The organism is Flavobacterium sp. 9 (assembly GCF_002754195.1).
Taxonomy (GTDB): Bacteria; Bacteroidota; Bacteroidia; order Flavobacteriales; family Flavobacteriaceae; genus Flavobacterium.
In genome coordinates, this window is record NZ_PEEU01000001.1 from 4,670,075 (window position 1) to 4,727,745 (window position 57,671).

The following is a 57,671-nucleotide window of genomic DNA, read 5'->3' on the forward strand; positions in this document are numbered from 1 at the left end:
AAGATTTATATACCGCAGATGTTGATATTTATGCGCCATGTGCAATGGGAGCAATTATCAACGATAATACTGTAGATAAAATTAAAGCTAAAGTAATTGCCGGAGCTGCGAATAATCAATTGGCTGACGAGAATGTTCACGGAGCGAGATTGCAAGAAAGAGGTATTTTATATGCGCCGGATTTCTTGATCAACGCTGGTGGAATCATCAATGTTTATGCTGAATTAGAGCACTACGGTAAAGCTGAAATCATGTCTAAAACAGAAAATATCTATAATACTACTTTAGAAATTATTGATTATGCTGTAAAAAACGGAATGACAACGCATAAAGCTGCGCTAACAATTGCTCAAAATCGTATCGATTTGAGAAAAATTGAAAATGCTAAGAAGTAATTAATTTCAATTTATAATATTAAATCTCAGTTTGCAGTTTGGTCTGTAAACTGAGATTTTTTTTTAATAGTTATTCTTCGACTGTTTACTAAATACTGATAATGGATCACTGTAAATGGAGACTCATCGCTGAATTCTGAAAACTGACCACTAAAACGATGACTTTTTTACGAATTAATTTTAATATAAGGATTGAAATTCCTAATTTTGCAGACTAATTTTTAAATGTTCTTACAAGGTGGTAAATAGAAGACACATACGCGTTAAAGTAATGCAATCCATTTATGCAATGCATCAAAGCGGTTCTGATAATATGGAAAAAGAAGAGAAGTTTCTTTTTTACAGCATAGATAATATTCAGGACTTATATCTTATAATGCTTTCTTCATTAATTGAAATCTGCAAAAAAGAATCTGTTTTTTTACATCTTTCAAGCAAAAAACATCTTGCAACTGCTGCAGAACGTAATCCAAATGAAAAATTCGTTAAAAACAAAATTTTTCAACTTCTTGCCGAAAGCAATTCTCTTAGCATCGCTTTAGAAAATCGTAAAATCAACAACTGGTCATTAAATGACGATTATATCATTTTGCTTTTAAATGATATTAAAGCAAGCGACTTGTATGCAAAATACATGAGCACAACTACAAATACTTTTGAAGAAGACAGACAATTTGTAATTGATTTGTTTGCTGATGTAATTGTTCCTAACGAAAAATTATACGAGTATTTAGAAGATGATAAATTGACTTGGGTTGATGATATTCCTGTTGTAAATACACATATCATCAAACAATTGAAAGCAATCAAAACAGAAGATCCTGACGATTTTAGAGTGCCAAAATTGTATAAAGATGTTGAAGATAAAGATTTTGCTAAAGACTTGTTCAGAAGAACAGTTTTAAACGAATCTATTCTGGCAAAAGAATACGATGATAAAACACCAAACTGGGACAGCGAAAGGATTGCTGAAATTGATACTATTATCTTGAAAATGGCAATTTGTGAGTTCTTGAAATTTCCTTCGATTCCAGTAAAAGTAACTCTTAACGAATATTTAGAAATTGCTAAAGAGTATTCTACACCAAAAAGTAGTATTTTTATCAACGGAATTTTAGATAATCTTGTTAAAGAGCTTACCGCTAATAAAAAGATGATTAAAGTTGGACGTGGGTTAATGTAAGATCTGAGAAATCTCAATTTTATTAATGTCACTCTGAGCGTCCCGAAGCTTAGGGAGAAGAGCTAAAAACATAAATATTAATAACAAAAATAAAAACTGAATACTATGCAAGATTTAATGAAATTTGCGCCTTATTTACTAATGTTTGTCGTGTTGTATTTCTTTATGATCAGACCACAACAAAAAAGAGCAAAAAACGAAAAAGAATTTGAAAGCAGCCTAAAAGTAGGTGATAAGATAATTACAAAAAGTGGTTTTCACGGTAAAGTAGTAGAGCTTGCAGAAACAAGTGCAATTATCGAAACTATGTCTGGAAAATTAAAAATTGAGCGTTCAGCTATTTCTATGGAAATGAGCGCTGCTTTGAATAAAAAAGCGTAATTTTTTTTAGAAATTCTAATAAAATATAAATCCCCAATTCGTTTAGAATTGGGGATTTTTTTTGTTTTAAAGTACACGCGATCTTGTCATTTCGACGGAGGAGAAATCTTCGTAAGTAGCTCGACAAGATTGTGTGTTATGATGTGTAAATACTTCGTGAGGTTGCTTCGTTCCTCGCAATGACTCGTTTTTGTGTGACAAAGGTCTCTATTGTAATTTGGCACTTCTCCCGAAGTTTCGGGACGCTCAGTGTGACATCAATAATTTAAATTCTATCTGTATTTATCATTCAATCCCAAGTTATTTAAAATCATTGGAATTACTTTCTCGATTCTTGATAACTTCGTTTTCTCTTGTTTAGCACTTTCAATATATTCCAGAAACTCATATTGCTTATAAGGACTGAATTTTTGAAAAGCTTCTGCTAAAGCTGGATTTTGATCCATTTCTTTTTGGAGAAGTTCAGAGATTATAGCTTCTTTTTTAGAAGGTTTTATAACTTTTCCTTGCTTTTCATTTTCAATTGCTTCAAGAATGTATTCTAAAACTTCTTTTTCGTTTACTTCTTCTTTTGATGTAAAACGCCATTGACGCATGGATTTTGTTTTGTCTTCCTGAGCATTGATTAGTCTTTTTTTTTCGTCTTTTAGAAAAACTCCATTCAGAAACCAAATCGCAAAATAATTTTTAAAACCGCCAATCCCAATAACATTTCTTTTGTTGTAAACATAAATTGGGCCGCCCCATTTTATGGTTTCAACAAGTTCGGTTTTGTCAATAATTGATTTCAGGAAAAGAAGTTCTTCTTCCCAGTTATTGACTTTGTCCCAAACGTGTTTTTTATCAGAATTAGCTTCTTCCAAATTATCTTTTTCTTTTAGGTTTTTCAGGTGCGTCAAAAATGCCTGGAATTGCTGTTAATTCGGCAATTTTTACAATAACATCGGTTGCTTTTTGAATACTTTCTGCGGGAACATATTCGTATTTTCCATGAAAGTTGTGACCGCCAGCAAAGATATTCGGACAAGGTAATCCCATAAATGATAGTTGAGATCCGTCAGTTCCGCCGCGAATAGGTTTTATGATTGGTTTTATGTCCAATTCTCTCATTGCTTTTTCGGCGATATCAACAATGTGTTTTACCGGAAGTACTTTTTCCTTCATATTATAATACTGATCTTTTACAACAGCAGTTACAATATCTTCACCAAATTGTTTAGCGAATTTTTTATTGATTTTCTTGGCAATTTTACCAATTAGATCTTTTCTTTTTTCGAATTTAATCTTGTTATGATCGCGAATAATCAATTCTAAAACTGTTTCTTCGATACTTCCTGTTAAGTGATGAACGTGGAAGAAACCTTCGTAACCTTTAGTTTCCTGAGGTGTTTCTCCTTTTGGAAGTTCGTTGATGAAATCATTTGCAATCAACATCGAATTGATCATTTTTCCTTTGGCATAACCAGGATGAACGCTTTTTCCTTTGATTGTGATTTTGGCTCCAGCCGCATTAAAATTTTCATATTCTAATTCTCCAATCTGGCTTCCGTCCATGGTGTAAGCCCATTGTGCGCCAAATTTTTCTACGTCAAAATGATGTGCTCCACGACCAATTTCTTCGTCAGGCGTAAAACCAATTCTGATTTTTCCGTGTTTAATTTCAGGATGCTGAATTAAATATTCCATTGCCGAAACAATTTCTGTAATTCCGGCTTTATCATCTGCGCCTAACAAAGTTGTTCCGTCAGTTGTGATGATTGTTTGTCCTTTATATTGTAATAAATCTTTGAAGTAATTTGGAGATAAAATGATGTTTTTTTCTGCGTTTAAAACAATGTCTTTTCCGTCGTAGTTCTCTACTATTTGAGGTTTTACATTTGCTCCGCTAAAATCAGGTGAAGTATCAAAATGCGAAACAAAACCAATTGTTGGCACTTCATGATCTACATTACTTGGCAAAGTCGCCATGATATAAGCTTTGTCGTCTATAGTTACATCAGAAAGACCAATTGTTTTTAGTTCTTCAACTAATTTGTTGGCAAGATTCCATTGTTTTTCTGTACTTGGTGTAGTTTGTGAATTTGGGTCTGATTCGGTATCAATTGTTACATAACTGATAAAACGATCTATAATATGTTGCATTTGTTGATTTTTTAGCAAATATAAGTAAATAGTTAGGCGTTGTAAAGCTGTAAATTATGAAAACTGTAAATTGAGATAAAAAAATGCCACGAATTTCACGAATTAATGCTAATTCTTAAAAGCTAAAATCCAATCTCACAAATTTAAATTCATGAAATTGGATTTATAAGTTATCTGAAATATATTTTAATTCGTGTCAATTCGTGAAATTCGTGTCAAAAAAAAAAATTATTGAACACATCTGAAACCAATATGATTTGCGGGTGATTTATAATCTCCTTTTCCTCTTGTTCCTACCATATAACGTGTACAATATTGATCAGTACATAAAAATGATCCTCCGCGTTGTACTTTTTTAGGCAAGTTTGGCTCTCCCGGATCATAAGAAGATTCAGGACCTTGCGGATTTTTGGTGACTTTTCCGTTTTCACTTAAAACAGAATAATAATCGGCAGTATACCAATCGTTTGTCCATTCCCAAACATTTCCTCCAATATCATAAAGTCCATAAGGATTTGGCTCAAATTGAGCAGTAGGAGCGATGCCAATATAGCCATCTTCTCCGGTATCTCCTTTTTCTATAGGAAAGTTTCCTTGATAGATATTAGCCTGAAATTTTCCTTTAGGTTTTAAGGTATTTCCCCAAGCGTATAATTGTCCTGATTTTCCGCCGCGAGCAGCAAATTCCCATTCCGCTTCTGTTGGTAATCTTTTGCCTGCCCATTTCGCGTAAGCGGCAGCATCGTCATAGGATACCTGAACTACAGGATATTTTTCTCTTCCTTTTATAGAACTTCCGGCTCCTTCCGGATGTCTCCAGTCAGCTCCTTGAACATAAGACCACCATTGCATATAATTGCCCAGATTTACTTTTGCCTGAGTAGGAGTAAAAACGGCCGATCCTGCAACTAAATTTTCTAATGGAGCATCAGGATATTCTTCGTGTGTTGGTTTTATTTCGGCCAATGTTACATAACCCGTTGCTTTTACAAAAGCTTCAAATTGTTCGTTTGTCACTTCTGTTTGATCCATATAAAAGCCATCTACATAAACTCGATGAATTGGTGCAGCATCTTTGGTAACTCCTTTTATGCTGCATAAACTTTCATCTTCTACATTGCTTCCCATAGAATATTCTCCACCGGGAATCCAAACCATTCCTTTTGGCGCTTTGCCTGTTGGTTTGTTTTTATTTTCTATGGTTGGTTTAAACAAAGAAGTTTCTGAAGCGTTTGGAGTTTCGGCACAATCCATTGCTGTCAATTTTTCTTTTGGAACAATAAGCTTGGTATAACCATAAGCTATTGAAATTATAGAAATTGTAAGTATGGCTAAAATCCAATAAGTTTTATTTTTCATTATAGTCATTTTATTTGTACGTAAATTATTATAAATATAGTAAAATATGGTCGTTAATAGGTTGTAAAGTTAAAAAAATAACTTTATAAACCCTATTTATTCGATATGGTTACTATAGATTTATTTATCTTCTTGAACTTCAACAACTTCGTATTTGTCTTTACCGTCTACTTGAACAGGTTGATAGTAGGTTTCTCCAAATTTTACATATTTAGCATCTCCTATCGTAACTTCTTCACCACCTTCAGGTAAGTTATCTACAAGAGTTCCAGCGGTTGGCGCTACTACTTTGTACGAGCTGCCATCTTTTTCATAATAGGTTCCTCCGTAGTAATAATTATTGACGGTTCCGGTATTGACCGTTTCGGCTCCACTTGGAATATTATTTACTGTTCCTCCAACTGGTGCAGGTACTGCCGTATAACCTCCGCTTGACGAGGTATACCAAACTCCCTGATCATAATGATATTGGGTGCTTTCTACACTAACTACAATTGCTGTTACTGCCAATGTTGCTACGAAAAATCCCCACGGATGCCAAACTGGTCCCCAATAAAATGGGTGATAAGGACGTGGATAATAAGGATGGTAACAATTGTATCTATAACCTCCATAACGATAAGGAGGACGAGCATATGGTCGCACGCCCGGTCTTACAACGGTATTACGGTTGTTACGAACATGTACACTATTGTTTACATTGATATTTACATTGTTTCTATTTCTGTTAACTGTATTACCGCTAATATTGTTTCTATTGCCGGTTTTGTTTCTGTTTACAGTATTATTTGAGTTTCTGTTATTGATTGATTTATCTCCAATTTTTGAATTTGAAGAAGGTCTGTTAATTTTATTGGTTCCGGAACCATTAGCTCCAGGTCTGTTGGCTGTTGAAGGTCTTTTAACACCTGAACCAGATGAAGGTCTGTTTACCGCAGGTCTTGCTTGATTTGCCGGTCTGCTTACAGCTGGTCTTTGACCTCCGCCGCCACCTCTGTGTCCTCCGCCACCGCCACCATGGCGTTGGGCAATACTATCAATTGAAATCAAAAAAAATGATCCCATTAAGCACATTAGTGCTAATTTTCTAAGAGTCTTTTTTATACTTTTCATTTTCAGTGTTTTATGTCCATTAAAATTATTAAAAATAAATAAGAATATTAGTGAAAATTAGAAAAATCATCTTACATTTTATCTTTTCAGAAGATGATAATTTGAATCTAACTCATTTAATTAGAGAGAAATATCCCATTGTACTCTAAATCGCCATCCTGCTTCTAATGGCAATGTTTTGTCTTGAAAACTAAAATAACTTACTTCAGAAGTTAATTTGTTTTTATGCCCTTTAAAAAACCAATTGAAGGTAAGTGTTGTTTCATCTTGTAAGTTTTGCCTAAAATCATTGTCTGGACGATATGCGGCATGTCTCGCGGCCATTTCTAAATGTTCCGGCCACCAGTGAAATGCATTATGAAAAAAATAACCAGCCTGAACATAATATCCTTTTAAAGTAGTTGTGTCATTATTATTCAGTTTATCGATAATTTGTTTGGTGTGCCATTCGCTTTGCCAGGAAAAGCCACGATACATAAAAGCACTTTCAAAATTCCATTGATTCACGCGATATTGTCCCGGTAATCCGTTTTCATAACCTTCTAAAGATCCTCCGCCTGCTTGCGAAAATCGGGTATATGGACTTCTGTTTGTTAGTACCGAAAAAGCAATAATAGGAGTTGGTTTTTCATGAAACTCGATATCACTTCCTTCAAAATCAAGAAATCTTCCTAAAAAATTCCATTGTGTTCTTCCAAAATACATTAGATTATTATCGTCATTTGATGTATTGCCTCTTCCGGTTCCGGTTAAAGCGGCTACCCAATAATTAAAATCAGCAATTCCTTTTCCTTTAAGATGACCGTTTATTTCAACTCCCATTTGTCTGTCTACTGTAAACGGACGATTGATAAGGGAGCGATCTACAGTTTGTTGTTCGCCGCTACTGATAAAACGTTCGCGCGTATATTCGACTTTCCACTGACCGACTTTAAAACTTAACCATTCCCATTTTTCAATCATAAGCCTAAAATCAAGCAAATTAGATTGACTAAGTTCATATTCCCAATAATATTTTAACCAAGGTTCAAATGCGTGACCGCCTACTTTTAATCTGGCACGATTAATTTTGAAAGTGGTTTCTTTATCCTTGCTGTAATCATCGTATGTTAAAGGATCCTGATCATTTGGTGTAGAAAATCGAAATTGAAATCGGCTTTGTAGTTGAAAAAGAAATTTATTATCTCTTGTTCGAAGTTCAATTCCTTTATTGCCATAACTAACATTGATTAATTTTGTAGTGTCTTTTTTCTGTTGCGCATTTGCAGAAATAAGACTTAAAAACAATAACAGTACAGATAGGTTTCTTTTGATTTGGCTGTGCATATATTTGATTTTAATATATAGTTCTATGTTTTTCTTTCTGAATATTTTAGATTTTAACCACCAAAGTTTTTTGCAATTCCAAGTCCAATTCCCCAACTATCGTAGGCGTTCCATTTAAAATCATAACTAAAAGTTCCAAAAACTTCCCATCCTTTTGGCAATTCATAACCATATTCGGCTCCGGCGCGAGTTAGAAAATAATCTTCTTCTTTAGCAAATTCTCCTCCCATTCCTAGTAAAAAACTCCAGTGATCGTTGAGTTTGTAAATTCCCATTAGGGCAGGAGCAATTGGGTAACTTCTTTCTACGGTTTCTTTATCATCGCCACTTTCCAGATTTTTTTCGACCTTAAATTTTTCAATTATAAAGTCAGTATGTAAACCAATCGCCCATTTTTTACTTAAATGATAAGTATAATCAACTCCCCACGCAGGTAAACTCAAAACTTCTCTGTTTCCTTCGTCGTCTCTGCCTTCAAAAACATGAACATGATTGATGGAAATTCCAATTTGATGATGTGGTTTAAAAACTTCATTTTCCTCTTTTTCCTGAGCTGTAATTTTGTTTGGGAAGAAAATCGATAAACTAAAAATGATAGCTAAAAAGGAACTTTTCTTTAAATAACTATTTATATCACACATTTTGATAATTTATTAATGAAACGTTTATTTCGAAGTAAAAAAGAATAATTACTTTTAAAGAAAAGAGGTATTTGCTGCCCATTTTACTGTACATGACAAATACCTCTTTTTAGATTATAGATTTAAAATTAATCTCTGTTCAAAGCTCTTTTTGCTTCACTGTTTAGATCCGAATATTCGATTTTTCCGACATTGATACCAACGCCATAAATTTCTCCGCCTTTAAATTCACCAGGCGTTTTGTATTCTTTACTTACTGCATCACCGCTGTCAAATCCAACACAAAGTCCGTCTCCGGAAAGTGTGAATTTACCGGTTTGAGTTCTCATTGGTCCTGAAGCAACTTCTTTTCCATCAATATAAAGTTTCATTTTTCCAATTGATTCACCATTTGGTCCTGCTTTTTCTCGGGTAAATTCCATACCAAAAACATGTTTTCCAGGTGTAATTTCAACATTCGAAGTAAATCTTTGTTCAGGAGCAATTCCTAAGAAATTGTACACATAATTCAGTTTTTTGTCTTTTAGAAATAAAGCATGTCCGCCAAAACGAGATCCGTGTGCAAAAAGAACTCCGGAAGCATTCGCATCTTTTAGATCAACATCGGCAACAATTTTATAAGAACGTCCACGAACATTTACTGCAACACCTTCCGGCACCGGAGCAGTTCCAGGATAATAAACATATTGATCGCGAGGCGCTTCAGATGAAGGTCTTTCTGTTCCTAAAACTTCAATAGCCGAACGGTCATCAAGTGGCAATACAAGATTTTTGGCAGCTTCTGAATTCCAGTCAGCAATTAATTCTTTTAATTTATCCGGATATTTTTTTGCCAAATTGTTAGATTCAGCTCTGTCAATATCAGTGTTATAAAGTTCCCATTCGTCTTTGTCAAAGTTTCCTTTTCCAACAAGTGGCGCATGTAATGCTACTGCTTTCCAGCCATCTTTCCATAAAGCGCGGCTTCCTAACATAGCAAAATACTGAATGTGTTTTTGAGTTTTTGCATCTGGTGCAGCATCAAAAGTATATTTCATTGATACTCCCGATAATGGATATTGCGGAATTCCACGATATACTTTTGGCATTTCGACACCACAAACCTCTAATAATGTAGGAACAATATCTGTAGAATGGTGAAATTGATTGCGGACTTCTCCTTTTGCTTTTATTCCTTTTGGCCATGAAATCACTAACGGATCGCAAGTTCCACCCGCATATTCACTATATCTTTTAAACATTTTAAAAGGAGTAGAAAATGCAGCTGCCCAACCTGTTGGATAATGCTCATAGGTGTCCGGACCGCCTAGTTTGTCAAGATATTTTAGGTTTTCTTTTAGTTCATCAGGATATCCGTTGAAGAATTTATTTTCGTTAACAGAACCAGATGGAGATCCTTCTCCAGAAGCGCCATTATCAGCAGCATACAAAACAATTGTGTTTTCTAATTGTCCTGTTTTTTCTAAATAATCAATAATACGTCCCACTTGTGCATCAGTATATTCAGAGAAACCTGCGTAAACTTCAGCCAATCTTGAGAATAATTTCTTTTCATCTGCACTTAGTTTATTCCAATCTAAAACTTCATCGCCCGGATTCGAAACTCCCGGAGGAAGCGGATTGAATTTGTCAAAGTTAGTTCCCTTTGGAATAATTCCTTTGGCGATCATTCTAGGCAAAACCCATTTTCGGTATGCGTCATAACCATCGTCAAATTTACCTTTATATTTAGCTATATATTCTTCCGGAGCATGATGCGGAGCGTGATTTGCACCCGGACAATACCACATAAACCAAGGTTTAGAAGGATTTGTGGCTTGTTGATCACGAATATATTCTAAGGCATGATCTGCTAAATCTTTAGATAAATGATAACCATCTTCCGGTCCGTATTTTGCTTCTGTAAAGTGATTGTCTTCAACTAAATCAGGATACCATTGATTGGTTTCTCCACCAAGAAAACCGTAGTAGCGATCAAATCCCATTTGCAAAGGCCATGTGCTTCGATCTCCTCCTGATGCAACATCTTGCTCAGGCACGTTATGATCTTTTCCTATCCAGAAAGTACTCCATCCATTATCCTGCAAAACTTGCCCGATTGTCGCAACTTGTTTTGGCAATCTTCCACTTGCTCCCGGATAACCCGCTGCAGCTTCTGTAATTGCAGCCATACCATTTAAATGATGATTTCGACCAGTTAATAAAGTAGAACGAGTTGGGGAACATAATGCTGTAGTATGCCATTGTGTATAAATCAGCCCGTTATCTGCCAATTTTTGCAAAGTTGGCATGTTGATTCCTCCTCCAAATGGTGACCAGGCTGCAAGACCGGTATCATCATATAAAATAAATAATATATTTGGAGCGCCTTTTGGAGCTACTTTAGGAGTATAAGGAGTCCAGTCTTCTTTTGAGTCACGAATGTCCAGACTAACTTTACCTTTAAAAGTTTCCTTTGTAATTTGTTGAGGATCTGCTTGGGCAGATATTTTTGGTGTCATGCCGGGCAAAAGGCATAGTAGAAATAAAGCGATACTTTTTTTAAGCATCCTATTAGTACTGGTTTTCATAATTTAGTGGTATTAGTTATTATTGATTTTCTTGTCTTGATTATTAATGCAATTCTTGAATTTTCGATAAAATTTAACCTGTAAAAAATAATGTAACCTGATTTATGCTTTTATTAAATTTATTTTGTGTCCTTCTATAATGTTTTTGGGATGATAAAGCTTCGAATAAAAATTTTCTTAAAAACTCAAAATTAAAAAATAAAAATTCTAACAGCCTTATTATTAGACTTCAAGTTGTTTCATTTTATAATTTGCAACAGTAAAAAATTAGATTTTGTCTTATTTGTATTTCATTTTATAGAATGATAAGATTTTTTAAAGTCAAATCATCTGAAAGGTGAATTAGAAAATTCAGATGATTTGTTTTTGTAAAAAAGAGCCATTTTCAAGTATTATAATTAAATTTGCATCCAAAAAACTACAACACAACTCTTATGTATAAATTGATAATTCGCCCGATACTTTTTTGGTTTGATCCGGAAGAAGTACATTATTTTACTTTTTCATTTGTTAAATTCATTTCAAAAATACCAGGAGTTTCGTCAATAATCAGAGGGATTTACGAAGTAAAAGACAGTCGTTTAGAGCGTGAAGTTTTCGGGATTAAATTCAAAAATCCAGTAGGACTTGCGGCAGGATTCGATAAAGATGCTAAGTTGTACAAAGAGCTTTCTGACTTTGGTTTTGGTTTCATCGAAATCGGAACTGTAACGCCAGTTGGTCAGGAAGGAAATCCTAAGAAACGTTTATTTCGTTTGAAAGAAGATCAGGCAATTATTAACCGAATGGGTTTTAATAATGGCGGAGTTCTTGAAGCCGTAGAACGTTTAAAAAAGAATTCAGGAGTTTTAATTGGAGGAAATATTGGAAAAAACAAAGTAACGCCAAACGAAAATGCTGTTGATGATTACATCATTTGCTTTGATGCTTTGTTTGATCATGTAGATTATTTTGTTGTGAATGTAAGTTCGCCAAATACTCCAAATCTAAGAGCGCTACAAGACAAAGAACCTTTGACAGCTTTATTGCAAACATTACAAAACAGAAATGTAGAAAAGCAAAAAACAAGTAATCAAAAAATAAAACCAATACTTTTAAAAATTGCTCCGGATCTTACAGACGAGCAATTATTGGATATTATTGATATTGTAAAAACGACTCAAATTGCTGGTGTAATTGCTACAAATACAACAATTTCAAGAGACGGATTACAATCTGAAAATCAATCTGAAATGGGCGGATTATCAGGAAAACCATTAACAAAACGTTCGACGGAAGTAATTCGTTTTCTTTCGGAAAAAAGCAATAAAGCATTTCCAATTATTGGAGTAGGAGGAATTCATTCTGCAGATGATGCCATCGAAAAGCTAAATGCCGGAGCAAGTTTAGTACAATTGTACACCGGTTTTATTTATGAAGGTCCAGCCTTGATAAAAGCAATCAATAAAAAAGTTTTGAAGAATTTGTAATAAAAACGGTTAATTTAGAATATTACGTTTTTTTTATACAAATAATTAAAGAAAATTATAACTTTTATTTCTTTAAAAAAGAAACTAACTTAGCCTTTACAAAAGAATAAGCTTTGAATAAAGAAATCAAAATTATCGAATGTCCACGTGATGCCATGCAAGGCATCAAAACCTTTATTCCCACAAAAAATAAAGTTACCTACATACAAGCTTTGCTTCGTGTGGGGTTTGATACCATTGATTTTGGGAGTTTTGTATCTCCCAAAGCTATTCCGCAAATGCAAGATACCGCTGAGGTTTTGGCGCAGCTTGATCTTTCGCAAACCACCAGTAAATTATTGGCTATAATTGCAAATACGCAAGGAGCGCAATTAGCGGCAGAACACGAACCTATTCAATATTTAGGATTTCCGTTTTCTATATCTGAGAATTTTCAGATGAGAAATACCCATAAAACCATCGCAGAATCATTGGTTACACTTGAAGAAATTCTTGAAATCGCCGATAAAAAAAATAAAGAAGTTGTAACCTATCTTTCAATGGGTTTCGGGAATCCTTACGGAGATCCATGGAATGTTGAAATTGTAGGCGAATGGACCGAAAAACTAGCAGGAATGGGCGTAAAAATATTATCGCTTTCAGATACTGTTGGTAGTTCTACGCCAGAAGTTATCACTTATCTTTTTTCGAATTTAATTCCAAAATATCCCCAAATTGAATTTGGCGCACATTTGCATACAACGCCAAATAGTTGGTTTGAGAAAATAGAAGCAGCTTCAAATGCTGGTTGCACACGTTTTGATGGAGCAATTCAAGGATTTGGAGGCTGTCCAATGGCAACCGACAAACTAACCGGAAATATGCCTACAGAAAAACTGATTTCTTATTTTACCGCCAATAAAAAAGTAACTGGATTAAACTCCTTAAGTTTTGAAAGTGCTTATAATGAAGCATCAAAATTGTTTGGGAAATTTCACTAGAAAAAGCTTATATTTACTTATATATCAGACAATAAGTAATCATAAATAATGTTATTCATTATTTAATCAAATAAAAGCAAGCCATGAAATCAAATTTCATTAGCAGAATTTCTAAGATTTTACTTTTAGTTTTCATGTTTTCTTCGTGCTCAAGTAATTTGGATTTTGATCAGGTTAACGATTTCAAAATAACGCCTGTTTTTGTAGCAAATCTCGCTTATTTTAATGTTCCTGCGACTCAGCTTATAAATGATGGAGATGCACAAATAATTTATGATGTAAGCGAATTTAATGCTTTCAAAGATAAATTCTTTAGAGATAATCTAAAGAAAGCCGAGCTTGATTTTGAAGTTGAAAACACTATTGTCAGATCTTTTATATTAGATATCGTTCTTCTGGATGTTAATAATCAGGTGCTTGAAACGGATTCTTATAATGTGCCGGCTTATTCAGGAACTTCAAATGTTATAAAATTTCCAACCGAAGTATTCGAAAATCAAAGATTAGATCTTTTAAAAAAAACAGCGAGACTTGGTTTTATTGTCAGAATGGATGGCGGACCTCCATTAGACGCAAATAGTAAAGGAAGTTTAAAATTACGTTCCGGCGCAACTATTTATATGGAAATAGAATGAGAAAAGTATATCTGATTTTAATGGTCGCTTTTCAGCTTTCTTGTTTCTCGCAAAACAAACAAGTGTTGTATAACTTCACGTCAATTCCGCAATCATCATTAGTAAATCCAGGTGCCGACGTTTCGTATAAATTTTATTTCGGAATCCCAATTTTATCCGGAGTTTCAGCAAATTTAGGATCAAGTAGTTTTTCGGCGTATGATTTATTTGCCAATAACGGAGTAGACTTTAATGATAAGGTTCGAAATATCATTAATAATTCTTCCAATAAAGACAAAACTCAGGTCAATCAACAACTCGAAATTTTCTCTGGAGGTTTTAGAGTTGGCGGAAGAGAAAGTCAATCCTATATTTCGTTTGGAGCTTATCAGGAATTTGATTTCCTAATGTATTTTCCAAAAGATTTAGCCATTTTAGCCGTCGACGGAAATCAAAAATATATTGGAAAAGCATTCAATTTAGCCGACTTGAATGTTCAAGCTGAAGTCCTTTCAGTTTTCCATGTAGGATATCACAGAAAACTAAGCGAAAAACTGGTTTTAGGCGGTCGGGCCAAAATTTATTCCAGTGGAGCAAATGCTACATCGACTCATAATTCAGGTTTTATTTTTACAGGAGAAAGTGCAGACACGCCTAATCTTTATAATCAGGTAATCTCATCAAATCTTGAATTAAAAACTTCTGGTCTTAGCAAGTTTACAAAAGACGAATACGAAGGAAGTATTCCAAGTGATATTGCTCACAATACTTTTTTCAACGGAAGTTTAGGCTTGGGAATTGATGCCGGAATTACCTATTATGTTAAAGAAAATCTACAGTTTACAGCAAGTATAATCGACCTTGGATTTATAAGACAATCAAAAGATATCGAAACACTCAACTATAAAGGAACTTATAATTATAAAGGAGCAAACCCTAACTTTCTAGGTTCGAACAAGCCCGAAGATGTTTTTGATGAATTCGATAAAGCCATTCCGCGTGACACTCTATATAATAAATACACGACTTGGCGACCAACAAAATTATATTCGTCAATTCAATATTCTTTTGGCGAATCAAGACCAGATGAAGAATGTAATTGCAAAGGCAGCGTTTCGAGAAAGTATGTTAACGGAATAGGAGGACAGATGTTTGCTATGACTATGCCAGACGAGCCATACGTTGCTTTAACTGCTTTTTACAGACGTAGTATTTTCGAAAAATTAGATTTTAAAGCCACATATACAATCGATCCATATTCAAGTAAAAATATAGGATTAGGACTTTCAGGAACCCTCGGAAAACTAAATATGTATCTTCTCGTCGATAATGTTCTCGAGTATAGAGATGTCTCAAAAGCCAATAGTCTGGCATTTCAATTTGGATTTAACTTTGTATTTCAAGATTCCGAGGATTAGTTTACCATATAAGTTATATAAGTTCATTTTATTGCTGTCTGCTGGAGTTTTTTGTATTGTCAGTTCGAGCGTAGTCGAGAATTATGCGCAAAGTAATATCAAATAAGCTAAGAATTAAATGAACTTATATAACTTATATGGTTTAAAATAATATCAAGCTTTTTTGTAAGCACTTTCCTGTAAAGTTAAATTTATGAATAAGTTAGTAATCAAGTTTCCAATTTATTCACTATATTTGCACGCAATTCAACTAGAAATTGCAACATGATAGCACACAACTCCAAGATTATCGGCGAAGGTTTAACTTACGACGATGTATTATTAGTACCTAACTACTCGAATGTGCTTCCTCGCGAAGTGAGTATCAAATCAAAATTTTCACGAAATATAACGCTAAACGTTCCTATAGTATCAGCTGCTATGGATACCGTTACCGAAAGTGCAATGGCAATCGCTATGGCACAAGAAGGCGGAATTGGTGTTTTACATAAAAACATGACCATCGAGCAACAAGCTGCGAAGGTAAGAAGAGTAAAACGTGCTGAGTCAGGAATGATTATCGATCCGGTAACATTGCCAATGAACTCTACAATTGCAGACGCAAAAAATGCAATGAAAGAATTCGGAATTGGCGGAATCCCAATCGTTGACGAAAACAAAATCTTAAAAGGAATCGTTACAAATCGTGACTTACGTTTTGAGAAAAATGGTGCAAGACCAATCGCTGAGGTAATGACAAGTACAAACTTAGTAACTGTTGCCGAAGGAACTTCACTAGAACAAGCCGAAGTAGTTTTACAAGGTCACAAAATCGAAAAATTACCGGTAGTAAACGCTAATTATGAATTAGTTGGTTTAATTACCTTTAGAGATATCACAAAACTGACACAAAAACCAATCGCTAACAAAGATATTTTTGGTCGTTTAAGAGTAGCTGCAGCAATTGGAGTTACAGGTGATGCAGTCTTAAGAGCAGAAGCATTAGTTGCTGCAGGAGTAGATGCAATCATCATCGATACCGCTCACGGACATACAGAAGGTGTTGTAAATACCTTAAAAGAAGTAAAATCAAAATTCCCACAAATAGACGTAATTGTTGGAAACATTGCAACTCCTGAAGCAGCTAAATATTTAGTAGAGAACGGAGCAGATGGAGTAAAAGTAGGGATTGGACCGGGTTCTATCTGTACAACTCGTATCGTTGCAGGTGTTGGTTTCCCTCAATTCTCAGCGGTTCTTGAAGTAGCAGCAGCTATTAAAGGAACAGGAGTTCCGGTTATCGCAGATGGTGGAATTCGTTACACAGGAGATATTCCTAAAGCAATTGCAGCAGGAGCTGATTGTGTAATGTTAGGTTCATTATTAGCAGGAACAAAAGAATCTCCGGGAGAAACAATTATTTTCGAAGGAAGAAAATTCAAATCATACCGCGGAATGGGTTCTGTTGAAGCTATGCAAACAGGTTCAAAAGATCGTTATTTCCAGGATGTTGAAGACGACGTTAAAAAATTAGTTCCGGAAGGAATTGTTGGTCGTGTTCCTTACAAAGGAGAATTAAACGAAAGTATGCTTCAATTTATCGGAGGTCTTCGTGCCGGAATGGGATACTGTGGTTCAAAAGATATTCCAACATTACAAGAAACAGGACGTTTTGTTAGAATCACATCAAGCGGAATCACTGAAAGTCACCCACATAATGTTACAATTACAAAAGAAGCTCCAAATTATTCAAGATAATAATTTTTAGTTTTCTATATAAAAACAAAAGGCGTAAGAGTTTGATTCTTACGCCTTTTTTTATTTTTAATTTTTGCTTATTCTGATTTCTATACTATTTTTTAGGAGCTAATCCCGTACCCGAGCCTGAAAGTGCGAACTGGCGAAGCAATCCGTTTCAATCTTTTACTTTTTAAGGAAAAAGTAAAAGGATTTTCTCCCGACACTTCGGGACTATCGGGGCTAGAGAGATCATTTTTATAAAAAAAACATTTCGTTTATTATGACTTTCTTGCTCTGTCAAATCTAACTGTGGATACCTTTGTCAAAGTTTTAAACTTTGACAAAGGTTTACGAAAACTAATATTCACAATCTTGTCATTTCTTCTTCCTCGAAATGACAAAAATACAAGCAAAATCCGTCTAAATCCGCGTTTTCGCGATAGCGAATCAGTGTCATCCGCGTACCATAAAAAGCACAGTCACCAATCTTTGTCGAGTTTCGTGTGTGATTTCTCCTCCGTCGAAATGACAAAACTATAAGTTCAAGTAATAATAAGTTTAAAGTAAAATGAACTTACATCACTTATATGGTGAAAAAAAAATTAAGCCCCACGACTATTTAAAATATCTTCAGTTGAAACATCAGAATGTAATAATTCTTCCATTTTTTTGGTCGTACGTTGTGCTTCCAGAGCGTAGCCAAACATTTTTTGTTCATAATCATCAATTGCAGATTGCAGATCTGAAAATTCTCCGTTAGTCAAATTCTCTGTTAATTGATATGCGTCCATTAAGCCCATATTAACGCCTTCTCCGGCAAATGGAGGCATTACATGCGCTGCATCTCCAACAAGTGTAATATTCGAATGAGTTTTCCAAGGTTCTTCTAATGAAAATAATCTCAATGGTAATCCTGAAAAATCAGTTGAAGCATTAAAAAAGGTTTTATAATCATCGCTCCAATTTGCAAAAGTTTCATTTAAAAATGCTCGTATTGCTGCGTCATTTTCAAAATCAAGACCGTTATTTAAAACCCAATTTTCATCAGCTTTAAACGAAACTCCAAAGTGAACAGAACCGTCGCGCAAAGTATGCGTGTAAAACATTTTTTGTTCTCCCATTGCCATTACATTTCCGTCGCCATATTTAGGTTTAAATTCAGGATAATCACGATCCGGATTTGCAATTTCTCCTTGAATAATATAAGTACCGGAAAGTTGAGGTTCAATATCGGTAACAAATTTTCTAGCATTTGATCTTCCACCGTTAGCGACAATAACAAAATCGGAAATTGTTTTCAATCCATTTTTGAATTCTAAATGATATTCGTCTTCAACTTTTTTAATATCAGTCAAATGACTGTCCCAGACAACAGTATTTTCTTGGAGATTTTCGAGCATAATTTTTCTTAAATCATTTCGATCAATTTCAGGACGTGAATACGCATTTGTTTCATCGGGCATTTCATCCGAAGTAATATTTCCGTGCATATCTGCCATTTTCTCGCCAGTTGGTCTCGCATATTTATAGAACACGTCCATTAAATCAGCTTTTTGAATCGCTTTTTGCCCTGAATCAGAATGAATATCAAGTGTTCCGCCCGAAGTTCTGGCTTGCGCATTGATATCTCTTTCATAAACCGTAACGTCTGCACCATTGATTTGTAGAATGCGAGCAGTTGTTAATCCAACAGGACCGCCGCCAATTATGGCTATTTTTTTATTTTTTATAAGTGAAGTATTCATTTGATTTTTTTTATTTAATTGATATTGTAGTGATTGATTTTATATTTTAATTGAGATTGATTTTTGAGATTGATATTGATTTAGTTTAAGGAGTCAAAGCTTTTATAACCAAATTAAAAGCTTCATCTCTAATTTCTTCAGTAAAAACAAAAGGTTTTCCGGACATCGATTTTCCTTCTCTGTGAAGTTCTAAAAGAGAATAAAGTGATCCATAAGCAATACTCCAGAAAACTTCGAACGTAACGGGAAGAAGTTCCTTTTTTTCGATTGCTTTGGTAATAAATTTTAACATTTGATCTTTAAAATCCGAAGTGATTTCAGCTAAAATAGCATCGCCATAACTGGAATGTTTTAAAAGTTCAAGACAAGTAGTTTGTAAGGAAAAATTGATTGCAAATTTAGAACGGTTTTCCCATTGTTGGCGTAAACCATCTACAAACGACATTTCTGAAGAAAACCCAGCCAACATTTCATTGAAGAAATTTTTGCCAATATCAATTCCTATTTTGCGAATAAGATCTTCCTTATCCGAATAATAGATATACAATGTCGCCACAGAAACGCCACATTCTTTTGCTAAACGATTCATTCCAAATCCTTCTACGCCTTGCGCAACAAGCATTTCAATTGCTTTTTGTTTTACAATTTCTTCTTTATTTGTGTCTCTTGTTCTCATAATTTGAATTAATTATGGTACAAAGATATTAATAATAAATGAACGTTCGCTTATTTATTGTGAAAAAATGTTCAAAGTGGCAAAGGTTCTGAGGTTCTAAGGTTTTTTACCGTAGAGGCGCACAGCAGTGCGTCTCATTCAATGTAAACACAATTGTGTGAAAAATAAAATGAAATCTAATTCTTGAATAGGCTCCAGCTTTAGCTGGAGATAATAAAGTAATATTAGGAATAGGCTTTAGCCAAATTTTTAAGAATTGCAATTTGCATCATCATATAAACAAAAAAGCTGCTAATACAATTCGTTAAAATTATAATAGCAGCTTTTATTCGGGTAAAAATATTTTTAAGGTTTAGCAGTTTGCTCTGCTTCTCTAACTTTTTGATTGTCTAAAATTTTCTGTATAAAAGGTTTTGCTTGAGTTTCAATTTCAGATTCTGAAATATCAAGTGCTTTTGGATCTTTGACTAATTGTAACCAAGGTTTTGGTCCATCAAAATTATAACTTCCAAAAACGATTACCGGAGTTCCTTTTACTTTTACATTTTCTTTGTCTTTCAAGATCCATTCGTCAGCCCATTTATAAAGATATTTAGCGTCTTTTTCTTGTAATCGTAAACAAGAATGTGATGCCGGGTAACCTGGTAAAGCATATTCGTGGAAACCAACTCCCAGTTTATTCTCGATATTAAAATTCCACTTTAAATCCCATTCGTCATTAAAAGTACTGGTAGTTTTTTCGGCTTTCCAATTGGTGAAAAATAATCCGGTTGGAGTAGGGTCTTTTTTTCTTCCCATATTTGTTGGTCCTGTATAAACTAATTCTCCATTTTCGTAAGCAGCAAATGCCTGAGTAGGATAGGAGAAAATTATAACTTTTGAAACCTCTCCTAAAGCTGCAACATGCAACGGAAACGGAAGATAATAAACAATATCACCACTAAAATCAGACGGAATTACCACTGAATCTAATTTTGCGAAATTCGCTTTATCTGTTCGATTTATAGCGTAAGCAATCTGAAGTTTACTGCTGTCAGCTTCATTTATTTTTAGCCATTCTTTAGTTTTCTCTAAATGAAATTCAACAGATTGTGGCTTTTTATATTCGATTGCTTTTCTGTGTTTTGTTTTTTCTTTCGTTTCAGTAGATTCGCTTTTTTTGCATGAACTCAATAAAACTAAAACAAGTACAAGGAAGATATTTGATGTATAATATAACTTTTTCATAAACTGGTTTTTTATTTAATGTAAAGTTATTTTATTCCTCTCTTAAAAGGATTACACAATTTCTTGATTTGGTTATTGGATTTTCATTTAAAATGAATTAAAAAATCACATTTCTAGTTTTAAAGTTTGGCCTTCAATAAATTGTCCTTTAGAAGATGTTATTTTTATTTTTTGGTTTTCTGTATAACCAAGAGTTTCTCCATTTTTGAAAATTACATTACTATTAATTACGTAAGTAGAAATATTAGATATAAAATCATAAAGTTCTTCAATGTGAAGTTTTGAATTTATAACTTCCATCTCCTGTTTTGCGAATTCGGTTAAGCCATAAGTATAAATACTATTTCCTTTTTCAGAAGGTCTTATTCCTATATATATCCATAGTGCAAGAGGTATTCCTTGTTGTTTTATTTCATCTATATTTTCTAAATATTGAGATTTAGAAATTAATAATGATTGACTTCCCTGATAAATTCCTATGGCATTTGAAGTGGATAGAATTGAGCATAATAATTTACTTAGAATAGTAAATCTCTCTTTTTGATTTTTTTGTGAGGACATAATTGATACTATTGCATGTCCGTTATGATTTTTTAAATCCTCAGCAGCAGTTTGCCAATTATATGCGTATTGTGCAGTTCCTTCGATATCCTCAGAAGGAATTGGTGCTGGCATATAAGCTAAAGCAACCATTTCTCCATCTATTTTAAAAATAGCAGAGTTGTCATCTCCTGTAAAATCACTAATTGTTAAATTCCAAAATGTTTTCAGCTTTTCAATAACATCATTGATATTGTACCTTTCGCCGTTGTTAAACATTGGCATAGCAAGTAAAATGCTATTTTCGTTTTTTTCTAAATTTGTTTTTTCTTTTTTGAAGAAGCTGAATAGTCCCATGTAGGTTTATTTTCTGGTTGAGTTAAATTTAATTCTAAAGTAAATAATAATTCTAAATTAACTCTTTTGTTTTTGTTTAGGTTTTATTGATGTATTATTTAATAGAAAGTCAGACACATTTTTAGTCCATTCGATTTTATTTTTAACTTAAAACTAATCTGGTAAAGTTATTCTTTAAAGGAAAAAATCACACAACTTTTAATAAATATAAAAGTTATGTGATTCTTTGAGAAGTCTTATTTTCTCCAGTAATTATTTGCGGCAGCGATAGTAGCAAATTCTGTAGCAACAGTTTGTCCAACTGCAATTAGCATTGCTGCATCTTCTGCATAAATTGGACGTAATTTCTCTCTAACTGCAGCGTCTGGCTGAGTAATTTTGATAATTAATCGAGCCATTTTTACGGCTAATTGACGGCCTTCTTCCGGAGTGTTTGTTATAAGAGAATTATTCGGGATTAATTGAACTTGATCAGACATGATTACTTTGTTTTTAGTTATTTTTCTCCATTTAAAATTAAATAAAATTTCAATGATAAATGAGTTAAGATGTCTGATAATCAGTGTTTAATTCGAAACAAATATTAATTCTAAATTAGTCCTTTTATCTTTGCGTGCTGTAATAATAAAATGGTTTTAGCATCTGTAATTTCGCCGGATTCTATCATTGCATATGCCTCGTCAAAAGTGTATTCCAGAACTTCGATATTTTCCTGTTCAGCATCTAATCCACCGCCATCATTCACTTTCATGGTTTCGTCATATTCTCCAACAAAAAGATATAAAATTTCGGTTACAGATCCCGGAGACATATAAGTTTCAATAACTTTCTGAGCCTTTTTTAAGCGATAACCAGTTTCTTCTTCTGTCTCACGAATAACAGCTTGTTCAGCATTATCCTGATCAAGAAGTCCTGCGCAAACCTCGATCATCATTCCGGTTTTATTTCCGTTAAGGAAAGTTGGTAAACGAAATTGTCTCGTTAGAATTACGGTTTTCTTTAAGGTATTATATAGTAAAATAGCAGCTCCATTTCCTCGGTCATAAACTTCGCGAATATGAGATTCTATTTTACCATCTTTCATTTCATAATCAAAAGTTACTTTGTTCAGGATATACCAATTGTCTGATAATAACTTTGTTTCAGTAACTTTAATTTTTGGATTTTTCATAACTAGAAATGTTTTGTATAAAAAAACGCTCTGGTTATCAGAGCGTTTAGTAATTATTATTTTGTTATTGTTTGCTTTCTGTCTGGTCCAACAGATACAATCTTAATTGGCACTCCAACTTCAGCTTCAATAAACTCAATATATTCTTTTAACTCGATAGGTAATTGATCGTAAGTTGTCAATCCTGTTAAATCAGCTTGCCATCCTTTAAACTCTTTATAAACAGGAGTTACGTTTTCTGGCTCGATGTTATAAGGAAAGTGAGAAATGTTTTGTCCTTTGTAGTTATACTCCGTACAAACTTTTAAAGTTTCGAATCCTGAAAGAACGTCACCTTTCATCATCATTAATTGAGTAACACCGTTTACCTGAACAGCATATTTTAAAGCTACAAGGTCTAACCATCCACAACGTCTTTGTCTTCCTGTTACAGATCCAAATTCGTTACCAACTCTTGCCATTGTTGCACCAACTTCGTCAAAAAGTTCTGTTGGGAAAGGTCCGCTACCAACACGAGTAACATAAGCTTTAAAAATTCCGTAAACTTCTTTGATTTTGTTAGGAGCAATTCCTAAACCAGTACAAGCTCCGGCAGCAGTAGTATTTGATGAAGTTACGAAAGGATAAGTTCCAAAATCAACATCTAATAATGAACCTTGAGCTCCTTCGCATAGAATAGATTTACCAGCTTTTTGAGCTTGGTAGATATATTCTTCACTGTCAATAAAATCTAATTTTTTTAATTCTTCAATAGCTTCAAAGAACTCTTTTTCAAGTTCATCTAAGTTGTATTGAATCGCTACATCATAAAAAGCAATCATTGCTTCATGTTTGTCAGCTAAAGCTCTGTAACGATCTTTAAAGTCTTCTAATTCGATATCTCCAACACGTAAACCGTTTCTACCAGTTTTGTCCATATAAGTTGGACCAATTCCTTTAAGTGTAGAACCAATTTTTGCTTTTCCTTTTGATGCCTCAGAAGCTGCATCTAACAAACGGTGTGTTGGTAAAATTAAATGTGCTTTTCTTGAAATGATCAATTTGCTTTTGATGTCAAGGTTAAATTTCTCTAAACCTTCAATTTCTTTTTGAAAAACTACCGGATCTATTACAACACCGTTTCCGATGATGTTTATTGATTTTTTATGAAAAATTCCAGAAGGAATGGTTCTTAGTACATGTTTGATTCCGTCAAATTCTAATGTATGTCCTGCGTTTGGTCCTCCTTGAAAACGTGCAATAATATCATAATTAGAGGTAAGAACGTCAACAATTTTCCCTTTACCTTCATCTCCCCATTGTAATCCTAATAATAAATCTACGGTCATTCTGTTTTAATTTGCGTTGAGGCAATCTCAATTGCCCTACTGATTAATGTAGTTAATTTTCTTTTTTTATTTTTTGAATAATTCCTTTCAGGATTATTGTTTTTGCTTTTTGTTTCCGTAGAAATACAACGAATGATTCGTAATTTCGATATCAAATATTTCTTCGATTGTTTTTTTGATGGTCTGAATCCTTGGATCGCAAAATTCAATTACTTCGCCAGAATCAGTCATGATAATGTGATCGTGCTGTTTGTCGAAATACGATTTTTCGTAATAAGCCTGATTTTGTCCAAATTGATGTTTTCTAACCAAAGCGCAGTCTAACAATAACTCGATCGTGTTGTATAAAGTAGCCCTACTCACACGATAGTTCTTGTTTTTCATTTTGATATATAAGTTTTCTATGTCAAAATGCTCTTCGCTATCGTAAATTTCCTGAAGTATAGCATAACGCTCAGGAGTTTTGCGATGCCCTTTTTGTTCAAGATACATTGTAAAAACGTTTTTTACAATTTCTTGATTTCTAGTGTTGTCAGTTGAAATGAGTGTCATATCCGGCAAAGATAAATTTTTATTTTTAATGAATAAAAGTTTCGGGTTTAAAGTTTAACGTTCCTCTTTTAATTTGAGTAGCGATAATGCACTAATTTAAGGCTTTTACGCTAATAATATTTAAAGAATCCAGATAAGCTTAATTAACATAATTATTTTTATTTATGATAAAACTAACAATTCTTTATTTAGTTTTAGACATGTACATATACCAATTCCATTCCCAGGTTTCTCCGTTATCATCAGACATTGCCTGACTCCAAACAGGATTATTTTCGTCTCTGGCATCCCAACGGAATACTTGCAAAACATTTTTATCTTCAAATATATCTTTCGAAAAAAAATGTCCAATCTTGTTTTCAAACGAACCAATTACTGGTTTATCCAAAGTTCCTGTATTAGAATCCGCCCAATAAATACTCCACAATTTTGTTTTTGGATTAAAAAGGCGAACTGTCATTCCTTCAAAAAATTCATTGTCAAAAGTTGCCAGAAAATTATCAATATTCCCAATCCCGTTCAGGATCTTGTACATTTCCTGAGTCGACGAAAATTCGATCCATTCAGTGCAATTTGCAAATCTCTTCTTTAGTTTTTTATTCCTAATAATTGATTTCCCCTGAAAAAAATCAAAATCATCTTTTGAAGAAGATTCAGAAGCAACAATTAAAAGTGCTCCGTTTTCATCAAAAATTACTTTTGGAATTTCTATTTCTAAGGAATTGTTTATCATGAAAAAATATTTATAGCAATAATTTAAGTAAAGAACAATTTAAGTAAAATAATCACGCGATATATTATTCCCCTTTTGACTTTAAGACTTTAAGCTTTCGACTAATTTAGGTTCTGTATTCTCTTGTTACTTTATCAACACCGTCAATTTTCTTGATTGCATTAATCATTTTCTTCAAAATGGTATTATTTTTTACAATAACAGCAATTTGTCCGTGAAAAATTCCGGCATCAGTACTTAACGAAATACTCTGAATATTCACGCTCATATTGTTCGAAATTACCCTTGTCAATTGATTTGTAAGTCCCAAAACATCCATTCCGGTAATGTTAATAATGGCTTTGAATTCTTCTTGCGAAGAGTCAATCCATTTGGCACTCATAATACGATACGCATAATTTGACTGCATTCCAATTGCATTCGGGCAATCTTTTTTATGTACTTTGATTCCTTCGTTTATCGTTACAAAACCAAAAACATCGTCTCCGGGAATTGGGTTACAACATTGCGAAAGTTTGTAATCGAGTTTGTCATGCTCAGTCCCAAAAACCAACATATCATAATTACTGCTGATAACAGGTTTATGAATATCATCTGCGGCCGTAGTATCTTTATTTCGTTTAATTTTATTTTTAAAGAAATTGATAAACGTGTTGCTTTTTTGGGCAGCATAATCTTTTAATTGCTGATTTTCGATTGCACCAATACCAACTCTGTAAAACAAATCTAAACTTGTTTTAAGTTTGAAAAAGTTAACCAATTCATTGATTACTTGTTCATTGATCGTTATTTTAAGATGCTTAAGTTTTCTGGTAAGTAATTCTTTTCCTTCTTCGGCAATTTTTTTAGTGTTCTCGTTAAGAACGTTTTTAATCTTATTTTTGGCTCTTGAAGTTGTAACGTATTCTAACCAGTTTACCGTTGGTTTTTGATTAACCGAAGTAATAACTTCAACCTGATCACCACTTTTTAGTTCGTGATTTAATGGAACCAAGCGTCCATTTACACGAGTTCCTCTGGTTTTAATTCCAATTTCAGAGTGAATACTAAACGCAAAATCTAGAGAAGTAGCACCTTTTGGCAATGATTTAATTTCACCTTTTGGTGTAAAGACGAAGATTTCTTTCGAATATAAATTCATTTTGAAATCTTCGACAAAATCAACCGCATTAGTTTCCTGATTTTCTAATGCTTCGCGAAGTAAATTCAACCAAACGTCAAGACCGCTTTCTTCTGTGGCTCCGTTTTTATATTTGTAATGCGCTGCATAACCTTTTTCGGCAATTTCATCCATACGTTCACTTCGAACCTGCACTTCGACCCAACGACCTTTTGGTCCCATAACGGTAATGTGCAAAGCTTCGTAACCGGTAGATTTTGGAGATGAAATCCAGTCACGCAAACGGCTCGGGCTTGGTCTGTAATGATCTGTTACGATGGAATATATTTTCCATGCAACAAATTTTTCGTCGTGTTGATCTGATTTATAGACAATTCTCAAAGCAAATTTGTCATAAACTTCATCAAAACTCACATTTTGAGCGCGCATTTTTCTACGAATCGAATAGATAGATTTCGGACGCCCTTTTATGATATAATCAATGTTTTCTAAGTCTAAGGATTTTTTCAAAACATCCGAAATGTCTTTGATATATGCATCCTGTTCCTCTTTTGTTTCTCTAATTTTGCTAACAATGTCGTTATAAACAGCAGGTTCTGTATATTTTAAGCCTAAATCTTCCAGTTTAGTTTTAATATTATAAAGTCCTAAACGGTGGGCGAGTGGCGCATAAATATAAAGCGTTTCCGAGGCGATTTTGGTTTGTTTGTATTCCGCCATCGAATCCATAGTTTGCATATTGTGCAAACGATCTGCCAGTTTTATCAAAATTACACGAACATCATCGTTCAGCGTAAGAATCATTTTTCTAAAATTCTCTGCTTGCATTGAAGCATTCAAATCTTTTTGAACCAAAGATATTTTGGTTAAACCTTCAACTAACTGAGCGACTTTTGGGTTGAATAAACGCTCAATATCTTCAACGGTCATTGGAGTATCTTCGACAACATCGTGCAATAAAGCCGCAGCAATAGAGGTCGCTCCCAAACCAATTTCTGAGGCAACAATTTTTGCAACTGCAATAGGATGAAAGATATACGCCTCGCCAGATTTGCGTCTTTGTTCTTTGTGCGCATCAACGGCAACATCAAATGCTTTACGAATAAGTTTTTTGTCGGTTGGGCTTAAAGTCTGATAACTGATTCGAAGTAATTCTTTGTACTCTTGGGCAATTGCTTTATTTTCTTTTTCAATATCTATTTCTATCATAACGGCATAGTTCAAGTACTAAAAATAGCAATAAGTTTGAACATACGCAAGGGAATGGAAGGTTGATTTTTGAATGAGTTTATTTTGTTTAAAGTTTCAGGTTTCAAGTTTTTGAGCACTGTTTTCACGTCCAGTTTTAAACCTGAAACCTGAAACCTGAAACCTGAAACCTGAAACCTGAAACTTTGAAATTATTCCTTCGAAAAATCCAAATCCTGAAAATCATAACTAAAATCAGTTAATTCAGAGATTGGAAGCATTTTTAGGTTAATTACTTTTCCGTTTTCATCATATTTGAAAAGCAAATGAGCATCAGCATGGAAAAAAGCATTATTCCATTTTACGACATAATTTCCATCTTTATAGAAAAAGACTTCGCCAACGAGTTGCGGAGAACGCTTTGAGGCAAAATATACTTTCCCTTTTTTCTCTGTTATAGTCACTTCGCCAAACCAATTGTCTTTGTAAGTTCCTGTAATTTTCGAAAAATCAGTTTTTAGTTTATCTTTTTTATTTTTAGCAACAGTTGCCCAAACTTCATCCGTTACTTTATCAGCAGATTCTTCACTGGCTTTCACACGATTGCTGTAAGTCGTTACGTAATCGTCTGGTTTAATGCCTAAATAACTGTCTTTTATCGTGTTTGTAATAGCGCTAAAAGCTGCTCCGGATTGCTGATTGGTCAAAACAATAATTCCTAAACCTATTTCAGGAATCAAAGTAGTTTGCGTTACATTTCCTTCTAAACCACCAGTATGAGAAACTTGTTTATATCCTTTTACATCACTTAAAAACCAGCCTAAACCATAACCTGAAAAATGAGTATTGTATGGAGGTCTTGTTTTCGCCGGAATAATAGTCTGCAATTGCCACATTTCATCGTGTTCTTTTTCAGAAAACAATTGTTTATTATCGCCATATTTTCCGTTATTGATTTGAAGAATCGCCCATTTACTCAAATCATTTACACTTGAATAAATTCCGGCTGCACCATCAAAAAGTTGGTTTTCATAACGTTTTATCGTTTTCAGTTTTCCATCAATCGGAACGTGCGGCGTAATAACATTGCTAGTATCTTTTAGCCGTTTAATAGAAGCGACACTATTGTTCATTTCTAAAGGTTTCATGATACGATCTTCGACAAAATCTGCCCAGGTTTGACCCGTTACAACATGCACAATTTCGCCAGCGATAATGTACATCAGGTTATCGTAATCATACTTAGTTCTAAAACTTGAAACAGGTTTTAGATATCTTAAATTATGGATAATATCCTGCGCTTTAAAATCACTTCCGTCAGGCCAGATCATCAAATCTCCGGCACCAAGTCCAAGTCCGCTTCTGTGTGTTAGTAAATCACGAATAGTGAATTCACGAGTTACATAATCATCAGACATTTTGAAATCCGGAAGATATTTTGTCACTTTATCATCCCATTTTATTTTGCCTTCATCAACCAGCATTGCAAGTGCAGCCGTTGTAAAAGCTTTACTATTTGAGGCAATTCCAAAAAGCGTATTTGCATCGACTTTTTGCTGTGTTATTATAGATTTTACGCCATAACCTTTTGCCAGAACTACTTTTCCGTCTTTTACAATTGCAACAGCAATTCCGGGAACATCAAATGCTTTTATAGTACGATTTACCAATTCATCGACTTCTTGATTGGTTATTTGTGCCGAAACGGAAAAACTAAATAATAATGCTAAAAGAGATAATTTGTAATTCATAATATAAAGTTTTGGTTTAGTTGAATCCTCTTTGTCTTTTGGCTTCAAAAATTAAAATAGCCGCAGCAACAGACACATTCATACTGTCGATTTCGCCTTGCATTGGAATAATAATATTTTGTGTTGCTGCATCACGCCAGTCTTGCGTTAGACCTGTGGCTTCTGTACCAACAACCAAAGCAGTTGGAGTAGTAAAATCCTGTGTATGATATGAAGTTGAATTTTGTAAAGTAGCGCAGTAAAAATCAATCTTTTTTTCTTTCAAAAAAGCAATGATTTCGGCAGTAGTTCCGGTTGCAATTTGATTCGTAAATAAACAACCAACGCTAGAACGTACAATATTTGGATTGTATAAATCACTTTTAGGGTTTGCGATCAAAACTGCGTCAAGATTTGCAGCATCTGCGGTACGTAAAAGTGCTCCAATATTTCCTGGTTTTTCAGGAGCTTCGGCCACAATAATTAATGGATTATCAGATAATTTTAAATCAGATAATGACATCGATTTTGTTTTGGCTATAGCCAAAATACCTTCGGTGGTATCGCGATATGCTAGTTTTTGGTAAACTTCCTTATTGATTTCGATTAACTGAACTGGTGCATTAACCAATTTATTAATCTCATTTTCAGTAACCAATTCAGGTAAAAATAAAACAGTTTCGATTTCGTAACCGCCTTTTATAGCAAGAGAAATTTCACGTAAACCTTCAATTAAAAATGTTCCGGTTTGTTTGCGGTTTTTTGCCTTTTCCTGTAATAAAACAAGAGATTTTATAAACGGATTTTGTATTGAAGTAATTTGTTTCATTCTTAAAGGTACTTAGGTTCTGAGGCGCTAAGGTACTGAGATTTTTTAAAATAGGGGCAAAGGTTCAGAGATACAAAGGGGCAAAGTTTAAAATGAAATAAAAAAATTGCCACGAATTGCTCGAATTTGCATTAATTTTTTTCGCATTGAAATAAAAAAGTGATTCGATCAATTCGTGGCAAAAAATATTTATTCCTGTGTAGAATTATTTTCTTCTAAAAGTACAGTTTCTTCTTCCTCTGGTCTTGTAGTAACCTGATCTTTTTTACCGAATAAAAATTTCTTGAAAGCAGCAAAACCTGCTGCAATTGCTAAAAATATAATTTTACCAAACTTGGCAAGAATAGCAAAGAAACCAACTTTTGCAAGGACTTTTCCGGCAACTAATCCGCCAATAGTCCACGCAGCAACAGTATCAGTATCTGCATCAAAGTCTAAATATTTGTGTCCGTCATTGAATTCAACACTTTTCAAGATTCCGGGAATACTTGCTTTTACTTCTGCAAGTTCACTCATTCCCGCAACTGCCGAAATATTATACATTCCTTTTCGTCCCAAAACTCTTAAATCATAGTTTAAAGTATTGGCTTGATCCTGACCAAATTTTAATTCTTTTGCCCAATGCAATACTTTCAAGTTATTATCATAATAAGGTTTTGACGCCCAGCCTATTAATTGCACTTCGGGATAACCACCTTTTTTACGTTCTTCATTTTCTGTCTGAACATCTTCTTTCATGGTTTTTAGCAAATCGTCATAGTCAATATCTCCCGCATCGTCGTCTTTTACAAAACCATCTCCTTGATAACTAATAACAAACATCCAACTATTGCTATGTGTAACTCCTTTTCCGTCAGGTACAAGAGATCCTAAAACACTTTTATCTTCTGGATTTCCCCATAAATTTGTCAAAACTCCCTGTGTTTGTTCAGCATTAAGGAATTTAAATCCTGCTGGAACATTTAATGTCCCGTCTCCTTCTGGTAAAGTAATTTTTCCTGATTGGTAATTTAAAGTTTTCTCAAAAAGCTCATCATTGTTTTTAGGTTCCTGAGCTGCAATTTTGGGGATAAAAAAGGCAATTAAAAAAAGAAATGGTAGAAATTTTTTCATTGAAATAAATTGGTTTTGGTTGATTATTTTGAAGGTTCTAAGATTTTGAGATGCTAAGTTTCTAAGGTTTTTTTAAGTTGCAAAGGTTTATAGAAAAAGTTTGCCACGAATTTCACGAATTTGCACTAATTTTTATTCGCGCTTAAGCGAAATTCTGATTCGTAGAAATTTGTGCAATTCGTGGCAAAAAAATATTATTTTTTAGTCACTTCAGTAATCTCATCAGCAACAGGATGTGTGGTTGTAAAAGTGTATCCCATGATTTTGGCAATTGTTTGGGCAATTTGTTTTTGATACAACTGAGAATCTGTTTTTACTTCGCCTTTTGGAGCGATTTCAGGTCCCATTGCGGCAAACCAAATTTGTGATGCACCCGGAACATCAGCGCCGTGATCTGTCCATTGGGCTTTTGTTTTATCACCGCGACCGTGATCTACCGTGATTATCAAAGTAGTTTTGTTTTTATATTGTGGATCATTTTGAACAAAATCCCAAATTTCTTTAATCCATTTGTCTACTTGATTTGCAGCATCAAGATACGATCTGTAATGTCCTGCATGCGCCCATTCGTCAGTTTCTCCGTAAGCGATATAAAGTACTTTTGGCTTTTTAGTTTTCAGCTCATTTAAAGCTTGATAATGTGTAAAAACATCCAGACATTCATCTTCATGAAAAGGCTTAAACGAATTATTGCGCATTTCATTTAGTAGTTTTTCCGTTTCAGTTGTTTTTTTTCCTCCAACATTATCAAAGGCAGAAATTACAGGAAAACCACTTCTTTCTTCGTTTAAAATTCGGTCAAAAGCATCCCACGCTCCAAAAGCCGCAACTTTCCCTTTTAGTTTTGATTGTTGATTTAAAAACTCCAAAACATTCACATTTGGATTCGCTTTATAACCATTAGAATTTACTGCAACGTCAACATTTCCGGTCATAATCTCGCTATATCCAGGATAACTAAACCAATACGGATTCGAAACATCTACTTTATTTCCTAAATCGCGATTGCCATAAATTTGTCCTTTTGTTGCAATTTCTGACCATAAAAAAGGCATGATTTTTTTGCGTGATTCCTTAAAGTCTGAACTGGAGTATTTTTTATAGATATAAGTACTATCGCCCTGATTAAATTTTTTATCATTGGCAATAGCCGAATCCATTCCTTTAAAAATTTCCTGCCATCTAAAACCGTCAGTGGTAATAATAATGATGTTTTCTGTTTTTTGTGCATGAGACAAAAAACTTGTGAAAACGAATGCGAATGCAATTAGTTTTTTCATATTTTTTGAGTTACAATGGTTAATAAGGAACAAATTCACAAACATTCAAAGGTTCAAATGTTTTTTGAATATTCTTAATTTGAAATTATATTGATTCGTTTGAATTTTGCTTCAAAACTACTTAATTTAATCAATCAATTTTTACGTGATAACGTAATGTAACTATAAGTTAATAGAAGATAAAACTACAAAATCCCTCTTGCCTTAATCTCCAGGTATTTATTAATAGTATCCAAAGTCAGATTTTCAGTTTGAGTAAGAACCGAATAAATCCCATATTTTTTGAGTTCGTTCGCAATGAGTTTTTTCTCAAACATCTTTTCTTATTCTGTTGGTTTTGTCCAAAACAAATTTGGATTATTCGTTTTGTAATAGGTGAAATTTACTTTTGTTTGATTGTTAATCGATTCCGATTTTTGCGGAGTTTGTTCAATACCATCCAAAGGCAACAATTCAACGTAAGTTATTTCTTTGACATTTTTCCATGTTTCTGAATCATATTCGCTAACCAAAGGAGTTTGTAACCTATATAAATTTTTTGCCATATAGGTTTCTAAATATTCCTTTTTGGTTTGTGATGCTTGGTTATTCCAATTTGCCTCAGGATTTAAAATTAAAGTTTTCCCTTTAATTAATCTTTCGCGTACTTCTGCAATACTAAGCAATTCTCCTTTTTCATTCATAACATAAGCATTAAAGGTAGGATCAATCCAAATCCATTTTTTAAACTCATTACTGTAAACCATATTGATAACATGACAATCATCAAATTGGGTCTCTTTTGGCATACAAGTAATATATCTTGATTTTATTCCCAAAGACAAGTAACATTCATTAAGAATTGTTGCCATCATTCTGCAATTAAGTCCACGATTCTCTGTTTTGCATACTTTAATTAAGTCGATTGCATTTCTTGAAGCCGGATTGCTTGAAGCGCCATCGTGTCTGATGGTGTTATGAACCCAATGAAGTAAATTTAGAATTTTCGAAATTTCATTACCAGTTCCGGCAATTGAATCTAATTTTAAATCTTTTCTAATTTTTACCAAATTTGGATTTTCTATTGATTGATAGCTGAAATTTGGAATGAATCGGTTATCAGAGTAATTGTATTTTTCTGCATTTTTTAATTTTTCCAAATACTGCGGTACCGCTTTATATTTAATCTGAGTATATGCTTTTGTAGAATCATTAAGTAAAATAATAAAATCTAACTTTGTGTCTTTTTTTATTTTTACAGTAATTGAATCTTTATCAGTAATAAATGTAACTTTTTGTCCTAAAGAAGAAGTTTCGTATACATCCGGATTTATTTGTGGAGAAATAGTCCATGATTGTCGTTTAAAACTATTTCCGTCTCGAATATCAAGTTTTGTTGATATTGCTTTTATTGTTGGAATACTTTTTTGACTTGTAATCGTTTGTGAAAAAATGGCAAAAATTACAATAAGACTAATTTTTATTTTCATTCGTTTTTATTTCTAATGTTCTGTTTTAAATCTTAATACTTCTAAGTAAATTGTGATCTCAATAAAAAAATATCATTTTATATTTCACTACAAAATTCCCCTTGCCTTAATCTCTAAATATTTATTAATCGTATCCAAAGTCAGGTTTTCAGGCTGAGTAAGAACGGAGTAAATTCCGTATTTTTTGAGTTCGTTGGCAATGAGTTTTTTCTCAAACATGAACTTTTCAGCAATTACCTTATCGTATATTTCCTGAATCGTATTTGTTTTTCGGTTAATCAATTCATTCAATTCAGTATTGCTAAAGAAAACAACAACTAATAAATGGTTTTTTGCAATTCCTTTTAAATAAGGCAATTGGCGATTTAAACCGTCCATTGTTTCAAAATTAGTATATAAAATAATCAAACTTCGCTGATTGATATTTTTCTTGATATCGACATACAAACGACTATAATCACTTTCAAAAAAGTCAGTTTTGATGTTGTATAAAGTTTCCAGAATTTTCTGCATTTGCGAAGATCTTTTCTCTGCAAAAACTCTGTTTTCTACTTTCTTAGAAAAAGCAAAAATTCCCGCTTTATCTTGTTTCTTCAAGATAACATTTGACAAAACCAAAGTCGAATTTATAGCATAATCCAATAAACTCAATCCGTCAAAAGGCATTTGCATCACACGGCCTTTGTCAATTGCCATATAAACAGATTGCGATTTTTCGTCCTGAAATTGGTTCACCATCAACGAATTTTTCTTCGCTGTAGCTTTCCAGTTTAGCGTTCTAAGATCGTCGCCCTGAACATATTCTTTAATTTGTTCAAATTCCATGGTATGACCAATTCGGCGTATTTTTTTGATTCCGTATTGATGTAAATTATTCGAAAAAGCCAATAAATCATATTTCCTCAATTGAATAAAAGAAGGATATGTTGGCACCATTTGATCTTTATCGAAAATAAATCTTCTTGAAATTAGCTTTAAAGGCGAAGAAACGTAAAGATTTAAATTTCCAAAATAATATTCGCCACGTTCTGTTGGACGCAAATCATAACCAAATTCTTTTTCGGCGGAAGCTTTAATTTTCTTTATAATTTTGAAATCACGAACTTGAAACTGAAACGGAATTTCGTCAATAATCTTTACCGAAATAGTAAAAGTATAATGGTTTTTGATACTAACACTTATCGGATTCAAATCGCCATTTGAGAGTTTTTCAGGTGTATTTCGAGTTGCTTCAATTCCTGTTTTTGCAAAATATAAAAGCAAAATATCAAGTCCCAGAAATGTGATTAAAATCAGAACCACAAACCAAACGGCATTATATAAATTCGGAAAAATAAAAGCACAAACAAACATTCCGATGATGCTCAAAAGCACATAGAAAAAGAAGTTGTTCAGGTATAGACTTTTTATGAATTTCACAGTTTTTAGTTTCAGGTTTTTCTTGTTTCAAGTTTCAGGTTCTCCGCTAATGTATAAATAGTTAACAATTAATAATTAACCATTAATAATTAACAATTACCTTGGAATCTCAACTGTTTCAATAATTTGTTTAATGATTTCCGGACTTGTAATTCCTTCCATTTCACGTTCAGGAGTTACAATGACACGGTGTTGTAAAACCGGAATTGCAGCTTCTTTAATATCTTCCGGCGTAACAAAATCACGTCCGCGAATGGCAGCGAAACCTTTGGCAGCATTCAAAATTGCAATCGAAGCACGAGGCGAAGCACCTAAATACAAAAAGGCATTTTCGCGCGTGTTTACTACAATTCTGGCAATGTATTCTAATAAATTCTGCTCAACTCTAATTTGTTTTACTAAAGCTTGGTATTCTTTTATTTCTACTGCAGAAAGTACTGCTTTTATAGCTTCTAATTTTCCGTGATCCTGCAATAAATGCTCTCTTTGGATAATTAAAATCTCCTCGTTTAATTTTGGATAATCAATCGTGATTTTGAATAGAAAACGGTCTAATTGTGCTTCCGGCAAACGATAAGTTCCTTCTTGCTCAATTGGGTTTTGTGTTGCAATAACCAAAAAAGGAGTTTCAAGCTGATAAGCCGAACCGTCAATTGTAATCTGACGTTCTTCCATAACTTCAAAAAGTGCCGCCTGAGTTTTTGCAGGAGCACGGTTGATCTCGTCAATCAAAATTAAATTCGAAAAAATTGGTCCTTGTTTAAACTGAAATTCAGAAGTTTTAAGATTAAAAATAGAAGTTCCTAAAATATCTGACGGCATCAAATCCGGTGTAAACTGAATTCGGCTAAAGCCAATATTCAACGTTTTAGACAATAGTTTAGCCGTAATCGTTTTGGCAACTCCAGGAACACCTTCAAGCAATACGTGTCCGTTTGAAAGTATCGCAACCAAAAGCTGATCGATCATTTTATGTTGTCCAACAATTACAGTTTCAAGCTCTTTTTTGATGCTGTTAACGTGATCTAAAAGCGGGCTTAAATTTATTCTGGTTTCAAAATTCACATTTTCATTCGTGATTTCGGTTTCTGGTGTATTGATATCGTCCATATTGGTATGTTTTCTTTAGTTGCTTATTTTAATCTGTGAAAATGTTTTTATATTAATTTAAAACCTTTTCTATTGCGTTATTAATTCTGATTAAATCTTCTTCAAGACTTCCGTGATAACTCTTTCTGTGTTCGTTGATTAAGAATACAAGTTCGCGAATATCAGTTTCATCTTTGCCACTTTTTAAATGCAATTTTTTGATAAAATCGTCATCTAGTTTTGTGGTGTCCAGTAAATATTCATTTCGGATTCGTTCCAGGAAATAAATGATTTTTTTATCAATAATATTATCGTGATCGCCTTCCTGATAATACAAATTACCGATGGTTTTTGTAAAATCAATCGTTAAATTCGGCAAAGGTTTCAGGATTGGAACGATGCGTTGTTTTCGTTTTGCATTAAAAATTATAAAAATCAATATCCCGATTAAGGATAAATACCAAGCCCATTTTAAAGCTGGCTGACTAAAAATATAACGCAATGGTGATTGCGAAATTTTCTCATCGTTTATTCCTTTTGTATACCAAAAAACGTCTCCTTTTGGTAAATAAGAAAGCACATTTTCAGCATATTGATAATGATCTTTTTTCAATAAATGAAAATTACTAAATGCCGCTGGCTGCGTATGTAAATAAAAATAGCCGCTTTTGTACGCTACTTTTATAAAATTAACATGCTTTTGCTTTGGTACATAACTTTGATAACCTAAAACAGTAGTGTTTAAAGTATCAATTTTTAAAAAATAATCATCACCAACTCCTTCTTTTAAATGATAGGTTTTGGAACTCACTTTTTTATTGGCAAGCCAAGTCGAGTTACTATCCGGAAGTCCGAAATTTACATTGGTTCTTAGTTTTAAACTGTCTAAAATTGCACTTGGAAACTCTCTCATACTCAAAAAAGCATTGTTTCCGTGAGATACAAAATAGAAAATTTCGGTCATAGACTGATTATCAATATTGTTTGCTTCTGAAATGTTTAAAATTGTACCTTTTATAGAATAATTTTCGACTAAAGTATCTTCATCATATTTAGAATCCAAAAACTCATAAGGAGTTTCAGTTACTATTTTTTCTAATTTCTGAGGCTTTAAAAAGCCATGAATTTCTTTGTCAAAAACATATAATCCAAGCGGAATTTTGTCATTGACAGAATACGTTGGACTCCAATCGATAGGTTTTGGCTGATCGCGATCTGCTACTAAAATTAATGCTAAAACAAAAACCAGAATAGCGATGTAAATTTTGATATTTTTATCCATTGCTAAAGGTTTTTAAGGCTTTCTTAAATCTGTTTTCTGCTTTGTTGAATGAGATTTCGTCAATTTGAAATTCTCCGTACCAAATATAATTATACAAGTAAGATAAATAAGTGAATTCTTCTTTGTGCACAGGTCTTTGAAGCTCGTATAAATAATCAGAATTTGTTTTTTCGATATCCCATTCTATATAATGATTCTGCGCCATGACTTTTAAAAGCCATAGATAATAATACCGAATTGCGATTCTTTTTTCGCCGGAATTTATGCTTTCTTTTATCAGTTTTTCAAAATCTAAAAGATGTATGTTTTTTTCGATATCAGTATAATAGATCGTCTTTTTTTGAGCGTTTTTGCCAAAAATCCATTGTCCTTCTTTATTAATCAAAGCTTTTACAATGAGATAAATCACAGTTATAATTACTAAAACTGCAATAATTCTCAATAGAATTGAAACAAATTTGATTGAACTTGCTGTATTTTCAAAACTGAATATTCTTCTAAAAACGCTTGCCAGCCAATCCTTAAAACGATCCCAGGCATTTTTTTCGGGCGTTTTATATTCATAGACAAAATCTGAATCTGTGTATTTCTTTTTGAAGTTTTTATTGAAAGTTTTGGCTTCAATTGTACTCGAATCAACTTGAATGTCTTTCTCTGTATATTTTATCGAAGCAATTTTTGGAGGTTCGGCTGTAGCCAAAGAATCCTGAGCATGCGAGATACCAGAGAAAAAAAGAAAAGATAAAAGGATTAAAAGTCTATTCATTATCGGTTCCAATTAATTCAATTTCCTGAGTAGACGTTTTATCTTTTGCTCCTAAACTATAATAGATAATTCCCTGATTTATCATAATCACGTTGTTAAAAATATTACCTAATGTAAGTAATAAAACAAAGATTAATGTAATGAAAACAAACAGAATTGGAGAACCTTCAAATGGTTGTACATCGAAGTTAGGATTTCCAATTGCCGTTGCAAAAAAGAAGAATATCCCAATGAAATAGAAGAACATTGTGATAGATCCTCGTATCATTTGAATCATTATCAATACTAAAAATGTTGCACCAATTGTTGACCAAAAATCTTTTTTCATTAAAAAATAAGCATGATTTAGAGACTGAAAGAAGCTTTTTTCTTCTGTTAAATAAGTATAAAAACTAATATTCAACCACGTAAATAATGTTGGTATTGCAATTAACAAAAGCGGAAAACCAATTAAAACAAAACAAAGGAGAAATAGTAAAATTATAACCACGATCAAAACAGGGACAACAAGTAATATTAGTCCAATTGAGAATTTTATTATTTTCCAAAGACTTTGTCTGAAGGTTTTTAAAACATCATCAAGCGTGAAATCATTAGTGTTTTTTTGCGCGATTAATTTTAGATACAAAATTGGATAAGAAGAATTGAATAGTGATAAAAGTAATATTACAACAAAAAAGAGCACTATAAAACCAATAAAAACGGCATAATTATCATTGAAATAGTGCAGGAAATTTGATTCAAATTGTCCTGAATTGTTTTCTAATACGACTGAAAAATTAATTTTCAAAAACCAGTAAACCAATGCAGCTACTATAATTAAGAAAGCTCCATTCATGATGAAGAAAATCTTAAAAAAGTGTTTTCCAAAGTTTTTAATAAATGTAAAAGTGTCTATTATATAGTCGCCTAATTGTCTTTTTTTGAAAAGTTCAAACATTATAATGAAGTTGTTTTTTTGTGAACAATAAAGGGATAAACCAGATAATAAAATGAAATGATTCCCAGTGTAAATAAAATAATAAAAGAGCTTAACCAGTTTGGCATATCAATCGAATAACGCGTGATAAAACCCTCGAGAAAACCTGCACTAATCGTAAAAGGAAAAGTACTCAGGAATATTTTGAAACTGTTTTTGAAGCCAATTTTAAAAGAATTCATTCTCGAAAAAGTTTTAGGAAACAATATCGAAGCGCCAAGAATAAATCCTGCCGTAGTTTCTATTACGATAGCAAAAATTTCCATAGAACCGTGAATCCAGATTCCGCGAACGCTTTTCCAGAAAACTCCCTGCTCATAGAAAAAGTACTGAAAAGATCCCAGCATAATTGAGTTTTGCAGGAATATCCAAAAAGTTCCTATTCCGCCCATAATGCCATAAAAATAACATTGCGCACCAACTTTTAGATTATTGAAGGTGATACCAATAAAACTTCCCCAATTGGTTCCGGAACCGTAAACAGCCATTGGATTACCTTTTTTGATGTTTTCCAAAGTCATATTTACATACGAATCTCCCAAAATCAAGCGAACAAAATTAGGATCGTATTTTGCCGAAACAACACCTATTGCTACAGTCGCAAAAAACAAGATAAAAGCATACATCAAATATCTTTTATATTCGTAAACGAGCAAAGGAACTTCTGTTTTAAAGAATTCCAGCAATCTGTTTTTTTCCGTTCGTTTTGTTTTGTATATCTTCTGATAAATCTGCGATGCCAAGTGATTTAAGTAAATAACCGTTTTACTTTTGGGATAATAAGTTTGGGCATACGACAAATCATTCATCAATTGAATGTACAAATTAGCTAACTCATCAGGATTTTTTTTAGCTTTACCAAAAATAGCTAGTTCAAATTCCAGCCATTTTTCTTTATTTTGTTTTATGAAGGCGACTTCTCTCATTGTAGGCTAAAATATAAAATATGTCAGAATTATCTATTAACACGACACAAAATGTTAAAATAAATTTTATAGCGGCATCGGTTGGTGAACGCTTAGGTTCCTATTTCATTGACTTGCTTATCAAAATCTCCTATGTAATAGTTGTTTTATTAGTGTTTTTTTACGGGTTACATTTCGATAAAATGTTCGATAAACTAGATTCATGGTCTGTTATGTCGATACTTTTACTCTTTTATTTACCAATTATGCTTTATTCCATCATTCAGGAAAGTGTTTTTGAAGGACAAACGATTGGAAAAAAGTTAGTAAAAATAAAAGTGGTCAAAATCGACGGTTATCAGGCAGATTTTGGCGATTATTTAATTCGATGGTTTTTTAGACTAATTGATTTTACATTGCTTTATGGACTTGTTGGATTAATTGCCGTTGTTACAAGCAAAAAAGCACAGCGATTAGGTGACATGGCGGCAGGAACGGCAGTTATAACTTTGAAAAATAAAATTGATATAAGCCACACAATTTTAGAAGAAATTGGAGATGCTTATGTGCCAACATATCCTTTAGTAATTAAATTATCTGATAATGATATGAGAATTATTAAAGAAACGTTTCAAAAAGCAGATGCCAAAAACGACCACGAAATGATCTATAAACTAGTTGCTAAGATTGAAAGCGTGACCGGAATTAAAAATCAATCAGGAAACAATAGTGACTTTCTTAGAGTTATTCTTAAAGATTATAATTTTTACACACAAAATATGTAATTAATTTTGTTTTTTAGGGGTGTTGGTTTAGGATTTCGTAACTTTGTATATACTTTCGATATTTATAAAAGGCGTAACCGAAAAGCCTAAGAGTAGGGAAATTTAATCTAAATACCATGAAAATTAATAAAGTAATTGCCGTATTAGTATTACTACTAGTTTCAGTTTTTTCTTTTGCACAAGGAGGAAAAAAATTAGATAAAATAATAAAAAGAGATTACCAGATTATTGAATGTACGATTGCAAAAATGTCTGATAAAACCGTTGAATATTCTTTGCCGGGAGAAACACTTCAAATTTCGCTTGACGTTTCTCAAATTGCCAGAATAGATTTTGCCAGCGGACGTTCACAAACTTTTGATGTATCTGCAAGTAATACTTCTTCAAATACAACCTCAAATAATTCAGGTCAGAATGTTGCTTCTGCCGATATGAAACCTAATACAATTGCAGTATTGCCAATTCCTTATGTAAATGCTGATACTCAGGAAAGTTCTGAGGATATGGCGAAGTTTGCACAAAATGATATTTATAATAAGCTGATCGATAAATCGGCAAATATTTTTCCGTTGACTGTTCAGGATTTAAGAACAACGAATAGTTTATTGCACAAAGCCGGAATTGATCACACTAATATTGACGAAACTCCTATTGAAGATCTCGAAAAAATTCTGGGCGTTGATAATATTGTAGCCGCCAAAGTTTCATATACAATTGGATCGGGAACAACTGCAACAACTTACAACAGCGGAAATGCAAAAGTAAGCGACAATAACAAGAAAGTTAAAACCAATGATATTTCGACTACAACAGCAAATACGCAAGTTTATTATTACTATACCGTGTACTTTGATATGTATAAAAATGCCACAAAAATATACTCTCAAACGCGTAAACCGTTCCTTGCTATAAAAGACAGTTGGATGGATTCGATCACTTATTTATTGAAAAGAAGTCCTATTTACGTAAAAAAATAAACCCTGAAATAGTATAAAAAAGTACAATTAAAGGCAATCCGAATCTTTGCACCTTTGGAACTTTGTACCTTTGAACCTAAAAAATATAGAATGTTTCATATATTAGATCTTATCGGTACAATGGCTTTTGCTATGTCCGGCGCTTTGACGGCAATGCACAAAAAACTCGATCCTTTTGGGGTTTTTATCATTGCATTTGTAACCGCCGTTGGAGGAGGAACATTGCGAGATGTATTAATTGGCAGAACTCCGGTGGGTTGGATGCGTGATTTGCAATATGTTTACGTAATTATTTTAGGTTTTGGATTGGCAATTCTCTTCAGAAAAAAGTTTGATAAATTAAGAACGTCTTTGTTTTTGTTTGATACAATTGGGTTAGGAGTTTTTACTTTAATAGGTCTTGAAAAAGGCATTATGATTGGTTTGCATCCCGTAATTTGTATTGCTTTAGGAACCATGACGGCTTGTTTTGGAGGTGTAACGCGTGATATTTTATGTACCGAAATTCCAACTATTTTTAGAAGAGAAATTTATGCTACGATCTGTATTTTGGGCGGAATTGTGTTTTTTGCTCTAAGAAAATTGAATCTAAACGACGATGTTTTATATTTAGTAACATCACTTGTAATTATTACAGTTCGATTAATGGCAGTAAAATACAAATGGTATTTACGTGCATTTGACCACAAATAAAAATTTTAAACGATATTAGCCACAGATTCAGGGATTAAAAAGATTTTCTTTGGCTGAAAATTTAATTAATCCTTGAAATCTTTAAAATCTGTGGCAAAAGAAAAAAATGACAAAATTTACCGTAAAACAATACGACAAAAACGATTACCAAATTTGGAATGACTTTATAAGTCAGGCTAAAAATGCTACGTTTTTATTTTGTCGTGATTTTATGGAATATCATAAAGATCGGTTTGAGGATTTTTCGCTTTTAGTTTTCGAAGACGGGAAACTAATCAGCGTTTTGCCTGCTACTAAAGTTGGAAATTCAATCTATTCACATCAAGGACTTACTTACGGCGGATTGGTGTACAAAGAGCAAACGAAATTAGCGACAGTTATTGAAGTTTTTCGATCTGTTTTATTTTTTTTGAACGAAAATAACTTTCAGAAATTACACTTAAAAACACTTCCCTCTATTTATCATCAAAAACCGGCTGAAGAAGTTTTGTATGCTTTGTTTTTAGCTGAAGCAAAATTAGTGCGACGAGATTCACTTTCGGTGATAGATTTATTGCAAGAAAATAAGACTTCTAAAATCAGAAAAAGAGGATTTCGAAAAGGCGTTTCAAATCAATTGATTATAAAAGAAGAAACTGATTTTGAATCGTTTTGGAATAATGTTTTGATTCCGAATTTAAATAAAAAACATAGCGCAAATCCTGTTCATTCTGTAGAAGAAATGAATTATTTGAAAAGGCATTTTCCTAAAAACATTCATCAGTTTAATGTTTATTTAGAAGATAAAATTGTTGCGGGAACTACAGTTTTCGAAACTGAAACAGTGGCGCATTGTCAATATATTTCGAAAAATGAAAATCAGGAAAACTTGGGAAGTTTAGATTATTTATTTCATTATTTGATTCAGGAAAGATTTGCTAAAAAGAGATTTTTCGATTTTGGAATTTCAAACGAAAATCAAGGAAGAAATCTAAATGAAGGATTAACGTATTGGAAAGAAAGTTTTGGCGCAAGTACAATAGTTCATGATTTTTACGAATTAGAAACCGCAAATTATAATAAGTTAAATGGTATTTTTGTTTAAAAATTAAAGAAATAAAATGATATCATTTCTGGATCTAAAAAAAATCAACGAGCCTTATGAAGCTGCTTTTCAGGAAAAACTGAAATTAGTTTTAGATAATGGCTGGTATATTTTAGGGAAAGAAGTTGAAACATTTGAAAAAGCTTTCGCCGAATATTGCCAAGCGAAATATTGCATTGGAGTTGGGAATGGTTTAGATGCTTTGGTTTTGATTTTTAAAGGATACATAGCTTTAGGAAAACTCCAAAAAGGCGACGAAGTTATTGTTCCTGCAAATACTTATATCGCCAGTATTTTGGCGATTTTAGAAGCCGATTTAATTCCGGTTTTGGTCGAGCCAAAATTAGAAACCTACAATATAAATCCAAATTTGATTCAGGAGAAAATTACCTCTAAAACAAAAGCAATTTTAGCCGTTCATCTTTACGGGCAATTGGCTGAAATGGATAAAATCAATGAAATTGCAATAGAGAATAATTTATTAGTTGTAGAAGATTCGGCGCAATCTCACGGCGCAATCAGTAATCAACAATTAACAATTAACAATCAACAATCAGCAAAAGCGTATAGTTTTTATCCAGCAAAAAATCTTGGATGTTTGGGCGATGGCGGTGCGATAACGACAAATGATTCGGAATTAGAAAAAGTGCTTTTTTCGCTTCGAAATTATGGTTCAGATAAAAAATATTATAACGATTATATTGGTGTAAATTCAAGATTAGACGAAATTCAGGCTTCGTTTTTAAATCTAAAATTACCAAATTTAGATGCTGATAATGCGAAACGCAGAGTTATTGCAAAACGTTATTTATCAGAAATTAAAAACGATAAAATAATAGTTCCGGTTTGGGATTTTTCGAATAGTCATGTTTTTCATTTATTTGTCATTCGCACGAAAAACAGAGAAGATTTTCAGAATTATTTGACGCAGAATAACATACAAACAGTTATTCATTATCCCGTTCCGCCACATAAACAAAAGGCATTTCCGCAATGGAATACTTTATCATTCCCGATAACGGAACAAATTCATAATGAGGTTTTAAGTTTACCTATAAGTCCTGTTTTGACAGAGGAAGAAGTTAGTTTTGTTATCGAAATTATTAATAAATACTAACTTGAATTTCCTTAAAAAATATACTCAAAATAACCTGTTTAGAATCTCTTCTTTAAACAGTTTGAGTGTAATATTAAAAATTGGAATTGGATTAATTACATCAAAATTACTGGCGATTTTTATTGGCCCAAGCGGAATGGCTTTGGTTGGAAATCTACGTAACTTTTTGACTTCGTTAGAAAGTATTTCAACATTAGGTTTTCAAAGCGGAATTGTAAAATATGTTGCCGAAAACGAAAAGAATAAATCCGAACTTCAAAAGATAATTGCCACAGTTTTTCTAACATTATTAGTAGTTGTAATAGTCTTAAGCGGACTTTTATTTTTTCTGGCTTCTTTCTGGAATAACAGAATTTTTGGTGACAATTTTGAGTTTTCATTAGTATTTAAAATATTGGCTTTGGCTTTGCCTTGGTACGCTATTTCAATTTTTTTGCTTGCTGTAATTAACGGTTTAGGAAAGTTCAAAAAAGTAATCTGGGTTAACTGTATTGGCAATACGATAGGATTAGTGGTTTCAGTATTATTAATATTAAAATTCACAACTCTCGGAGCATTATTGGCGGTTGTTATTTCGCCTGCATTATTGTTCTTCGTAACATTTTATTTCATCAATAAAGAAATTGCTTTTTTTGACACAATCAAATTTCGATTATTCGACTTTAGAATCATCAAAAACTTATCGTCTTATTCTTTAATGGCGTTAGTTTCGGCAGTTTTTGGGCCTTTGGTTTTTCTGGCAATTCGGAATAATGTTATACAAACTTTAGGAATAGATCAAGCTGGATATTGGGAAACAATGACAAGAATTTCGTCTTATTATTTGTTATTTGTTTCAACTCTTTTGAGTGTTTATTTTTTGCCGAAATTATCGAACTCGAAAACAGATCAAGAAACGAAATCCATATTTTGGACTTACTATAAAACCATTTTACCCGTTTTTATTATTGGCGTTACGATAATCTATTTTTTACGCTTTTTTATCATAAAACTGCTTTTTACAGCCGAATTTCTTCCTGTCGAAAATTTGTTTTTAGGACAATTACTAGGTGATGTTTTTAAGGTTTGTTCTTTGATTTTGGGATTTCAGTTTTTGGCTAAAAAAATGACCGCTGCTTTTATAATTTCAGAACTATTATCACTTGCCGGTTTATATTTTTCAAGCCTTTATTTTATCCGCATTTTCGGGATTGAAGGAGTTGTTTTGGCACAGGCTTTTGATAATTTTCTTTATTTGTTTTTTTTATTGTTTTACTTTAAGAACGTATTCATAAACCGTTAAAAAACTTCTGTTTTTTAAATTTCTTAGCTTTTTTATTGTTAATAAAATCTTAATAAGTATATTTTTATATTTAGTAAGAAAAGCTCTTTTTATTAATTTTGTGCGGAAAATAATAATAAATACCATGCAGAAAATTACAAATAAAATTGGTTTAATCTTTTTTTTATTCAGTGTTATAAACTTAAACGCACAAATTAGTACTGGTACTGGGGGCGCAGCAAATGTTTTAGCAAATTCACCAACTTCAAATACTAATGTAGGGATAGGAACAAATAATCCCACAACTAAACTTGAAGTAAATGGTGATGTTAAGGCAAAAAGTGTCATTTTTTCTGGAACTAGTCTTGCTGATGGACAAACTTTTGTTGATTCGAACGATAGAAATCTAAAAAGTAAAGTTTTTCAAGCTGGTAGTTTTGTTAATGGCACTGCTAATAGAATGATGAATTTTAATGATTTTCCAGCTTCAAATATCAATGTGAAATCTATGTTTTGGTTTTCAATCGATGATAGAGCAGATAATCAAAGATTCAGATCTTATGCAGAAACAGGTGGTTACGGAGGTTTGGAGATAAACGATAGTAAACAACGAAATGTATTTAAAGTTGCGGAAGAAACTGTAGCATCAGACGGCTGTAATTTTAGTCATATTTCTTTACCGCAATCTAATACAAAATTAATAATTGGTGCAAGTTATGAAAGCTTAACATCTGATGAAAACGTAAAGTATAAGTTAATTGTTAAGGCGGGTAAATGTGGAGCAACATTTTTAGATGGTTCTGGTAGTGCATTTATTGAAGGAAATACTGTCGTAATGGGAAATATCGGTATCGGAACTTCTAATTTTATTGATGGAGCAACTAGTTATAAACTTTCAGTAAAGGGTAAAATCAGAGCAGAGGAGATAAAAGTTTACAACACTTGGGCTGATTATGTATTTAATCCAAGTTACAAGCTACCTACTTTACAAGAAGTTGAAAGTTATATTACAAAAAATGGGCATTTACAAAATGTACCATCTGCAAAAGAAATTACAGAAAAAGGATTGGAACTTGGAGAAATGGCAAAAATTCAACAAGAAAAGATCGAAGAATTAACTCTATATTTAATTCAACAAAATAAAGAAATTGAAGAATTAAAAGCACAGGTTAAAGCGTTATTAATTAAAAAATAAACATACAATTTTTGTGATTATTGCATTATGAGATACTATATACTTTTTCTTATGTTAGGGTTTTCAATCTTAACAAAAGCACAAACAAAAATTGGCTTTGAATATGATACTGCCGGAAACCAAATTAGACGTTTTTTGTGTGTAAACTGCCTTCCCTCAACAGGAAAAACTGCCGATGTCAAAGAAATAGATTCGCTACAAGAAAAGGATTTGCAAAAATTTTTTAGTGAAGATGTGATTTCTTATTATCCAAACCCCGTAAAAGAAGAATTATATCTAAAGTGGCAATTATCAGATGATAATGTAATGTCTTCTATAGAAGTAATTAATATGAATGGTCAAATTCTAAAAAGGATGTCTAATCTTGAACAACTGACCACTCAAAATCTTGCTTTTGGAGCTTATTCGTCAGGTATATATTTGATTGTTTTGAATTACAGTAATGGTAAGCAAAAAACGATTAAAATTATGAAACAATAACGAATAGCCAACTTAATTTTATTAAGAGCCAATAATATCATTTTAAAATAACCTTCAATCTCTGTTTCATATTGTAATGAAGTTACGGAGCAAGGTAATAAAACATCATAATGAAACAATACCTCACTTATCTTTTCTTATTATTTATAAACTTAAGTTTTTCCCAGCAAATACTTAATAAAGCGGAAACAGTAGCAAGAACAGTTTCTGATCCTAATGTGATTATTTTATTGAATGGATTTAGCGCTAGTTCTGCAGTAGTGAATCCATTCATAGCGAAGATCGGAGCGAGTTCAGATCCATTTACAAGTGGAGGAACAACAAATTCCACTGCAGGAGAAAGCAACTTGTCAGGAGAGGTAGGAACGGGAAATTTTCATGATACCAAAGGTGAGATAGCTGTAGGGGGTGATGGGCAACTACAGTTTAACTTCCCAATTGCATTGCCTCCAAGTATTAATGGAGTTGCTCCCCAAATGAATTTGTTTTATACAAGCGGTTTTGGTTCAGGTATTGCAGGTATGGGATTTTCTCTTTCGGGTGTTACCAGTATTAAAAGAGTTGGTAAAAACATCGAAAAAAATGGAGAATCTAAAGGTGTGCAACTTGACTATACTGATTTTTATGAGTTTAATGGACAAAGACTATTGCTAAAAACTCCTGGTGATGCTACAACCTATGGAAAAGACGGTACTGAATATGTTACGGAAAAATTTTCAACTCTAAAAATAAAATCTGTTGGTGCAGTTAGCGGTCAGTCTTACACAGGTCCAAATTCATTCGAAATTACTTTTGATAATGGTTCTCAGGCGTGGTACGGTATAACTACGGATTCACAAACTCCGTTGGAATATAATATTGTAAAATGGAAAGATGCTCAAGGCAACTACATAACATACAATTATAAAGAAACTAATAATGTATCAGTAATTACTAGTGTGCAATGGGGAGGAAATGAAACTTTAGGCAAACCACATTTCAATTCTATTGTTTTTAATTATGTCGTTCGAGATCTGCAAGAAGTATCATATGTACATGGAGTTAGATTTTTGCAGGACAAAATACTTTCAGATATTGTGGTCAATGCTAATAGTAAACAGTTCAAGAAATATGTAATCGTATATGATAAAGATGCAAATGGAACCAACTACCAATATGCTAAGACTATAACTGAATACAATTCTCAAAATCAGGCTGCAAACCCAGTAGCTATGATCTACGAAGGGTCAAGTGCATCGGCTTGGGCTGCAAAATCATATGCAGATAATGAGAATAATAAAATTGTAGGAGATTTTGATGGAGATGGAGTTTTGGATTATTTAAAGTACTTTGATGCAACTGCATCAACTTCAATATGTACTAAATGGGAAAGACAAGATCATAGTTATAATTGTGTAAAATATGAGGTAACACCTGCCAAACCTAAATCAATACGATTTTTTAAATCGTTTATGGATGATACAATAAATGGAGATTTGACTGTGATGAGTTCTCCAACATTTACAAAGGAAGAATTTAATAAAGCTGTAGTTATAACATTTAAAAACAGTAACAATGAAATTAGTTCCAGGCAAGGTATTTTTTTAAAAGGACAGATATATTCAGTAGATGGAAATAATCAATTAAAATTAGAATATAGCAAGCCATTAACAAATGATAAAACTTTTAGAGATGTCTTTACAGAATCGGGAACAAGAGGAACAGGTGATTATCAGAGCTATAGTGTAGTTACAACTGTTTTGGATCCTATGCAAATGGATTTGGATGGTGATGGACTATCGGAAATTATTATTCAAATTAAAGACAATACAACATCAGTTTATGAAACTATTGATAGTAACAATCCGCCAAGTCCGTTAGAAAAAAATAGCGCAAAATTACCTCCGGTAAAAGGAAATGTAATTACGCATACTAATTCAGTAGAGCAATATAGATATATGATATTGAATCTCGATAATAGAGTTGGTGCAGCGGATTCTTTCTCCGAATCTCCCTATTATAATAAAATTTTTCAAAAACCGATATTTGGTGATTTTAAAGGAGATGGAAAAATATCAATACTTAATCTTGAGACAGGTAATTCATCAACCATAACATCGTTTAAAAAAGACAAAACTTCACAAAAATTTACAGCAGAAACAAGCCCGACTTCAGCTGTTTTTAGCGGATTACTAGAAAATGCTGTTGTAGGAGATTTCAATGGAGATAAAAAGACCGATTTGATAATACCGGTTGCTCAGGGTACTCCTGTATCGACAATGAATATGCAGCTAAACTATAAAGCAGATGCGCTTGCAGGAGACTGGAGACTTTATCTTTCTACTGGTACAGGATTCAAAGAAGAATATAAAGCTGGAATAGGTAAATGGTATCCTTTTCAAGCTTTAAATTTATCAAATGTAACCGCTTCAAGAAGAATAAATTATCAGGCTTTAGATCTTGATAAAGATGGAAAATGCGAATTGATTCAGTTTGATTATTACACCATAGATTCTAAATTATCTGCCGGAAAATACTCAGAAACTACTGTAACTATAATGAGCGATAACGGTGCTAGCAGTACGATTGATGTTAATTTTAAACGAGGGTATAATTCCTCATTCAAAAATGATGGTTTGTTTGATTATAACGAACTTGTAGGTGATTTTTATATCAATCAAATTAACAATAATATTGTACTTCTAGGTAAAAATCGACAAGATGTTTCTCAAGGATTTATGTACACTTTTAGTCTTTATGATACTTCAAAAACATCAAGGATCAATACAATAACGCAAGGTAATATCCCTACCGTAATTGAATATAAGGAGTTGGATTCACAGTTGGATTCTGATTTTTATGCTTCCTCTAAAAAAGAAAAATATCCTTATGTAGAATTAGACAGAGTATCGAAATCTTTTGTAGTAGCACAATTGCGTCAACTTGAAAGGAAGAAGGACTTTAAATACCGCGGACTTTTAGCTCATGTAAATGGTAAAGGAATGATTGGTTTTCGTAAATCTGCGCGTACTAATTGGTATGCTTCGGGTTTTGAAAATACTAAAATCTGGTCTGGTTTAGAAATTGATCCATTGCAAAGTGGTTCTGTAATTAAAGAATGGAGTACAAGGGAAGATAGTGCTGTTTTTCCGACAGATGTTTCTGTAAATAATTCACAGCTCTTATCATTTAAATTTTTAGAATATACAACAGATAAGTCGGTAACAACAGGAGTAGAGACAATAGTGCCGTATCGATCTACTGAAAAAGATTTCTTAAAGAATAGAACTGAAATCACTACTATGACGTATGGAAGTTTTTATTTGGTTACAAAAATAGAAACTAATATCAATAATGGTTTTGCGACAATAACATCTAATACGAGTTATCTGGACAATGCTACTGGTACAGGAAAAGATTATTATGTCGGGAGAGTTAAAGAAAAAGAAGATATCGTAATCGCGTACAGCGATACTAAAAAGAGTAAAACGGCTTATACTTATGAAAATGGTTTACCTAAAACAATAACAACATTTAATCAGGATTATTCAAAGTCTGTTACTGATACTTACACTTATGATGGTTTTGGTAATGTTATTGAAAAAAAGAAAGCCAACAATCAGGACAGTCAAGCTCAATCCCTCAAAAGCGAGTATGACGCAAAAGGATTATTTGTTGTAAAAAGCACCGATAATTTAGGCTTGATTACGCAAAATACTAGTAATGACTGGGGGCAAATACTAACACAGACAGATCCGTTAGGAAACACTCTTACTAATACTTATGATGGATGGGGAAAACTGACTAAATCTAAACAGAACTTAACAGGTACCACCACCTATACATATGAAAAACAAGGAGATGATATAGTTGTTGCCGAATACAGTCCAACAGGTAATATAAAAGAAACACGTACCAACAAAAAAGGAGAGCAATATCTTATAAGAACCAAAGGATTTGAATCAGGATCTTATATTGCGCAGCAGGTAGAGTACGATGCAGTTGGTAGAAAAATAAGAGAAAGTGAACTCTATGATCAGGCTGAAACACCAAAATGGAATGTGTTTAGTTATGATAGCTCTGTTTTTCCTGCAAAAGTGACTGTAACAGGCTTTAATGGAAAAATTTTAGAGACACAGGTTATAGGGCTTACGACAACTGCAAAAGAGTTAAATGGCTACAATAGAGTCAACCGAAAAACTAGTGATGTATTGGGTAATACTATAGAATCTGAAGATAAAGGAGGTGTTGTAAAATTTGCATACAACGCTGCAGGTCAAAATGTTTCGGCAACTTATGGTCAAAATATTGTAGTGACAAAGTATGATTCCTGGGGGAGGAAATCAGAATTTACAGATCCATCCAACGGAACTTATCGATATGACTATGATGGGCTTGGTAAATTGTTAAAAGAAACTAGTCCAAAAGGAACAAAAGAGTATGTATACGATCCCAAAGGACAGTTGATTACTCAAAAAGAATTATCAGTAGGAGATAATGCTAAGGCAACAAATAAATCCATTAGTTTTATTTATAATAATTTAGGAATGGTAACCGATAGAAAAGGTACAACTAATGGAAAAAGTTATCTAACTTACCTGACCTATGATGCAAATGGACGTGTTCTAACCACTAGCGAGAATAGTAATGGCAAGTTATTTTTTAAAAAAAATATAACGTATGATGATAAAGGACGAGTAATTAGTTATGACAAGGGACTATACTCTTCGGGATTGATGACACAAACGAGTCTCCAAAATGTTTATAATACATGGAGTGGTGATTTATATCAGATAAAAGATAAAAATACAGGTAAGGTATTATCACAAATTAATAAAGTGAATGCCAATGGCCAATTACTTAAAGTTAATTTAGGTGCAGTAACTATTGATAATAACTATGATGGGAATAATTTTCTAACATCAACAGCACATGTTTCGGCAGTACAGCCTAATGTATTGCAAATGACTTACTCTTTTGATGCTATTAAAAATGAACTAAAAACTCGTTCCAGAAAGGGAGGAATAGTTGTTAATGAAGTATTTACTTATGACGATAATAACCGATTAAAAAGCTGGACAAACCCTAAAACAGGGATTTTATCGACTAATACTTACGACGATAAAGGTCGTATTGTAGAAAATGATCAAACAGGAACAACGACTTTCAGAACAGACAAAATATATCAAGCGGACACTCAGGTTCTTAATGCTGTGGGGGTTCAGAATTATAATAATAATATACCATTAACCATAAGCTATAACGAAAATAATGATCCTATATATATAGATGCTCAAAATGGTGATGCTCAATTTAGTTACGGGCTTACTGAAATGAGGCAAATGGTAACTTATGGTGGTAATTTTGCAGAAGATAAACAGGGAAAATTTACTAAATATTATAGTGAAGATGGTAGTTACGAAATTACAACAGACAATACTACGGGAAAAGAAAAACATATATTATACATAGGAAATCCTTACGATAGCGATATTATTTATACGAAAAATTATACTGATGCTAGTGCAAAATATCTATTTTTACATAAGGACTATTTGGGAAGTATACTGGCAATAAGTGATGAAGCTGGTAATTTGGTAGAACAACGTCATTTTGATGCGTGGGGTAATCTAACAAATGGGGTATTAAGTATATTAGACCGAGGATATACAAGTCACGAACATTTTGCAGAATTGGCTATTATACACATGAATGGAAGATTGTATGATCCGATGCAAAGACGTTTTTTGAATGCAGATGAAAATATCCAGGACCCTTATAATACTCAATGTTACAATAAATATGGGTATGTAACGAATAATCCACTACTATTTAATGATCCAAATGGTGAATTTTTTGGTTTAGGTGAGGGGTTACTTGCCGCTGTTGTCATAGGAGCAATAATAGGAACGGCAAGTTATATGATAGGGGTTACAGCTGCCATAATGAATGGTGCCGATGCCAGTTTAAGTTTATCCGGAATGCTTAAATCAGCATTTTGGGGAGCGGTATCAGGCGCTGTGACTTTTGGTATAGGAAGTTGTTTTACTGTCGCAGCCACAGGAGCTAATACGGCATTTGCTTCAAGTCTTCAAAGTGCAAAATTTCTGGTACAGGCAGCAGCGCATGGTGTAGCACAAGGAGCAATGGCAATGATGCAATCCGGTGGTGCAGGTTTTCTTAGTGGTGCAGCTGGAGGATTTTTTGGTAGTTTGGGCGCAACAGCCTGGAATGCAGGAGCAGGTGAATTTGCTAGAAAGGGAGCTGGAACAATTGCCTTTGGAGCATTAACCGGAGGTGTAGGGGCAGAACTTGCAGGAGGTAATTTTTGGCAAGGAGCCGTTACAGGAGGTCTTGTTTCTGGATTGAATGATGTGATGCATTCATTCATGGAAAAACAAGCAAGAAAGGCTTTTGTAAAAAGATTTCACAAGACAAATCCATTTGCGAAACCAGAGATGAATGAGTCGTCAGTATATGCTTTATTAGACGATGTTGATGGTTTGGATGCACTTCATAAAAAAAGTAATTATAAAATTGAAGTAAGTTATAGAAAAAATTCTGGTATGAGAGGTTATACTGATAATAAAACACATTATTTTTATGAGGATGCATTTACATCAAATTTTAAATTAGCCTCTACTATGTTTCATGAATTTTATCATGCCTTTCAAGAGGTTTTTATGGGAGGATTGGCATATAGATTAGCCGCGAAAGAAGGGCCATTAGGTTATATTAATGGTATAGCACCATTAGGAGGTGAGAGATATTTAGAAAGATCTGCATATGAGTTTGAATGGTATTTAGGAAATCATAGTACATATGTTTCTGAAGGAATTTATAATTTTAGAAAATTATGAAAAATACAATATTTATTATTGTTTTATGTTTATTTATTTTAGGATGTGAAAAGAAAGACGGATTAGAACTTGAAATCATTAATAAATCTATTCTTTCCTTAATTCCTGACACTAAGAATTTATATAATAACATGGATGATAGCTTAACTAATTATAAATCAAAAACAATTATCGTTTTTAAATTGACAAATTATGATTCCAAAAGTTATTTTTTTAACCTAAACTATTTTGGTAAATTATATTCTAATTTGGATGGTTTAACAATAAATCAAGCTACAATTTATTTTTATAAAGAAGAAAGAAATAAAGAGGAAAAAGTTAAAGTAAGGTATGGACATCCAAATTTCAATTTTAAACCAAATTCTATAGCGAGCGATAAGAATGCTCGAGTTTTAAAAATGTTAAATTACTCTAGTACTACTACAAATGAAAATTTAAATTTTAACAATTCAAGTTTTATTATTCATTCAAATGAAACACTATATTTTGAAGGCTTTGTAAATCTCCCTTATGGAGATCCAATCCAAAATGCTCATGTTGATTTTGATAAAAACACAAAATATAGTGCTGAAATAACCATGTTTAGTGATTCTACAAACTATAAAAAAATGTTGTCAAGACCAATCTTAAAGACTATTCAAAAAAATGGATATGAAGTTTATCACGGTGTTATTAAATCTAAGAACAGGGTTCCGGTTGAATTTATTGAATAGAAATAATAGCTTTTGTTATAGATTATAAGAATTAATTTCATGCTTACCCAAATATTCAAATAAAAAAACTGCGCAAATATTACTCTGACTTTGCGCATTTTTTGTTTCTTATATTATCGTAAATATGTGAAAAAGGCTCTTCGTTTATAATCAGGTATTCTGAATTACCATGAGTAAAATAATTTAGGAATTTTCATAAAAGACTTAATGAAAGTAGGATATTTAATTCACGACCTAAGTTTATGTTATTTTGTAAAGTTGTAGTTTTAGGAATAGTAAATGTATCTATTGAGGATTTTAGATTTTCATTTTTAACGAATTTTCTAAACTAATTATTTTCCCATGTCTCTGCATACTTTTGAGCAATTTTCAAATAATAATGATCATTCTCAATAAAGGCTCTGGCTCGTTCACTAATGGCTATTATTTCTGCTGGATTTTCTATTAAAAAAGAGAGTTCATTTACCAGATAATCAGCATCAGGTTTGGCGTTGATACAAACTCTTTCTGTTAAATTATAATATTCCATAAATTCAGTTTCGGCGCCTGTAAAAACGACCTTGCCTTTTGCCATTGCTTCAAGAGCATTATATCCTTGATCATAAGAATATACCTGATCTAGCAAGATGTGTGCTTTGTTATATAAATCTATATATTTATTGTACGGAATATCTTTTGTAGTTATAATATCAATTTTATCTGAATATTTTTGTTCAATAATTTTGAGTACTTCTTCAAAAATATTGTTTCCTTTTTTTAAATAATTTGATGTATTAATTCCATGGAAAATAATGATTTTATCGTCAATTTTTATTGGATTAAACTCAATTTTTGAAACGTTTATAGGATTTGGAATTAAACCTAAATATTTAGAATTTCCTGTCAATGGAAGATGGTAATCTAAATCTGAAGATATAATTCCGTTACAGTTTTTATAGATAAACTGATGTAGTTTTTTAAATGAGTTTTTTTGAAATTTTAAAACATTTCCAAAAGATTTTGCATCTATTTTATGATTTATGTATAATGGAATTACAGATTTAAAATCAGGATTTTCAAAACAGTATTTCACATTTAAATAGTCATATCCTGAACTTAATAAATATAATTTTTGATTGTTTTTTAAGAGATGTGAAATTATCTTTTTTTCAAATTTATAAGTACAATAAAAGCTGTTTTCATTAATAAGTTGAACGACATCAAAACCCGAACATTCTTTTTTGTGTTTTAAAAACTGACGATAAGTTAAGTAAGAACTAATATCAAAACTTGTGATCTTGTAAATAGATATTTTTATTTTTTTTAAAATTCCTGTATCCCATTTCTTTTGAATTAGAATATCGACAGGAAATTTTTTAAAACCATCATTATGACCAATAATTAGAACTTGGTGCCCCAAATTTTTCAGACCTTCTTTTAAAGAATTATGCAAACGGCTAAATTCGCCTACCAGTAAAATTTTCATTTGATGTATATTTAACAAATATATTATATTTTAGCCAATATGATAAATTCAAAACTCAAGGTAGCAATTGTTTCAACTTCTCTGGCAACTGGTGGTGCAGAACGTTTCGCCTCTTTGTTGAGTAAGATGCTTGAAGATGATATCGTTGAGGTTCATAATATAATCATTAATGATGTTGTTGATTATAATTATAGTGGTAAATTATATAATATAGGAAAGCTTTCAGACAGTGGATTTTCACTTTATAAAAAAAT

General features: G+C 32.8%; 48 protein-coding genes and 1 pseudogene (2 of these 49 running past the window's edge). 19 read left to right on the forward strand and 30 right to left on the reverse strand.

Translation table 11 applies throughout. The features are described from left to right. The 3 genes from CLU81_RS19435 to yajC all read left to right on the forward strand — a co-directional run. Positions 1-395 carry the 3' end of a Glu/Leu/Phe/Val dehydrogenase gene (locus tag CLU81_RS19435; RefSeq protein WP_099711305.1) on the forward strand. The gene continues 712 nt to the left of window position 1, outside the view, so the window shows 395 of its 1,107 coding nt (coding positions 713-1,107); its start codon lies off the left edge, out of view; it ends in the stop codon at positions 393-395. A 271-nt stretch (positions 396-666) separates the two neighbouring features. Then, the gene (nusB, locus tag CLU81_RS19440; RefSeq protein ID WP_099712811.1) at positions 667-1,578 is read left to right on the forward strand and encodes a transcription antitermination factor NusB; all 912 of its coding nucleotides are present in this window, start codon (positions 667-669) and stop codon (positions 1,576-1,578) included. Between the two features lie 105 nt (positions 1,579-1,683). Continuing rightward, positions 1,684-1,959: a preprotein translocase subunit YajC gene (gene yajC / locus CLU81_RS19445; protein ID WP_099711306.1), complete on the forward strand. Its 276-nt coding sequence runs from the start codon at positions 1,684-1,686 to the stop codon at positions 1,957-1,959. A gap of 272 nt (positions 1,960-2,231) precedes the next feature. On the opposite strand, the gene CLU81_RS19450 is transcribed toward yajC, so the two are convergent. The 7 genes from CLU81_RS19450 to CLU81_RS19480 form a co-directional block, all read right to left on the reverse strand. Then, the gene (locus tag CLU81_RS19450) at positions 2,232-2,822 is read right to left on the reverse strand and encodes a YdeI family protein (protein WP_099712812.1); all 591 of its coding nucleotides are present in this window, start codon (positions 2,820-2,822) and stop codon (positions 2,232-2,234) included. Position 2,823: 1 nt separating this feature from the next. Continuing rightward, entirely contained in the window at positions 2,824-4,101 is a 1,278-nt protein-coding gene (gene pepT, locus CLU81_RS19455; protein WP_099711307.1) for a peptidase T, read from the reverse strand. 228 nt (positions 4,102-4,329) lie between these two features. Continuing rightward, positions 4,330-5,460 carry a formylglycine-generating enzyme family protein gene (locus tag CLU81_RS19460; protein ID WP_099711308.1) on the reverse strand — a complete coding sequence of 377 codons (1,131 nt, stop codon included), beginning with the start codon at positions 5,458-5,460 and terminating at the stop codon, positions 4,330-4,332. A gap of 120 nt (positions 5,461-5,580) precedes the next feature. Further along, positions 5,581-6,573, reverse strand: a complete 993-nt coding sequence (locus CLU81_RS19465) for a DUF6515 family protein (protein ID WP_099711309.1) — start codon at positions 6,571-6,573, stop codon at positions 5,581-5,583. Positions 6,574-6,693: 120 nt separating this feature from the next. Then, positions 6,694-7,899 carry an OprO/OprP family phosphate-selective porin gene (locus CLU81_RS19470; protein ID WP_099711310.1) on the reverse strand — a complete coding sequence of 402 codons (1,206 nt, stop codon included), beginning with the start codon at positions 7,897-7,899 and terminating at the stop codon, positions 6,694-6,696. 53 nt (positions 7,900-7,952) lie between these two features. Next, complete coding sequence (locus tag CLU81_RS19475; protein ID WP_099711311.1) at positions 7,953-8,540, reverse strand: hypothetical protein; 588 nt, start codon at positions 8,538-8,540, stop codon at positions 7,953-7,955. A 128-nt stretch (positions 8,541-8,668) separates the two neighbouring features. Beyond that, positions 8,669-11,110, reverse strand: coding sequence for an arylsulfatase (locus tag CLU81_RS19480; RefSeq protein ID WP_099711312.1), 2,442 nt, complete (start codon positions 11,108-11,110; stop codon positions 8,669-8,671). Between the two features lie 434 nt (positions 11,111-11,544). Between CLU81_RS19480 and CLU81_RS19485 the strand changes: the two genes are divergently transcribed. The 5 genes from CLU81_RS19485 to guaB all read left to right on the forward strand — a co-directional run bounded on the left by CLU81_RS19485 (position 11,545) and on the right by guaB (position 17,328). Next, the gene (locus CLU81_RS19485; protein WP_099711313.1) at positions 11,545-12,579 is read left to right on the forward strand and encodes a quinone-dependent dihydroorotate dehydrogenase; all 1,035 of its coding nucleotides are present in this window, start codon (positions 11,545-11,547) and stop codon (positions 12,577-12,579) included. A 113-nt stretch (positions 12,580-12,692) separates the two neighbouring features. Then, positions 12,693-13,559: a hydroxymethylglutaryl-CoA lyase gene (locus CLU81_RS19490; protein WP_099711314.1), complete on the forward strand. Its 867-nt coding sequence runs from the start codon at positions 12,693-12,695 to the stop codon at positions 13,557-13,559. An 83-nt stretch (positions 13,560-13,642) separates the two neighbouring features. Next, the gene (locus CLU81_RS19495) at positions 13,643-14,194 is read left to right on the forward strand and encodes a hypothetical protein (protein ID WP_099711315.1); all 552 of its coding nucleotides are present in this window, start codon (positions 13,643-13,645) and stop codon (positions 14,192-14,194) included. Further along, the gene (locus tag CLU81_RS19500) at positions 14,191-15,591 is read left to right on the forward strand and encodes a DUF5723 family protein (protein ID WP_099711316.1); all 1,401 of its coding nucleotides are present in this window, start codon (positions 14,191-14,193) and stop codon (positions 15,589-15,591) included. Before CLU81_RS19495 ends, CLU81_RS19500 begins: the two co-directional genes overlap by 4 nt. Before the next feature lie 264 nt (positions 15,592-15,855). Next, positions 15,856-17,328, forward strand: coding sequence for an IMP dehydrogenase (gene guaB / locus CLU81_RS19505; protein ID WP_099711317.1), 1,473 nt, complete (start codon positions 15,856-15,858; stop codon positions 17,326-17,328). 584 nt (positions 17,329-17,912) lie between these two features. Here guaB and CLU81_RS19510 read toward each other — a convergent pair. The 22 genes and pseudogenes from CLU81_RS19510 to CLU81_RS19615 form a co-directional block, all read right to left on the reverse strand. Next, positions 17,913-19,055, reverse strand: coding sequence for an NAD(P)/FAD-dependent oxidoreductase (locus tag CLU81_RS19510; protein ID WP_099711318.1), 1,143 nt, complete (start codon positions 19,053-19,055; stop codon positions 17,913-17,915). A gap of 85 nt (positions 19,056-19,140) precedes the next feature. Then, complete coding sequence (locus CLU81_RS19515; RefSeq protein WP_099711319.1) at positions 19,141-19,731, reverse strand: TetR/AcrR family transcriptional regulator; 591 nt, start codon at positions 19,729-19,731, stop codon at positions 19,141-19,143. A gap of 345 nt (positions 19,732-20,076) precedes the next feature. Then, positions 20,077-20,958 (reverse strand): L,D-transpeptidase, encoded by an 882-nt coding sequence (locus tag CLU81_RS19520; protein ID WP_099711320.1) that lies wholly within the window; start codon positions 20,956-20,958, stop codon positions 20,077-20,079. A gap of 105 nt (positions 20,959-21,063) precedes the next feature. Beyond that, a complete protein-coding gene (locus CLU81_RS19525) occupies positions 21,064-21,855 on the reverse strand; it encodes a DUF4261 domain-containing protein (RefSeq protein WP_099711321.1) in 792 nt (263 codons plus the stop codon). A 236-nt stretch (positions 21,856-22,091) separates the two neighbouring features. Next, on the reverse strand, positions 22,092-22,334 hold the full coding sequence (locus CLU81_RS19530; RefSeq protein ID WP_099711322.1) for a hexameric tyrosine-coordinated heme protein: 243 nt from the start codon (positions 22,332-22,334) through the stop codon (positions 22,092-22,094). Positions 22,335-22,444: 110 nt separating this feature from the next. Further along, complete coding sequence (locus tag CLU81_RS19535; RefSeq protein ID WP_099711323.1) at positions 22,445-23,026, reverse strand: NUDIX domain-containing protein; 582 nt, start codon at positions 23,024-23,026, stop codon at positions 22,445-22,447. A 56-nt stretch (positions 23,027-23,082) separates the two neighbouring features. Next, complete coding sequence (locus CLU81_RS19540; protein ID WP_099711324.1) at positions 23,083-24,354, reverse strand: adenylosuccinate synthase; 1,272 nt, start codon at positions 24,352-24,354, stop codon at positions 23,083-23,085. A 93-nt stretch (positions 24,355-24,447) separates the two neighbouring features. Further along, a complete protein-coding gene (locus tag CLU81_RS19545) occupies positions 24,448-24,906 on the reverse strand; it encodes a Fur family transcriptional regulator (protein WP_029268726.1) in 459 nt (152 codons plus the stop codon). A 184-nt stretch (positions 24,907-25,090) separates the two neighbouring features. After that, positions 25,091-25,639: a hypothetical protein gene (locus CLU81_RS19550; RefSeq protein ID WP_099711325.1), complete on the reverse strand. Its 549-nt coding sequence runs from the start codon at positions 25,637-25,639 to the stop codon at positions 25,091-25,093. Between the two features lie 106 nt (positions 25,640-25,745). Further along, complete coding sequence (locus tag CLU81_RS19555) at positions 25,746-27,968, reverse strand: bifunctional (p)ppGpp synthetase/guanosine-3',5'-bis(diphosphate) 3'-pyrophosphohydrolase (protein ID WP_099711326.1); 2,223 nt, start codon at positions 27,966-27,968, stop codon at positions 25,746-25,748. A gap of 191 nt (positions 27,969-28,159) precedes the next feature. Continuing rightward, positions 28,160-29,698 (reverse strand): serine hydrolase, encoded by a 1,539-nt coding sequence (locus CLU81_RS19560; protein WP_099712813.1) that lies wholly within the window; start codon positions 29,696-29,698, stop codon positions 28,160-28,162. A 16-nt stretch (positions 29,699-29,714) separates the two neighbouring features. Continuing rightward, positions 29,715-30,506, reverse strand: coding sequence for an RNA methyltransferase (locus tag CLU81_RS19565; protein ID WP_099711327.1), 792 nt, complete (start codon positions 30,504-30,506; stop codon positions 29,715-29,717). 189 nt (positions 30,507-30,695) lie between these two features. After that, the gene (locus CLU81_RS19570) at positions 30,696-31,619 is read right to left on the reverse strand and encodes a DUF2167 domain-containing protein (RefSeq protein WP_099711328.1); all 924 of its coding nucleotides are present in this window, start codon (positions 31,617-31,619) and stop codon (positions 30,696-30,698) included. Between the two features lie 194 nt (positions 31,620-31,813). Beyond that, positions 31,814-32,899, reverse strand: coding sequence for a phosphoglyceromutase (locus CLU81_RS19575; protein ID WP_099711329.1), 1,086 nt, complete (start codon positions 32,897-32,899; stop codon positions 31,814-31,816). Positions 32,900-33,084: 185 nt separating this feature from the next. Further along, positions 33,085-33,216 (reverse strand): annotated as a pseudogene (locus tag CLU81_RS27325) (DUF58 domain-containing protein); the annotation flags it as partial. Positions 33,217-33,222: 6 nt separating this feature from the next. Beyond that, positions 33,223-34,368 carry a transglutaminase family protein gene (locus tag CLU81_RS19585; RefSeq protein WP_099711330.1) on the reverse strand — a complete coding sequence of 382 codons (1,146 nt, stop codon included), beginning with the start codon at positions 34,366-34,368 and terminating at the stop codon, positions 33,223-33,225. Positions 34,369-34,455: 87 nt separating this feature from the next. Continuing rightward, a complete protein-coding gene (locus CLU81_RS19590; protein WP_099711331.1) occupies positions 34,456-35,787 on the reverse strand; it encodes a DUF58 domain-containing protein in 1,332 nt (443 codons plus the stop codon). Between the two features lie 96 nt (positions 35,788-35,883). Beyond that, the gene (locus CLU81_RS19595) at positions 35,884-36,897 is read right to left on the reverse strand and encodes a MoxR family ATPase (protein ID WP_099711332.1); all 1,014 of its coding nucleotides are present in this window, start codon (positions 36,895-36,897) and stop codon (positions 35,884-35,886) included. Positions 36,898-36,949: 52 nt separating this feature from the next. After that, a complete protein-coding gene (locus CLU81_RS19600) occupies positions 36,950-38,158 on the reverse strand; it encodes a DUF4350 domain-containing protein (protein WP_099711333.1) in 1,209 nt (402 codons plus the stop codon). Then, positions 38,151-38,924, reverse strand: a complete 774-nt coding sequence (locus CLU81_RS19605) for a DUF4129 domain-containing protein (protein WP_099711334.1) — start codon at positions 38,922-38,924, stop codon at positions 38,151-38,153. The genes CLU81_RS19600 and CLU81_RS19605 overlap by 8 nt, the downstream gene beginning before the upstream one ends. Further along, positions 38,917-39,864 (reverse strand): hypothetical protein, encoded by a 948-nt coding sequence (locus CLU81_RS19610; RefSeq protein ID WP_099711335.1) that lies wholly within the window; start codon positions 39,862-39,864, stop codon positions 38,917-38,919. The genes CLU81_RS19605 and CLU81_RS19610 overlap by 8 nt, the downstream gene beginning before the upstream one ends. Then, positions 39,864-40,829 (reverse strand): stage II sporulation protein M, encoded by a 966-nt coding sequence (locus CLU81_RS19615; RefSeq protein ID WP_099711336.1) that lies wholly within the window; start codon positions 40,827-40,829, stop codon positions 39,864-39,866. The genes CLU81_RS19610 and CLU81_RS19615 overlap by 1 nt, the downstream gene beginning before the upstream one ends. 20 nt (positions 40,830-40,849) lie before the next feature. Between CLU81_RS19615 and CLU81_RS19620 the strand changes: the two genes are divergently transcribed. The 10 genes from CLU81_RS19620 (at position 40,850) to CLU81_RS19665 (ending at position 55,952) form a co-directional block, all read left to right on the forward strand. Continuing rightward, positions 40,850-41,593: an RDD family protein gene (locus CLU81_RS19620; RefSeq protein ID WP_099711337.1), complete on the forward strand. Its 744-nt coding sequence runs from the start codon at positions 40,850-40,852 to the stop codon at positions 41,591-41,593. A 116-nt stretch (positions 41,594-41,709) separates the two neighbouring features. Then, complete coding sequence (locus CLU81_RS19625; protein ID WP_099711338.1) at positions 41,710-42,570, forward strand: hypothetical protein; 861 nt, start codon at positions 41,710-41,712, stop codon at positions 42,568-42,570. A 90-nt stretch (positions 42,571-42,660) separates the two neighbouring features. Next, positions 42,661-43,263: a trimeric intracellular cation channel family protein gene (locus CLU81_RS19630; protein WP_099711339.1), complete on the forward strand. Its 603-nt coding sequence runs from the start codon at positions 42,661-42,663 to the stop codon at positions 43,261-43,263. Positions 43,264-43,369: 106 nt separating this feature from the next. Beyond that, positions 43,370-44,347 carry a GNAT family N-acetyltransferase gene (locus CLU81_RS19635; protein WP_099711340.1) on the forward strand — a complete coding sequence of 326 codons (978 nt, stop codon included), beginning with the start codon at positions 43,370-43,372 and terminating at the stop codon, positions 44,345-44,347. A 16-nt stretch (positions 44,348-44,363) separates the two neighbouring features. After that, positions 44,364-45,464: a DegT/DnrJ/EryC1/StrS aminotransferase family protein gene (locus tag CLU81_RS19640; protein ID WP_099711341.1), complete on the forward strand. Its 1,101-nt coding sequence runs from the start codon at positions 44,364-44,366 to the stop codon at positions 45,462-45,464. A gap of 61 nt (positions 45,465-45,525) precedes the next feature. Then, a complete protein-coding gene (locus CLU81_RS19645) occupies positions 45,526-46,746 on the forward strand; it encodes an O-antigen translocase (protein WP_233209737.1) in 1,221 nt (406 codons plus the stop codon). A gap of 124 nt (positions 46,747-46,870) precedes the next feature. After that, a complete protein-coding gene (locus CLU81_RS19650; protein WP_099711342.1) occupies positions 46,871-47,920 on the forward strand; it encodes a hypothetical protein in 1,050 nt (349 codons plus the stop codon). Between the two features lie 51 nt (positions 47,921-47,971). Then, entirely contained in the window at positions 47,972-48,400 is a 429-nt protein-coding gene (locus CLU81_RS19655; RefSeq protein WP_099711343.1) for a T9SS type A sorting domain-containing protein, read from the forward strand. A gap of 110 nt (positions 48,401-48,510) precedes the next feature. Then, positions 48,511-55,239, forward strand: coding sequence for an RHS repeat-associated core domain-containing protein (locus CLU81_RS19660; RefSeq protein ID WP_099711344.1), 6,729 nt, complete (start codon positions 48,511-48,513; stop codon positions 55,237-55,239). Continuing rightward, positions 55,236-55,952, forward strand: coding sequence for a hypothetical protein (locus CLU81_RS19665; RefSeq protein ID WP_099711345.1), 717 nt, complete (start codon positions 55,236-55,238; stop codon positions 55,950-55,952). Before CLU81_RS19660 ends, CLU81_RS19665 begins: the two co-directional genes overlap by 4 nt. A gap of 328 nt (positions 55,953-56,280) precedes the next feature. On the opposite strand, the gene CLU81_RS19670 is transcribed toward CLU81_RS19665, so the two are convergent. Continuing rightward, the gene (locus CLU81_RS19670) at positions 56,281-57,417 is read right to left on the reverse strand and encodes a glycosyltransferase (RefSeq protein ID WP_099711346.1); all 1,137 of its coding nucleotides are present in this window, start codon (positions 57,415-57,417) and stop codon (positions 56,281-56,283) included. A 39-nt stretch (positions 57,418-57,456) separates the two neighbouring features. Here CLU81_RS19670 and CLU81_RS19675 point away from each other — a divergent pair, with 39 nt between their 5' ends. Next, on the forward strand, positions 57,457-57,671 hold the start of the coding sequence (locus CLU81_RS19675) for a glycosyltransferase (protein ID WP_099711347.1). It continues 877 nt past the right edge of the window; the window shows 215 of its 1,092 coding nt (coding positions 1-215); it begins with the start codon at positions 57,457-57,459; its stop codon lies off the right edge, out of view.

Coding starts and splice junctions, on each gene's coding strand:
- nusB (WP_099712811.1), top strand. CDS start 667: ATGCAATCCATTTATGCAATGCATCAAAGCGGTTCTGATAATATGGAA.
- yajC (WP_099711306.1), top strand. CDS start 1,684: ATGCAAGATTTAATGAAATTTGCGCCTTATTTACTAATGTTTGTCGTG.
- pepT (WP_099711307.1), bottom strand. CDS start 4,101: ATGCAACATATTATAGATCGTTTTATCAGTTATGTAACAATTGATACC.
- CLU81_RS19460 (WP_099711308.1), bottom strand. CDS start 5,460: ATGAAAAATAAAACTTATTGGATTTTAGCCATACTTACAATTTCTATA.
- CLU81_RS19465 (WP_099711309.1), bottom strand. CDS start 6,573: ATGAAAAGTATAAAAAAGACTCTTAGAAAATTAGCACTAATGTGCTTA.
- CLU81_RS19470 (WP_099711310.1), bottom strand. CDS start 7,899: ATGCACAGCCAAATCAAAAGAAACCTATCTGTACTGTTATTGTTTTTA.
- CLU81_RS19475 (WP_099711311.1), bottom strand. CDS start 8,540: ATGTGTGATATAAATAGTTATTTAAAGAAAAGTTCCTTTTTAGCTATC.
- CLU81_RS19480 (WP_099711312.1), bottom strand. CDS start 11,110: ATGAAAACCAGTACTAATAGGATGCTTAAAAAAAGTATCGCTTTATTT.
- CLU81_RS19485 (WP_099711313.1), top strand. CDS start 11,545: ATGTATAAATTGATAATTCGCCCGATACTTTTTTGGTTTGATCCGGAA.
- CLU81_RS19495 (WP_099711315.1), top strand. CDS start 13,643: ATGAAATCAAATTTCATTAGCAGAATTTCTAAGATTTTACTTTTAGTT.
- CLU81_RS19500 (WP_099711316.1), top strand. CDS start 14,191: ATGAGAAAAGTATATCTGATTTTAATGGTCGCTTTTCAGCTTTCTTGT.
- guaB (WP_099711317.1), top strand. CDS start 15,856: ATGATAGCACACAACTCCAAGATTATCGGCGAAGGTTTAACTTACGAC.
- CLU81_RS19510 (WP_099711318.1), bottom strand. CDS start 19,055: ATGAATACTTCACTTATAAAAAATAAAAAAATAGCCATAATTGGCGGC.
- CLU81_RS19515 (WP_099711319.1), bottom strand. CDS start 19,731: ATGAGAACAAGAGACACAAATAAAGAAGAAATTGTAAAACAAAAAGCA.
- CLU81_RS19520 (WP_099711320.1), bottom strand. CDS start 20,958: ATGAAAAAGTTATATTATACATCAAATATCTTCCTTGTACTTGTTTTA.
- CLU81_RS19525 (WP_099711321.1), bottom strand. CDS start 21,855: ATGGGACTATTCAGCTTCTTCAAAAAAGAAAAAACAAATTTAGAAAAA.
- CLU81_RS19530 (WP_099711322.1), bottom strand. CDS start 22,334: ATGTCTGATCAAGTTCAATTAATCCCGAATAATTCTCTTATAACAAAC.
- CLU81_RS19535 (WP_099711323.1), bottom strand. CDS start 23,026: ATGAAAAATCCAAAAATTAAAGTTACTGAAACAAAGTTATTATCAGAC.
- CLU81_RS19540 (WP_099711324.1), bottom strand. CDS start 24,354: ATGACCGTAGATTTATTATTAGGATTACAATGGGGAGATGAAGGTAAA.
- CLU81_RS19545 (WP_029268726.1), bottom strand. CDS start 24,906: ATGACACTCATTTCAACTGACAACACTAGAAATCAAGAAATTGTAAAA.
- CLU81_RS19550 (WP_099711325.1), bottom strand. CDS start 25,639: ATGATAAACAATTCCTTAGAAATAGAAATTCCAAAAGTAATTTTTGAT.
- CLU81_RS19555 (WP_099711326.1), bottom strand. CDS start 27,968: ATGATAGAAATAGATATTGAAAAAGAAAATAAAGCAATTGCCCAAGAG.
- CLU81_RS19560 (WP_099712813.1), bottom strand. CDS start 29,698: ATGAATTACAAATTATCTCTTTTAGCATTATTATTTAGTTTTTCCGTT.
- CLU81_RS19565 (WP_099711327.1), bottom strand. CDS start 30,506: ATGAAACAAATTACTTCAATACAAAATCCGTTTATAAAATCTCTTGTT.
- CLU81_RS19570 (WP_099711328.1), bottom strand. CDS start 31,619: ATGAAAAAATTTCTACCATTTCTTTTTTTAATTGCCTTTTTTATCCCC.
- CLU81_RS19575 (WP_099711329.1), bottom strand. CDS start 32,899: ATGAAAAAACTAATTGCATTCGCATTCGTTTTCACAAGTTTTTTGTCT.
- CLU81_RS19585 (WP_099711330.1), bottom strand. CDS start 34,368: ATGAAAATAAAAATTAGTCTTATTGTAATTTTTGCCATTTTTTCACAA.
- CLU81_RS19595 (WP_099711332.1), bottom strand. CDS start 36,897: ATGGACGATATCAATACACCAGAAACCGAAATCACGAATGAAAATGTG.
- CLU81_RS19600 (WP_099711333.1), bottom strand. CDS start 38,158: ATGGATAAAAATATCAAAATTTACATCGCTATTCTGGTTTTTGTTTTA.
- CLU81_RS19605 (WP_099711334.1), bottom strand. CDS start 38,924: ATGAATAGACTTTTAATCCTTTTATCTTTTCTTTTTTTCTCTGGTATC.
- CLU81_RS19610 (WP_099711335.1), bottom strand. CDS start 39,864: ATGTTTGAACTTTTCAAAAAAAGACAATTAGGCGACTATATAATAGAC.
- CLU81_RS19615 (WP_099711336.1), bottom strand. CDS start 40,829: ATGAGAGAAGTCGCCTTCATAAAACAAAATAAAGAAAAATGGCTGGAA.
- CLU81_RS19620 (WP_099711337.1), top strand. CDS start 40,850: ATGTCAGAATTATCTATTAACACGACACAAAATGTTAAAATAAATTTT.
- CLU81_RS19625 (WP_099711338.1), top strand. CDS start 41,710: ATGAAAATTAATAAAGTAATTGCCGTATTAGTATTACTACTAGTTTCA.
- CLU81_RS19630 (WP_099711339.1), top strand. CDS start 42,661: ATGTTTCATATATTAGATCTTATCGGTACAATGGCTTTTGCTATGTCC.
- CLU81_RS19635 (WP_099711340.1), top strand. CDS start 43,370: ATGACAAAATTTACCGTAAAACAATACGACAAAAACGATTACCAAATT.
- CLU81_RS19640 (WP_099711341.1), top strand. CDS start 44,364: ATGATATCATTTCTGGATCTAAAAAAAATCAACGAGCCTTATGAAGCT.
- CLU81_RS19650 (WP_099711342.1), top strand. CDS start 46,871: ATGCAGAAAATTACAAATAAAATTGGTTTAATCTTTTTTTTATTCAGT.
- CLU81_RS19655 (WP_099711343.1), top strand. CDS start 47,972: ATGTTAGGGTTTTCAATCTTAACAAAAGCACAAACAAAAATTGGCTTT.
- CLU81_RS19660 (WP_099711344.1), top strand. CDS start 48,511: ATGAAACAATACCTCACTTATCTTTTCTTATTATTTATAAACTTAAGT.
- CLU81_RS19665 (WP_099711345.1), top strand. CDS start 55,236: ATGAAAAATACAATATTTATTATTGTTTTATGTTTATTTATTTTAGGA.
- CLU81_RS19670 (WP_099711346.1), bottom strand. CDS start 57,417: ATGAAAATTTTACTGGTAGGCGAATTTAGCCGTTTGCATAATTCTTTA.